Source organism: Vibrio hepatarius (assembly GCF_011806575.1).
Taxonomy (GTDB): domain Bacteria; phylum Pseudomonadota; class Gammaproteobacteria; order Enterobacterales; family Vibrionaceae; genus Vibrio; species Vibrio hepatarius_A.
Window position 1 is genome coordinate 1 of the sequence record NZ_JAATOO010000014.1, and the last position, 57,671, is coordinate 57,671.

Sequence of the window (57,671 nt, forward strand, 5' to 3'; positions counted from 1 at the left end):
CGCATTTTAATAAATGAATTGCGGAGTTGGGCTCAATTAGCACAACACCAGTCAGATTCAAAAGCTGAAGCTATTTGTGGCTGGATAAACCGGAACTTAAAAGATGGTAAAAAGTGGAATAACCAGCGCGTAATTCTATTCACGGAGTATCGGACTACCCAACAATGGTTGGAAAAAATTCTTACTGAAAAAGGGTTGGCTGGTAAACGCTTGGCTATCATCAATGGCGGTATGGATCATGAAGAGCGTGAGGATGTTAAGGCTGCTTTTCAAACCCATCCAGAGCAATCTGACGTCAGAATCCTACTAGCTACAGATGCAGCTTCCGAAGGTATTGATTTACAGAATCATTGTAATTGTCTAATACACTTAGAAATCCCATACAACCCAAATGTAATGGAACAGCGTAATGGCCGTATCGATCGGCACGGCCAAAAGGCAAAAGAGATTCTGATCTGGCACCCTGTAGATGCTGGCTCAGCAACCGATAGTGACACTATTGGTGGTCATAAAGACGACATCATCAGAGCACTTATCAAGCTAGAGTCGATGCGTGAAGATATGGGTAGTGTAAACCCGGTGATTGCACCTCAAATGGCGGGTTTGATAGAAGGTAGTGCGACTGAACTCAATACACTACAAGCTGAAGCCAAAATGGCCAAAGCGAGAAAGGCGGTCAGAGCAGAGAGGGACTTACAAGAAAAGATAAAGCGTCTACACCAGCAACTTATCTCGACTCAAGAAGATTTTCACTTAACACCTGAACATGTATTCGCTGCTGTTCAGACTGCCTTGGAAGTTGCTCAGAAACCGTCACTAAAACCAACAACTCTTGCAGGTACACCTGAAGGTAGTGTGTACATAATGCCGGAGTTTACAGGCTCTTGGGCTCCTTGTAATAAAGGTTTACGCCACCCATTTACTAAACAGATTAGGCCAATAACGTTTGATCATAACGTTGCTAAAGGGAGAGATGATGTAGTACTTGTGCACTTGAATCATCGTTTAGTACAAATGTGTTTACGACTACTACGCAGCAAAGTTTGGGAGAAGGACGATAAGCTCCACCGAGTCACAGTAAGGAGTGTCCCTTCTACAGAACTGCAAAGTGTGGTTGCGATTGTTGCATCAAGGTTAGTTGTAATTGGTGGGACTCATAACCGCCTACATGAAGAAATTACCTACGCTGGTGGTTATCTCAAAGACAGTGGGTATAGTCGAGAGAGAGGTGTGAATCAAATACACAAATGGCTTGAGCTATCAATACCGGCATCAGTCTCTCAGCAAACGAAAGATGCGCTAAAAACCAGATTTACGAATCAAGCCCAATCAATTCATCAGTCTGTAGAAGCAAGATCAAAAGAGCGTCTTACCAACTTGGAAAGTACTCTAGATCGCCTCAAACAGAAAGAGATAGATGATATTACAACCGTGCTGGATGAGTTAGATCACTCAATTGGTGAACAGCTATCTCTCGAAGGTGTTCTTCATGAACAGTTGAGCTTATTTGGAGAGGATGAGAGGACTGAAGTGCGAAAAGACAGAGCAGCAATAGAAGCAAGGCAACAGCGAATAGAATCAGACAAAAAAGCAGAGACCGAAGCAATCGAGAAACGCTACGCAAACTACATCGACCGTACATTCCCCGTAGCGGTAATTTTCCTGGTACCAGATAACTTGTGTGAGGCGAACTGATGGCATTTTCCACAAATCAACATGCCGACTGGCTGTCACTCATTGAAGTATCAGGCCCGTTTTTGGCTGAGCCTATTCTTAATCAAGCATTTCCGCAGGGACTTGAAAAACTAGACTCAGTAAAGAAGAGACAGTTTCGTCAAACTTACGATGAATGGCGAGAAGTCATTGATAGTGATGCACCAGAAGATCTAAAAATCAAAGACAAGATTCATCAGCAATGGACCAACTGGGTTTTAAAATTTGGATTGGATCTAGACGAGGATGAAGATGGGGATGTACTTAAAGATCAATCTAAGATGCATGCCTCCATTGAAGTTACTATTCCGGAACATCAAGTAACGATAAAGCCTGAATATGCAGTTGTTGCCAGTGATGAAACTAAGCCTTATATGTTGATACAAACCTATCCGGCAGGTACAGCTTTAAGTGAAGTATTAACTGGGGATAGTTGGTCTACAACGCCAGCGGAACGAATGGCGCACCTCTGTAGAGGTGTTGGAGCTCGACTAGGGCTGATCACAAATGGAGAACAATGGATGTTCATTGATGCTCCTGTTGGGGGAATAACGACCTATGCCAGCTGGTATGCTCGTCTATGGGGACTTGAACCTATAACGTTAAAAGCATTCTATAGCCTGTTTAACATAGGGGTTGTATTTAACGGCTTTGATGAAGCTAAAACTCTCCCAGAGTTAATTGATGAATCATTGCAGCATCAAGATGATGTCACTCAAACACTTGGTGTTCAAGTAAGTCGAGCGGTTGAAGTGCTTATTCAGTCGATTGACCGCATTAACCATGATCACAATGGAGAGCTATTGGAAGGCGTTGAGCCTGAAGAGTTATACGAGGCTGGCTTAACATTAATGATGCGCTTGGTATTTTTACTTTGTGCGGAAGAACGTGGTCTATTGCTCTTAGGTGATCAAGCCTATGAAGCTAATTATGCAATATCGACACTGCGAGCTAAGTTGAGAGAAGATGCGAGTCTACATGGTGATGAAGTGCTCTCTTATCGTAAAAATGCATGGGCGCGTTTACTAGCTATCTTCCGATCTGTTTACTCTGGTGTTGAGCATGAAAACATGCGAATGCCAGCGTTGGGCGGCTCGCTTTTTGATCCCGATAGGTTCCCTTTCTTAGAAGGCAGGAAAAAAGGTAGCAGCTGGCTTGAAGATGACGCAAAACCACTACCAATTGATAACCGTACTGTCTTATTGTTCCTTGATGCAATTCAACTGTATCAAGGTAGAACGCTGTCTTATCGAGCGCTAGATGTAGAACAAATTGGTTATGTCTATGAAGGTTTGTTGGAGCAGACGGTAAAGCGTGCTCCTGATGTTACTTTGGAGTTATCTGGTAGCAAAAGCTGCAAAAAGCCTTGGGTCCAGTTAGGGGAGTTGGCTTCTGCATCTCTTGATGGTTTGCCTGCACTGAAGAAACTTCTTAAAGAACGTACGGGAAGTTCTGCATCTCGAATCACGAATGATTTGAAGAAAGAAGTGACAGACGCAGATATCGATAAGCTTCTGGTTGCGTGCTACAACGACATAGAGCTATGTCAGCGCATTAAGCCTTATTACCACTTTCTAAGGTTTGATGCTTGGGGGAACCCTCTGCTTTACCCAAAAGATGCTTTTATGCTAACAACTGGATCTGATAGGCGCGAAACAGGCTCTCACTATACGCCTAAATCGCTAACCGAATCCATAGTGACCGAAACACTTGAGCCCGTTGTATATACAGGGCCTGCTGAAGGTAAACCTCGCAAAGAATGGCAGCTTAAGTCACCAGAAGAACTACTTGATCTAAAAATTTGTGACCCAGCAATGGGCTCTGGTGCATTTCTTGTTCAAGTGTGTCGATGGCTGGCTGAACGAGTGTGTGAATCATGGTTAATAGCCGAGCAAACAGGTGCTTTTGTCACAGTGAAAGGAGTAACGACTCACGATGAAACTATGGAGTTGTTGCCTATTGATGCTGAAGAGCGTTTGATTATTGCGAAGCGATTAATCTCAGAATGTTGCTTGTATGGTGTTGATATTAATCCGCTAGCCGTTGAGCTAGCAAAACTATCAATTTGGCTTGTTACTTTATCTAAGGGACGTCCGTTTGGCTTTTTAGATCATAATTTAAAGTCAGGAGATAGCTTGCTTGGTATACATAACCTAGATCAGCTCTGTTTCTTAAGCTTAAATTCGTACCACGCTAAAAAATCACAGTTGATAGAGCTGCCTATTGCAGAGCAAGTAAAAAAGTTGGTAATAGATGCTGCTGAACTGAGAAAACAAATAGCAGTTCATGATATCAATAGAGTGTCTGATATAGCGGAAATGGAACTCGCGGCTGATCAGGTTAAAGAAGTAATAGCGTTTCCAAAGTTAGTAGCAGATGCATTGGTTGGTATGACATTAAAGTCTGGTGGAAAGTTAGCTGACACTTCTGTTCTTGCTGCTTTGTTACCGCAATCAATAGCTGGTGATTTAGAGTGTACTCATGACTTGAAGGCTGCAGCCTTAGATGGCTTGTCTGCTGACCTAAAAGACAGGAAAAAAGCAAGAACGGCCTTTCATTGGTGTTTAGAGTTTCCAGAGGTATTCAGTACCGAAAGATGTGGCTTTGACGCAATTGTCGGAAATCCTCCATTCCTTGGTGGTCAAAAAATAACGGGATTCATGGGTACATGTTATCGCGATTATTTAGTTGAATGTTTAGCTGATGGTAAAAGAGGTTCTGCGGATTTAGTTGCATATTTTTTTCTTCAAGCGCATAAGCTTACAGCAAAGAACGGAGTTATGGGCTTAATTGCTGTTAATACAATAGCTGAGGGTAATACGCGAGAAGTATCTTTAGAGCAAATATTAAAGCATAGGGCTGAAATATTTAAAGCAGTACCAAATGAAGTTTGGCCAGGTAATGCGAATGTTGTAACTAGCCGAATACATTTAATAAACGGTAGTTGGCACGGAGAAAGAACCATAAATGGAAGTGTCGTCAATAAAATATCCGCGAGTCTGAATGGGCGTGATAATTGGTCGCCGTTAAAACTTAAGCCTAATTTAAAAAAAGTTTATCAGGGTAGTATAATTTTAGGAAATGGCTTTTTAATTGATGATTCTACTGCGGAAAGATTAATTAAAGAAGACCCAAGCTCTAAAGATGTTATTTTCGATTATTTAATTGGTCGAGAAGTTAACCAAAATCCGTCACAGAAACCTTCTCGTAAAGTGATTTGTTTTTTTGACTGGGATGAAGAACAGGCTCAGAAATATTTTTCAGTCTTTAAATATCTTGAGAAAACAGTTAAGCCCGAACGAATTTTAAATAAAGATAAGGGGGCTAGAGAGTGCTGGTGGAAGTTTTTAAGGCCGAGACCAGAATTATATGGTTCTCTTGGAAGGGGGGCATCTTTCAATAAGTGTAAGATTAACCTTGGTGAAAATGTATTAAGTAAAGCTATAGTTTTTGCTAGAGCTGCAACTAAATATCCCTGTTTTACTTTTTCGTCGAGTGAATATATTTTTGGTGATTCTCTATGTGTTATTACCAGTGATAGCAACGAGTTGATTGCCGTTTTGTCATCTGACATACATGCGATATGGGCTTGGGAGTATTGTTCAAAAATGAAAAATGACATGCGCTATACGCACGGTGATATTTTTGAAACATACCCATTCCCTAAAGGTGTTTGGGAAAAAAATCATGAAGAATTGAGAAATGTTGGTGTTGATTTCCTTAAACTCAGATGTGAATACCTTGAACAAAATGGTATTGGCATGACTCAATTTTACAATGACTTACATGACTCCAGAGTTGACTCTTGTGAAATTAGAGCTTTGAGAGAAAAACAAACTGAGCTTAATAATGTGGTTTTGGCTGCATATGAATTCGATGATTTGGAACTGGACATTGGTTTTCATCAAGTTGGTTACTTACCTGTGGGAAAAAATACTCGCTTTACTATTAGTGAGAAGGCTAGAGAAGAAATCTTATATCGTCTCTCAATGTTGAACAAAGCTAGGCATGAGGCTGAACAAGGATAAGGGTTGAATGGTTAGGAAAACTAAGAACAAAGCATTTATTGCACTAAACACTACAAAACCAAGTAATTCACGTTGTGCGGATTATTGCTTACAGTTGCATGGTAAGAGAGAAATATTCTCAGGTATTGTTGAAGGCTGTTGGGTACTTGTGGTAGATAGCACAAATGTACTACTGGGTGTAGGACGTGTTTACCGACAGCGTAGTGATTTAGATTCAACAACATTATTTTTCGATAAGTACCTGAAATCTGAACTATCTGTGGCAGTGCCGTTTATGCGTTCAGGTCAAATATCTCGTATTGAGTGGACAACATTTGCTGAAGAGATCCCTAAGCTCTTAGGTAAAACGCTAGCTGAAGTTCCCCTCATTCAAGATGATGTTTATGTAAGGGAACTGCTTCAGTATGCAGTGATGGATGATTTGTTAGGTCCTGCAAATGGACCTCATGAGCAAATCCTTGATATGAGTGTTCGTGACCGCTATTTAGTTGGTCGTTTGGCACCATTGGATGCTGCTGAAAAAGGTGGAGAGTTTGGTATTGATGGCTCTGGTGATGAGGACGATGAGCCTGAAGATTTAATAGTCAAAGCTACCTCGACGAAATCTGACTCTCCGTCTGGCAGTGTTAAGCCTGACCCTGATTCTAGCGAAGAGGTTGATGCTGCGAGTAACCAATCATTAATTCCCTCAAGCATGGGGTTTACATTCTGTGTGTCTGGTGAGGAAAAATGTATTGAGCTTCAAGCCTCTTGGGGACGTTATCAGCGCTTCTATGAGCATGATATGTACAAGACTCATACTGATCCTGAAACAGGTGAAGAATCGCAAGGTGCCAAAGTTAAAGTTTGGCAACGTATACCTTGTGGTGGTTCCATAAACTTGCCGTTAGAAACGGGGTCGATTAAGTCTGTTGCTATCGACAAAGAAAACCCTGCTGTCGTTATTCAGGGAACTGTGAGAAAGCCGAATGAAAATGGCGATCGACTTGTTACAGTTTTCTTGGTCAATACACAAGAAGAACCAGAGTCAAACAGAGATACAGCGTGGGTTTTCCAACCGGAGATTTCGGCTTCAGCGGTTAGTGAATCTTCAAACAAAGACGTTTTCCGCAAGCGCCCGGTACTTAAGCCTGATGGTGAGGACTTGGAGCGTGAATCATTGGAAATGGTTTATCGTCACCAAGTGGAATTTGCCACTGGGCACGGTATCGCCGTTCATGCAGATGTGTCATCAGAGGACGTCGAGAGGGCGTCGAAAGTCAAAACTGTTGTCATGCCACAATATGAAGTGCCAGTAACGGAAGTTCCAGGCCTCCGTGATGGAGACAGGCCAGCGCTAAAGGCAATGGTATCCGGTGGCTATTTGAATATGCTGAAGTTAGCTGAAATGACAAGAGAAGAGCTTGTCGTTGCGTTAACTCAGATGACCGACGATTACACCGCGTGGATAGGTGAGCAGAAACACCGAATAGGTGATGATGTCGTCAATCATGATGATGCTGCATATCGAGCTATTGCTAGTTGTTCCGAAATAAATCAGCGCTTAAAGGAAGGCATAGAGGTATTAGCAGATCCCGAAAACGACAATGCATTAGAAGCATTTCGTTTTGCAAACCTTGCTATGGCTAAACAACGTGTACAGAGTATTTATGCCCATAAACGTAGAACCGATAAAGCTATAAAAGTTGATGAACTTTATAAAGATCCAAAAAACTACTCATGGCGTTCATTTCAGCTTGCATTCCTTCTGTTATCTATTCCTGCTTTAGCACAGCCTGATCATCAAGATAGAACAGAATCGGCTGAGTCGTTTGCCGACTTGTTATGGTTCCCAACTGGTGGTGGTAAAACAGAAGCTTACCTTGGTGTGGCTGCATTCACTATGGTGATTCGTCGTTTGCAGGGCAATTTGGGTGGGTATGATGTAAGCCGAGGCTTAGCGGTAATTATGCGATATACCCTAAGACTACTCACACTCCAGCAGTTTCAACGTGCGACTACATTGATTTGTGCAATGGAAGTCATTCGTCAAGAGTTTGTGAAAAATGGTGATATGCGGCTTGGAGAAAACCCTTTTACTATCGGCTTATGGGTTGGCAATAAGGTTGCGCCCGGTAACACTGACGATAGCGCAAAAGCGATAAAAAATATTCGAGACCCTGATAAATATAATGCAGGAGGTTCATCACCGGCTCAGTTAACGAGTTGTCCATGGTGTGGTGAAGCGATTGATCCTGGTAAGCATATTGAAGTTAACAAGGATAAGTTACAAACAGCAATCTACTGTGGGGACAAAAAAGCACGCTGTGAGTTTTCTAAAGGTAAGTCTGCCAATTCAGCACATCCGGGTATTCCAGCTTTAGTCGTTGATGAAGAGATGTACCACCGTCCACCTTCAATGATGATTGCCACGGTAGATAAGTTTGCGATGATGGCGTGGCGAGGTGAAATAAGAAACTTGTTTGGTAAAGCAAGCCTTGAGTGTGAACGGCATGGTTTGATCTGGTCTGATTCGAATTCGTGTAATGGTAACCATCCAAAATCTAAAGCAGGCCCAACAGTAAAAGTCAAAGCTATTTCTGAAATCCGCCCGCCAGACCTTATCATTCAAGATGAGTTCCATTTAATTAGCGGCCCTTTAGGGACAATGGTGGGGCTATATGAAACCGCAGTTGATGAGTTGTGCTCATGGACACTTGGCGGTAAGACTATCCGACCTAAAGTTATTGCTTCGACAGCAACGGTTAGGAAAGCAAAACAACAAGTTAGTGGAGTTTTTAATCGTCAAGTTGCGGTATTTCCGCCACATGGCTTAGATATTGAAGACAACTTCTTTTCTGTCCAGCGACCAATCAAAGAGCACTACGGTCGCCGCTATATCGGAGTGTGTTCCCCTGGCAGTGCAAGACCTGCAGTCTTAATACGAGTATACACAGCATTTTTGACAGCATCTCAAGCATTGTTTGAACGCTTTGGTCAAGTAGCTGATCCCTATATGACCAGTGTTGGTTACTTCAATTCGTTACGTGAATTAGGCGGTATGAAACGGTTGGCAGAGGATGATGTTCAAACCCGTTCATATAGAGTGCAAATGAGTTTGGTTGACAGACCGGGGTTGCAGCAGCGAAGTGTTAACAATATACGAGAACTGACTTCTCGTGTATCAAGCCAAGACATCCCTAAATATCTTGATCAGCTAGACGTTAAATTTAAGGCAGATTTCGATCCTGTCGAAGGTAAGTATGTTACTAGGTGGGATGAGGGAGAAAGTCGCGCTATTGATGTAGTACTAGCAACCAACATGTTATCAGTAGGGGTTGACGTTAATAGACTTGGAGTGATGGCAGTCAATGGTCAGCCAAAGAGTACTGCCGAATATATCCAGGCTACCAGCCGTGTTGGACGTAGCTTCCCGGGGATGGTTTGTACCGTATTGACATGGTCAAGGCCGAGAGATTTATCCCACTATGAAACTTTCGAGCACTATCATTCGACATTCTACAAACATGTTGAAGCGCAATCAGTGACTCCATTTTCTCCTCGAGCGATGGATAGAGGCCTAACAGGCTCAATGCTGAGTTTAATGCGTTTAAGCGATGACGAGTTGAACCCCAATGATGGTGCAGCAAAACTAAAATCGCCAAGTTCAAGTATTGTTCAAACAACGATTAGTTCAATTACGAACAGGGTGCACTTGGTCGAAGAGAGCTCTGAGTCAAAGAAATTAGCCAGCGCTGCTATTAAACAGAGAGTTGATGAGTGGGTAAAAGAAACCCATGTTCCTGGCCGTACGGTGGCTTATGAGAAGAAAGGGGAAAGCGTCGACTCGAAGATCGCTTTGATTAATAAACCAGGTATAGGTGAGTGGGGGCGATTTACTGTTCCTATGTCTATGCGTGAAGTTGAGCCTGGAGTTAAATTACAAATGAATACTCAAAAGCTCCCGGCTGGTCCTTCTTGGAAGCCTACAGTGAAGAAGAAAAGTGCAACAGGAGGTGATTCATAATGAGCGGTGGTAAAAAGACGATTTCAAACATTACTCCTGTTGGAGATGTAAGGCCGAGTCAGCTTCTTTGGACCTATGGACCAGGAGCGTTAATAGATATGCCAAGTCTATCGGTTGTTACGCAGGGAATCGACCGTTGGGATAAAGATAGGTGTCCTCCTATCACTGAAGCTCGGCTACTGTCTGCGGTAAAAAAAGTACTTGGACAGCAAGTCGAAAGTATGAGGATGCCACCGTTTCCAAATAAAGAGTCCAGTGACCCATTTTCGGCGGAAGCTCGAGTGGGAGTTCCAGTGAGGCCATTTCCTCGATGGTTACGCTGTGTTAAGTGCGGAATGTTAGCAGAGTATGACTCTGGACTTTTTGATATTAAAGAAAACAGATTCAGGCCAGAACAAACGAGATTTGTTCATTCAATGTGCAGAGGATCCAAAGGGGATAAAACTGCGAAAGATGCAGATGCAGTTCCGGCTCGTTTTCTTCTAGCATGTCGAAATGGCCATTTAGATGACTTCCCATGGCGCTACTATGTGCACGGTGGGCATTCTACTTGTACTGGAGGTTTGCGTTTCTTCGAAAGCGGTGCTTCGTTGCAAACAGAAAACCTGTGGGTTAAGTGTGATGAATGTGACGCTAAACGGAATTTAGCTCAAGCTTTTGGAAAAGCAGGTAAGGAAAATCTCCCTGCTTGTAGGGGACGGCACCCTCATTTAGACAAATTTGATTCTAGTTGCGATGAAGATGCTAAAGGCGTACTACTAGGGGCAACTAATAGTTGGTTTCCAATCATGCTGTCAGCTTTAGCAATTCCTTTAACTCGCGACCCGATTATTCAGTTGGTTCAGGATGGCTGGGATTATTTAAAAGATGCAGAGTCAGCTCTTGAAGTTAAGATTACTATAAGAACTTTATCTAAAACATCGTCTTTACCGGGTATAGAGCAGTATTCTCCTGAAGAAGTATGGGCTGTTATTGATGCGATTCACAAAGGTAAAATTGGAGATACTGTAACTCAGGAAGATATTAAAGCTCCCGAGTGGGATGTATTCATTGAGCCTAGCCCGCCAACTGACTGGCCGCACTTTCTGAGTGAAGCGACAAGTGTACCGACAAAATACAAAAAGCAAATATCTAATGTTTTATTACTGAAACGATTGAGGGAAGTTAATGCCTTAATTGGTTTCACTCGAGTAGAAGCTCCAGAGGAAAGTAATAGTCCTGATGAACAGCCACCAATGGCTTCGTTATGTAATGATGCGCCGACTTGGATACCTGCTAGTCAGGTACATGGTGAAGGTATTTTTATTCGTTTCAATGAGAACGAATTGAATCATTGGGAGAAGATTCCGGCTGTTCAGGCTATCAATGAAATGTTAATTAATGGGCATAAAGGCTGGAGGCGAGCGAGGGGGCTATCTCCAGATAGCGGGTACCCCGGGGTTCGTTACGTCCTGTTACATACAATTGCTCATTTGCTAATTAGAGAGCTCGCTCTTGAGTGTGGTTACAACGCGGCGAGTATTCGTGAAAGAATTTATGGTGATACAAGCGGTGGGAAAAAACAAGCTGGTATCTTAATTTATACCGCTGCTGCTGACTCGGATGGGACTCTTGGAGGGCTAGTGGAGTTAGGGAAAGCTGAAAACTTAGAAAGACTACTTCATCAAGCATTAAATCGCGCGCGAGTTTGTTCATCGGATCCACTCTGCTCTGAGCATAATCCAGAAAAAGACCGGACTTTACATGCTGCTGCATGTCACGCTTGTACTTTTGCTGCTGAAACGTCATGTGAAAAAAACAACCGTTATCTAGACCGAGCATTGGTAGTACCAACTCTAGATAATGATGGAGCTGCGTTTTTTGGGGTTGATTGTTAATGGATGATTTACTTCGATGTGTCTATGAGATCGTCAAAGGTCAACATCTTGATAAAATAAAGTCTCTTTCACGGAAAATTAGAGTGACGGCTCCCGAAAGCTCCTTTGTTCTTAAGGGCTTTTTTAATGCGGATACTTCTAATGAAGCGCTTAATTCGCTTTTAAATGCTTGGAAAAATAGCTCTTACACAAGTGAAGAGTTAGCTGCGTTGATACTAGGCGCCTCTTACTCGTTGTCAAGACACAGAGAGCATGAATCGACAGAGCTCGTATGGACTGGACCTGATTCAACGATGTTTCCCGTTCGAAGGTCTGAGCAAGTTTTATTGGACATTATAAACTCGGCCAATGAGACACTGTTTATCGTGTCATTCGTTTTGGTGAAGATACCCAATGTTGAGCAAGCTCTTAAACAAGCGATTGCTCGAGGTGTAAAAGTAAAAATGCTTTTGGAATCTGAGGATAAGGAGTCGTCTGGTGTCTTTGCAAAGACGCTTGAGAGGCTATATACCAATATTCCAAATATTCAGCTATATATTTGGCCACGCGAGAACAGGGAAAAGTATCAAGCTGGCTTTGCTAGAGTACATGCAAAGTGTGCAGTTGCTGATAAGAGAGGTGCTTTTATAACTAGTGCGAATTTGACCGAGGCTGCCCTTGATAGAAATATTGAAATGGGTATCAATATTGAGGGGGGATCTATTCCCTCAGATATCTGCAGTCAGCTCGACGCAATGATTAATTCCAAAGAGATTCTTCCGTATACTTCATCGGTCTTTGTAAACAAGAATAGTCCTGAGCTTACAGATAAAAACACAATAAATTTAGATGATGCGCCAAAGGCATTGGAAGAGGGTGAACCTGTACGCATAGAGTTTGAAAACCAAAACACTGGCTTTAAAGATGTGCGGAAATTTATCAAGTGTGATTCTAACCAGGGCAAGCCAAAAGCTGGCACATTGGTCATAATCAGCTTTGATGGAAAACTGTATTTGGGCAACTATCGCTGGAATAAGCAGCAAAATATTGCTGATGGACAGCAATACTATCTTGTGACGGTTAAGGGCTTTGGCCCGACAGAGAAAATTAAAATAAGTGAAAATGAGTGGTTAGATTTCGTGCCACTAGCAATGGAAGTTATATAAAAATAGGATATTGATTTTGGCTAGATTAATACCAAAGGTTAACATTGAAGATATAAGCGTTAAGTCGGAAAGGGATGTCGCAAGGTTTCTGGTAGATTTGTTACCTGACGATTGTGTTATTTATCATAGTTACCCATGGCTTAGGGTCGACAGAAATGACAAAGGTAATACGACTCTCAAAGAAGGTGAAACGGATTTTGTAGTTATCCTTCCTTCTCATGGAATATTGGTGCTTGAGGTAAAGGGGGGGGAAATTAGATATGACAGCGAAACTCGTGAATGGAGCCGGGTTTTACCTAATGGCAATCTAAGGTCAATTCAAGACCCTTTTGAACAGGCACGAAGAAATACTCATTTCTTGGAGACGGAGATTAAGCAAAAGGGCTATAACGGAGCAAACAGTTTACCATTTGGTTACGGTTATGCCGCCGTGTTTCCTGATTGTGAATATAGTGGGGAGACTCCGGTAGGAGCTACACCATCAGTCATACTATCTGCAAGTGACCTCCCGTTTTTAGATAGAAGAATTAAGTCCGCCTTATCTCAATGGGTTAGGCGTGAAAACCCAATTCCTCTTTCAAAAGAGGATAGACAAAAAATCTACAAGTCCATTTCGCCAAGTTTTGCTCTGCTGCCAGTTCTTTTTCGAAAAATAGAAGATCAAGAAGAAAAACTATTTCGTCTTACTAACGACCAGCTCATGCTTTTAGATTTTTTATCGCATACACAAAGAGCTTGTATAAATGGTGTAGCTGGTTCAGGAAAAACCATGTTGGCACAAGCTCAAGCAGAGAAGTTTGCTGGCCAAGGAATGAAGACTCTGCTTGTGTGTTACAACAGAGCCCTTGCAAAATGGTTGCGGGACAGCATCTCTCCTGTCTATACCGACAGAATCACGGTGACACATTTCCACGGTCTTTGCTCAGATTTATGTAGAAAAGCTGGAATCCCATTTAATCCTTATACTCAAAATGAAGACGCGTTCTGGCGGGAAGAAGCACCTGAGCTGTTGGTGGAAGCAATTGACGTTTTAGAGGATAGATATGATGCTGTCATTGTTGATGAAGGCCAAGACTTTCAATCAGATTGGTGGATGCCACTAGAGCTTATCAATGCAAATGGTGACGAGGGGGCTATGTATGTCTTCTATGATCCCAATCAGAATTTATATGTAGATCAAGAGCCTTCTTTACCTGCGTTAGGGCAGCCATTTAATCTTCCGGTCAATTGCCGAAATACTAAATCTATTGCCAGTTTGTGTAGCGAGATTCTTGATAAGCAAATCCCTACTAAAGTTGATGCGCCTGTCGGGGATGAGCCGGTTATCGTTCGATTAGACAATAGATTTGAAATTCAAAAGCGCGTAGAGCGATATGTGGATGAATGGGTCAATAAGGGCAAGTTAACGCCAAATCAAGTAGCCATTTTGAGCCCATTTAAGCAGAGTAATTCTTCCTTAGCTACGTTAAGTAAAGCTAGAGGAGTTGAGATTACTGACGACATAGAACGTTGGCAGAAAGGAGAGGGAGTATTGTTCTCTACAGTCAAGGGATTTAAGGGCCTGGAGGCTGACGCGATAATGCTTATAGATATCCCTTACAACAGGGAGTCACCCATCTTTCAACGAGCTGATTATTATGTAGCATGTTCAAGAGCTAAGCACATGTTGGTTGTTATTTCTGCTATGTGAGTGATATTAGTTGTTATTGCGTTTTGTTTGTAAGGATTCGTATGCCTTGCTTAAAGTAATACCTGAGGTAATACTTTTATTTTATATTTTTTTAAAACATTAAAATTCATTTAGTTACGTATTTAAGTCTGCTGTCTCACTCCCGCCACATTCTAAAAGGCCTGATTTATCAGGCCTTTTTTCGTATCTGTCATCCACAAATCGTCTGCTTAGCTTATCCACAGTTTCTGATTTGATAGTTGTCACAACAACTCATTCATTTCTAATACTTTATCGCGTTCTCACATCGGGCCGTATATCATCTAGACATGTTAATAAATGACTTAGTTATGTCTGCAACTATTTATTTTAACAAACAAAATTCTAAGCAGTTTGATGATCAATATGACTCATTTAAATTTGAGCCAGCTCATCAATTTTGGCGTGTTTGTGGCTCAAGTGTGCTTGGCGTTGGTTCGGGGAGGTAAGCTATGTCGCACGAGTATTATTTAGACAAGTTTCGACAACTGAACATGAATAGCTCAGGTGGCAAGAAAAGTCCTCACAAAGTCTGTATGCTGCTGGCCGTTATGGATTTAATTCAAGCGGGCAATATCGTCTCTAACAACATTGTATTTAATCAGCCGCTAAAGGACGCCTTTACCCGACATTTTGACAACTTTGCTCAAGGTAACGATAAAAATACGCCGGAGAATCCATTCTTCCATCTGAGGAGTGAAGGATTTTGGCACCTCTCTTACAATGATGGATACAACGAGTCGAATACCAACCGTTATTCTGCTAAAGCAATTGCCTACGTCTATCTCGATGATGAACTTTTTGAGTTTATGAAGAGTTTTATCGTCACCAATGAACTCAAAGAAGCGTTGGTTTGTAACTTGTCTGATTTGGCTTCACGGTACCAGCACTGGTTAATGGATATCGGTAAAACAGAGAAGACGGCGAGAAACTATCTTGGCGCTGTTCGAAGTTCTATCTCCAATTGGTTAATAGAGGCAGGCGAAATTCGTGAACCGCTTACCGAGGTTAAGTCTTTCAGCCAGTTTATTGAATACGAGAAAAAAGCGAAGCAACTCGATATTTTTAAACGTAGGGATGAGAAAGGTAAGGGCATGTATAGTGCCGCATTGTCCCATTACCGTAAGTTTTTAGCCGATTTAGCCCAAATAGATGTCAATGCAGACATTCGACAAGTTATGTCGGATAGAAAGCTAACGGATACAGAAAAAGCGATCATGGTGAAAACCCGAATGGGTCAGGGACATTTTCGCTCTCAATTGGTTCAAATGTGGGGTGGTTGCGCTGTTACGGGCTATCGAAACACGTCGATGTTGCTCGCCTCTCACATTAAGCCTTGGCGTGATTCTAATAACCAAGAACGTTTAGATAAGTTTAATGGAATATTGCTTTTGGCTAATCTTGATAAGGCTTTTGATCTCGGCTTTATCTCTTTTAAGGACGATGGCCAAGTGCTTATTTCGGATTACCTTGAAGCGCCAGAGGTGATTGGCTTGAGAGAGGATATGTCTTTCCACGTTATGCGAGAGCATAAACCTTATCTGGCTTATCACAGAGACGAGCTGTTTAAAGGGATATAACTCGAGACTAAAAGAAGCCATCAAAAATGGCTTCTTATGTCATTCTCTAGAAGTGTTCACAGATCCCAAGATACCATTGCGACGGTTTTGTTCTTTGAGACCAGCGTTTGGTCTTTCAATTGGACTACGTTGCTGTTTGCAAACGGTGTGACATGTTCTATGCCGTTCTCTTCCCACACGACTTTGTTGCTTTCAACAAAGACATGTTTTGACGTTTCTATCGAAGAGATAAGGGTAGGGATTTTACTTTTCCACGCAATGTTAACGCCAGCTGCGTAAGATGAAGTAGCAATGAAAACACTCATAAGTACAAGTAATCTAGGCATAATCGTCACATTTGTTAGCATGTTTTTTTGATTGTAGGTCGCAATGCTAACTATCGTTAGTGATTAAATGCAAAATAATATGGGGGGATATTTAATTTTCGACGCAATTCAAATTTTTCGAATTAATTGAACTTGCTTCCATAAATAGTAAATTTGAAAGCGTGCTTTACCCATTCGCCGACCTGTGCAACTAGGTTGGTTATCACTCATTTCTTCCATAACGTTTTACTCTACAACTTCTGCTGAATTGATATCCAGCCCAGTTTGCCAATCACTAGAATAGTATATTGACGGGTGAGTCTCTGAATACATGAACTCTAACTGAACCAAGGTTGCGTAGCGGTTAGACGCTCATTAGCTAAGTGAAGGTGGGTAAGATGAGTCAAAAATTTCCAGATAACTTTTTATGGGGGGGCGCGGTTGCGGCTCATCAACTTGAGGGCGGTTGGGACAAAGGTGGTAAATGCCCAAGTATTATCGATGTGGTGACTGCGGGGTCACATGGCCAGCCTCGTGTGATTACTGATGGGGTGCTTGACGGAGCGTTCTATCCTAATCATGAAGCGATTGATTTTCATGGCCGCTATAAACAAGACATTAAGCTATTTGCTGAAATGGGCTTTAAGTGTTTTAGAACCAGTATCGCTTGGACGCGGATCTTTCCAAAAGGAACCGAAGATGGGCCTTGTGAAGCGGGACTGCAGTTCTATGATGATATGTTTGATGAGTTACTCAAGCATGGTATCAAGCCAGTGATTACACTGAGTCATTTCGAAATGCCGTATCACTTAGCGAAGGAATACGATGGTTGGATGAACCGCAAGGTGATTGATTTGTTTGTCAAATTCTCTATGACAGTTATTCAACGCTATCAGCACAAAGTTAAGTACTGGATGACGTTTAACGAAATCAACAATCAGGCGAATGTTTCAAATGATATCTTTGGCTGGACTTGTTCGGGCGTTAAGTACACCAGTAAGGAAAAGCCAGAGCAGGCGATGTATCAGGCGGCGCACCATCAGTTTGTTGCGAGTGCGCTGGTGGTAAAACAAGCCCATGACCTGAATCCAGAGCTTAAAGTTGGCTGCATGGTCGCGATGATTCCTTACTATCCTTATTCATCACACCCAGACGATGTCATGCTGGCAGAAGTATCAATGCGTGATCGTTTTTACTTTTCAGACGTGATGGCAAAAGGCTACTACCCAAATTACGCAAAAAAAATCTGGAGCCGTAAAGGCTATGAGATTGTGATGGCAAAAGAGGACGAAGAGATTCTGGCTCAAGGTAAAGTGGATTACATCGGCTTCAGTTACTACATGTCCAATACGGTCAGTTCACAAGCTGAGCAGAGTACCGAAAACAGTTTGGATGGCAGTAATCAATACTCGGTGGCAAATCCTTATTTGCAAGCGAGTGACTGGGGATGGACAGTCGATCCCGTCGGGTTGAGATATTGTCTCACCAAGCTATACGAGCGTTACGAATTGCCATTATTTATTGTTGAAAATGGCTTTGGTGCAGTTGATAGAGTTGAAGCAGACGGCTCTATCAACGACGATTACCGTATCGCCTACTTGCGCTCTCATATTCAAGAGATGGAAAAAGCTATTAATATAGATGGCGTGGAACTGGTGGGATACACCCCTTGGGGATGCATCGATTTAGTCTCTTTCACGACTGGTGAGATGAAAAAGCGCTACGGATTTATTTACGTTGACCGCGAAAATGATGGCTCGGGAACACTGCAACGTTCGAAGAAGAAATCTTTCTTCTGGTACAAAGATGTGATTGCCTCAAACGGTGAAACATTATAGACATCAAAATGCCAGCCTCGTGCTGGCATTATTTAAGTTTGAACAAGGAAAATATGCACTATGGTGTGTTATCGCTTTATTTTCTAAATGGATTTCTGATATCGTCCTTTAATTACAGGCTTTGTTCAAAACTTCGGGAAGTTGTGTATGGATAGTGTTTTCCAAATATATACGACAATCCAAGTAGGGAAACAAAAAGTGACAAGGAATATTGGTAATTCTTCGAATATGCTGTACCCAGTACTGACAATACCGACATACATGTTGAGCAGTGAAGCGACAAGCCAAAGTGGAACGAAGAGTTTTGAGCCGTAAGAGATGTAGCTCTTCTTGCCTTCGAGCAAGAAACATAACCCCAAAATCACGGCATAACCTAATAAGCCGCTAATAATAAACAAGATGGTGTGCATTAATTATTCCTGTTGATAATTATATTTTTAATGGGAATGGTAATGAAGTTAGATATCACGCTATATAAACTTTGGGGTGAAATTTATAAGCCTATATATGGTTCTTGATTTTAAGATTTAATTTTCAGTACGAAAGTCGATTAATATTATGTAAATACTTAATTAAAAATGAGTATTGGTAGGTTTTATATATTGAAATAGATGCTTATTAAGTGATTAAAGAACATGTATGTCACAAACATTTAAATACCTGAATATTCAAGTTCTATATGTTTAAATATTGGTCGCAACTTGCATCGTTAGGGTAAAGGTCATTCCTTCATCCGCGTTGTTTTTCGCGACGATAGTACCTTGCATATCACGCACGTTATTGGCGGTGATTGCTAAACCCAGTCCGAGTCCTTCACCGATCTTTTTGTTGGTGTGGAAAGGTTCAAAGATGGTTGCCAGTTTGTCTTCTTCAACACCACAACCGTTATCGGTGACTTGAATCGTCAGTTTGTCGCCATCTTGCTGCGTGCTAACAATAATTTTTGCTGTAGTTTGATGCTTTGTGGCGTCAATCGCGTTGCTAATTAGGTTACCTAACACCTGTCTCAGGCGCGCTTCTTCACCCATAACTAGAGACACGTCCGACGCGATTCTGACTCGGATATCAACACGCTCTAAAGCCTCTTGGTGAATGCGTAAGACTTCTTGCAACGCATCCGTTAGCGAGACTGGCTTGGGTTTTTCTAATCGGTTGAACGCGAATGATTTCAACTGCGATGTCATGCTTGCCATGCGGTCGATCAGCGTATGCACCAAAGTCATATTGGCTTTTAGCAGTTTAGTTTCCCCGCGTTCCATCAGTAACTCGTTACTCGACAATAAAGTCCTTAAACCAGTAAGAGGTTGATTGAGCTCGTGGGTTATTGCACTCGACATACGCCCTAATGCCGCTAGTTTACTGGTTTCTATCAGTTCTTGTTGTGCGCTTTCTAACTCTTGAGTGCGTTCTTGAACGCGTTGCTGCAAGTGTTTATTGGCCGATTGCAGCGCTATCTCAGCTTTTTTACGTTTGCTGATGTCGATGATAGTGCAAAGGTAATAATTGGTTGAATCCCAAGGGAACTGACTGATCGAGAAGAGCACCGGAAAGCAGCTACCGTCGCTACGCCTTGCCATGGTTTCAACGCTACTGATCTCCGCGAGCTCTTGGTGCTGAGCCAAGTTCTTTAGCAGTTGTAATGTGGTCGAGTTAGGATTGCCCGCATCAAATAGCTGCCAGGCTTGAATGCTTTTAATCATTGAGTCTGAGAGACTGAAGTAACGCTTCGCCATCAAGTTAATGTCATAGATGGCGCCATTCTTATCCAACAATAAAAGGCCAACGTGAGTTTTGTTGATCATACCGCTGAGACGTTTTTCCGACTCTTTGATCAGCTTTTGAATACGTTGATTACTCAGTTGCTTCTGGTAGCGCTGAAAACTAATCACCAACAACATTAAGATGAATAAGCACGCCACCGCGACACTCCAGCTCAACCAGCTCACCGTTTGATACAGGGATTGGAGAGGAGTTAGATAGGTCAACTGCCAGTTTAGGTCGTCGAGTTGGATGGACTGAACCAAATAGCGTTTATCGTTAAGGCGCCACACCTTGATTTGAGATTGGTCATACAGTTGTTGGCTGCTTTCGACTTGTTCAACATCGAAATGCTGATTGAACCAATCCGCGTTGAGCTCACGGTCACTGGATAAGAAAAACTGCTGCTGTGGGTTTTGGAGCAAAATGATTTCGTCGTTTGCCAGCCATTGGTCATTTAGCAGGCTGAGGTCGATTTTGACGACCGCGATACCAACAATATCAAACGCGAGATAGATTGGCGCCGCCAAGTAGTAGTCTGGTGTCGCACCGATATTTTTGGTGACAACCGAAATTGCCTCGCGCTGTTGGTGGATGCGACTGACGATGGCTTCTATATCTCGTTCGCTTAAGTTTGATGATTCGACACTGGATGAGAGCACATCGCCGCTGGATGATAGAACATACCACCCTTTGGTGTTGGCAGCTTTATCGAGCTGAATTAGCTGTTTCTTAATTTCCGGTTCGAGTGAGGCTTCGCCTTTAAAGTAACGTAGACTGATCGCGTCGTTGGTCACCAAATAAGGTAGGTGATAAAAGCGCTGTAAAGAGCGCCTTGCCTCGGCGATATAGTTTAGAAACCGTTGTTCGGCGTGTCTTTGCGCTTGTTCCATCTGCCATTGGGTTACCACTTCTTGGCTGGATAACTTCACAACCGCGATAACAAACACGGTGACAATAATAAACCAGTAACGGTGACTACTAACCAAGGTTAAATGTCCTTTTTCGTTGGGTTTCAATCCAATAGTTGGCAAAAGCGCGCAAAGAAGTGTGTCGCTGAAGCTAACAAATAAATAATCGGTTGTTAAGCAAGCGTTGTTGAGAAGTGAGAGCTAGCTCCTTTCCGAATTCTCTATTTTTACTTAATTTGAAGACACGAAAATATAGGTGTCTAGAAGATGGATTTACATATGACTCGCAGTATTGCTTTGATTGAAGATGATGAAATCGTTCGTCAGGCAACGAGCCAATGGTTACAGCTAGCAGGGTTTGAAGTCACAACATTTGAAGCGGGGCAGGTCGCACTGGATCAAGTGCTTGTCAGCGATTTCGATACGATCATTACCGACGTCAGGCTGCCGGATATTGACGGCATTGACTTACTCAACCAGATAAAGCAGCGGTTGCCCGATGTGCCAGTTATCCTTATCACCGGTCATGGGGATGTCGACATGGCAGTGAAAGCCTTGCAGCAGGGAGCGTACGATTTTATCGAGAAACCGTTTGACCCTGAGCGTTTGTCTCAAACGGTGTCTGAAGCGGTAGAGAAATACCACCAAGGCCGAGAGCGTGAAAGCCGCTTGTCTTACCTTGACAGTATCACGGGTATAGAACAAATCCTGATTGGCCGAAGCAAAGTGATGTGTGATCTACGCGAGCAGATCCTTAAAGTCGCCTCAATAGACACAAATGTGATTATTTATGGGGAAACGGGCTGCGGCAAAGAGTTGGTCGCCAATTGTTTGCACGAGTTCAGTCAGCGCAATAAACACCCATTTGTACCGCTTAACTGTGGTGCCATTCCTGAAAATCTGTTTGAAAGTGAGTTGTTTGGCCACGAAGCTGGTGCGTTTACTGGTGCGGCGAAAAGACGTATCGGTAAACTAGAGTTTGCAGATAAAGGCACTGTGTTCTTAGATGAGATAGAAAGCATGCCGCTGTCGATGCAGGTGAAAGTGCTGCGCACGCTGCAAGACAACGTGGTTGAACGAGTTGGTGGCAATCAACAAGTATCGGTCGACTTGAGAGTGATCTCCGCCGCCAAGCACGATCTGCTTAATCATCCTGATTTCAGACAAGACTTGTTCTATCGCCTCAACGTCGCGCAAATTCATCTGCCTCCGTTACATGAACGTGAAGATGACGCTTTACTGTTGTTTGAGCACTTTACCCAAGAAGCTAACCCAGAAACCAGGCAAGCGAGCGAAGCAGACAGACACGCGATACTCTCGTATGCGTGGCCGGGTAACGTCCGTGAACTGCGCAATGTCGCGATTCGTTTTGCTCTTGATGAGATGCTTACGGTGGGTGAGATCCTTTCTTGTCGTCCGAACGCCATTTCTGAATCCGCTGCCGCTGGGATCCCACTGGCGGTGCAGGTACAAAGCTTTGAGCGTAAAGTGATTCACGAGTCTTTGGTGCGCCATCAAGGTCGGATTAATGAAGTCATGCAAGAGCTGGATTTACCAAGGCGTACACTTAATCAGAAGATGGTACGTTATGCGCTTAATCGTAGCGATTACGTTAACTCTTAGTCGACACAGCCATGTGTGAAAATTGCGATGAGCAAAAAATGGCTCATCGCAAAAATGGCCTTTTTATTAACATTGATCACAATAAATTCATTTATGTGACACATCTAGTTAAATCCCATTGTGAATTCCTCTGAACCATCGGCTGTTTTTTGCTTACTCTCTAGCGTAGATATAAGCAAAAAATGGCTCATTTCTTTGTTTTGAAATGCTTAAAGATAATAAAATCAACAGCTTAGAAATTGGCATTGGTTTTGCTGTATAGCGATTGTTGTTAACAAAAACATAACGTGAATAACTCTACATGGAGAGTAACAATGAAATACAACAAGTTAGTGAAAACGTTAGCCGTCGCTATCGCCTCTTTTGGTCTTGCTGCTAATGCTGTCGCTGAAGACCGCAGCTACATTCTGGCGACCGCTTCAACTGGTGGTACGTATTACCCAGTAGGTGTTGCGCTTGCGACATTAAGTAAAGTAAAAGTTGCCCCTCAGCACCATTTTTCTCTATCAGCCATTAGCTCTGCTGGGTCAGGTGAAAACGTAAAAATGCTTAACGAGAACGAAGCGCAATTCGCCATCTTACAAGGTCTGTACGGCGCGTGGGCATGGAGTGGTCAAGGCCCGTACGAGAAATCGGGCAAGCAAGAGAAACTGCGTTCAGTCTCTATGCTGTGGCAAAACGTTGAGCACTTTATTGTTCGCTCAGACCTAACACAAACGGGCACAGTGAGTGATTTGAACAACCTTAACGGTAAAAAGTTCTCGATCGGTAAAAAGAACTCTGGAACAGAAAACTCTGGCCGTCAGATCATGAAAGGTCTATCGGTCGATCCAGACAAATTTAACTTGGCATTCATGGGCTATGGTGGCAGTGCGAGTGCCCTACAAAACGGCACTATCGATGGTATGAATACACCAGCAGGTGTGCCAGTGGGTGCGGTGACACAAGCGTTTGCTGCGCTTGGCAACGATATTCAAATCCTATCGTTTACTGATGAGCAAATTAAACAAGCGAACGGCGAGTTTGACCTTTGGACTAAGTATGAGATCCCAGCAAATACTTACCCAGGTGTCGATAAACCGATTACCACCATCGCGCAGCCGAACTTCCTAGCGGTACGAGACGATATTTCAGAAGAAGACGTCTACCAGTTAACTAAGACTATCTACGAAAACCTGCCATTCCTGCAAGGTATCCATAAAGCCACCAAAGCGATGGCGATTGAGAAAGCCTTATCTGGTCTGCCGTTACCTCTGCACCCAGGCGCAGCACGTTACTACAAAGAAGTGGGCATCGAAGTCCCAGTATCATTGATCGTCAACTAATCAGTTGACCATTTACGCCCTCGCAATGAGAGGGCGTAGTTTTCCTCTTTTAATATTCGTTTTTTCTCCGTAGCGTTTTCGTGACGGGGTATTGGAGCATGTCATGAGCGATTCATTGCAGCAGGAATTGCAGAAGTTCGAACTGCCAACCCGTACAGATTTCCCTTGGGTGGGTAAGATGATCACCGTGTTCGGTGTGGTGATCTCGTTACTGCATATCTGGTTTAATACACTTTCCACACTGCCTGAGCTGTGGATCTCAGCGACCCACTTTGCGGGTTTTGCGGTGATCTGTGCGCTGTGGTACCCAGCCCATATTTCATTAAAGAAAAGCAAGATCGCGCTCGCTTTTGACGTGCTGATTGCCATTGGCGCTTTGGCTTGCCTTATTTATATCCCCTTTGCCGAAGACGCGCTGTATGAACGCGGCGTAAAATTTATCGCCAGTGACTGGTTCTTTGCGATTCTTGCTATCGTCATCGTGATTGAATTAATCCGTCGTACCATGGGCTGGTTTATCCCAGTGTTAATTTTGATCTGTTTGAGTTATGTGGTGATTTGGGGCCAATGGGCAACGGGGATTTTTCACTTCCCGGGGCTGAGCTATGAAACGCTGCTCTATCGTAGTTTTTACTCTTCAGAAGGTATGTTTGGCTCGATCTCTCGCATCAGTTGGACGTTCGTTTTCATGTTTATCCTGTTTGGCGCATTTTTGGTACGTTCTGGGGTTGGTGATTACATCATCGATGTTGCCCGTGCCGCCGCAGGCAAAATTATCGGTGGCCCGGGTTTTATTGCCGTGATTGGCTCAGGCTTGATGGGGTCGGTATCGGGTTCGAGCGTTGCCAATACCGTATCGACAGGGGTGATCAGTATTCCTCTAATGCAAAAAGCAGGCTTTCCGTCGCGCTTTGCTGCGGGTGTTGAAGCTGCGGCCTCAACAGGTGGTCAGTTAATGCCTCCAGTCATGGGCGCGGGCGCATTCATCATGGCGTCTTATACACAGATCCCTTACGTTGATATTATTGCGGTATCGTTTGTTCCTGCGTTGGTGTACTTCCTCTCTGTAGCCTTCTTTGTGCGTATTGAAGCCAAGCGTAGCGGCGTGCAAAAAGTGACAACCAGCAGCGAGCCACTGCTTAAAGTACTGCTCTCAGGATGGCATAACTTGATCCCTCTTGCGGTGTTAGTGACTTTGTTGGTTCAAGGCTTTACACCAACTTATGCGGCGGGGCTTTCGATTATTTCTGTCGTGGTCGCGTCTTGGTTCTCGAAAAATCACAAAATGGGGCCTAAAGCGATCATTGAAGCGCTCTCTCAAGGCGCAAAAAACATGGCGACCACGGCGGTATTGCTGGTGGGTATCGGCTTAGTGATCAACGTTATTAGTACCACGGGTATCGGTAATACCTTCTCGCTGATGATCGACGGCTGGGCAAACGGCGATTTACTAACCATGATTGTTTTGATTGCTCTCGCTTCATTGGTGCTGGGTATGGGTTTACCGGTGACTGCGGCGTATATCGTGTTGGGTACCTTGTCTGCACCAGCGTTATACCAACTGTTGGCTGAAAGCCAATTGCTGGATATGTTGATGGCAGGCCAATTGCCAGAACAAGCGAAAGCGATCTTTATGTTGGCGGCGCCGGATCAGTTGGACTTGCTTAACGCACCAATGGCGCTGGAAACCGCGAAAGAAATGTTATCTAAAGTGCCAGCAGATTTTATGGATACGCTGCTTAACCAAAGCTTGGGGCTGGAAGCAGTGAGCCTTGCTCTGCTATCAGCACACTTGATCATCTTCTGGCTATCACAAGACAGTAATGTGACTCCACCTGTGTGTTTGACGGCGTTTGCCGCGGCAACCATTGCCAAAACTCCGCCAATGCGTACTGGCTTGATGGCGTGGAAAATTGCTAAGGGGCTCTATTTAGTTCCGCTACTGATTGCGTACACTAACTTGGTGAGTTGGGATGTGACCTCTGTATTGGTGACTGGTGCGTTTGCCATCATTGGTACTTACGCATTTGTCGCAGCGATTGAAGGGTACTTGGAAGGCGAGATCAATTGGTTAATCCGAGTGGTTCTAGTCGCTATCGGTCTGGCTCTGGTTTGGCCTGAAGTCTATGTCGTAATTCGTTTAGTCTGCAGCGCCGCCTTTGTTGCAATCTTCGTCTACAGCGGTCGTAATACCAATACGAACGCTGCTGACTCTGTCGCTAAACCTGTTTGATGAAAGGAATGGATGTAGAAACCTTATGAACGCAATGTACGATTATATTATTGTCGGCGGTGGTATTGTGGGTGTTTCAACTGCGTGGCAGTTGCAGCAAGCGTATCCAAATAAGTCGATTCTGTTGCTTGAAAAAGAATCGGGCTTTGCCAAGCATCAGACTGGGCATAATAGCGGCGTTATTCACGCTGGCGTGTACTACGCGCCAGGTAGTCTGAAAGCGGATTTCTGTAAGCGCGGCGTAGAGCGAACGATTGAGTTTTGCGCCAAGCACGATATTCCGGTCGAGAACTGCGGTAAGTTGCTGGTAGCGACCGATGATGCGGAAATGGAGCGCATGAACGCGCTTTATCAACGCTGCCACGAAAACGGTATCGAGGTGGAACTGTTGGATGCCGTACAACTCAAACTCGCCGAACCCAACATCACCGGTTTAGGTGCGATACTGGTTAAGACGACCAGCATTGTGAACTACACCAGAGTGACTGAAATGATGGCGAAAGAGTTCACCGAGCTTGGTGGTCAAGTGAGCTTAGGCACCGAAGTAATCGCCGCAAAAGAACTGCCGGAAGAAGTGCAATTGACCTGCAAGGTAGACGGTCAGACACTGCAGTTAAATGGCCGCTTTATGATCACCTGTTCAGGCCTGATGGCAGACCGCATGACGAAGATGCTGGGTATTGAGACTGACTTCCAAATCGTCCCGTATCGCGGTGAATACTATCTGTTGGACGAAAAGCACAACCAAGTGGTGAATCATCTGATTTATCCAATCCCAGATCCCGAGCTGCCATTTCTCGGTGTTCACTTGACGCGTATGATCGACGGTACAGTTACGGTCGGGCCAAATGCGGTACAAGGTTGGAAGCGAGAAGGGTACGGCGCGGTTAACTTCAGCTTCAAAGATACCTGGCAAATGCTTAACTTTGCTGGCTTTTGGAAAGTGACCGCCAAACATTTGAAAACCGGTCTGGTGGAGTTTAAAAACTCGTGGTGGAAACCGGGCTATCTTAAGCTGGTCAACAAATACTGTCCGAGCATTACCGTTAACGATCTTAAACCATATCCGGCGGGTATTCGCGCTCAGGCAGTAATGAAAGATGGCACTTTAGTGCATGACTTTTTGTTCGCGGAAAGTCCGCGTAGTTTGCATGTTTGTAATGCGCCGTCACCGGCAGCGACCTCAGCGATGCCAATTGGTGAGTACATTTGTGAAAAGGTCATCGCCAAAAACGCCTAACAAGAGCAACGTATAACGATAAGCCAGTTCCACTGCTGTTAATTGGGGAGCTGGCTTATTTTTTTGTTTGTCTTCGGCTCTTGCTGCGTCACGTTTTGCTCTGAGTCTAATTGAAACCACTTTAGCTGACCGTTGGTCTCAAAATCATTTACGCTCTGGCAGGTTAAGTAGTGCTCACCAACTTCAAGGATTGCGCCTTCAGAGTAGGCCATATCTTGATAAAAGCAGACGCGTTTGCCTAGCTCAGTTGCGTTAACACCGATGATGGGTTTACCTGGCGTCGATATCACGTGGTTTGAAGCGATAACGTTGGTGCTGGTGAACAGTATTAACAAAGTGAATAAACGCATTCGCACTCCTTATTCGGGCGACAAGCCAAACTTTCTTTCATAACGAGGTAGCATACTCTCGTTGCCTAATAACCCACCCTGATGAATATAAATCAGAGTCTTATGTTGGTTCTCAGGATACCAAGATTGTAGACACTGCCACATCATCGGATCGTAGAGCAGATCAAATTCTATGTTTGTTTGCTGCTGTAGCTCGTACCACGTCAAATAATCTTGTCGATATAGGTGACCGAAATGGTGTTTGGTCGCGAGTTCGAGGATGGTCGGAAAATTGGTTTCGCCCAACTCCGAAAACTGCTGTTCGAGATAATCTTTTCCGCCAACACAAGGACAGGTAATGACCTCAATACCGTGTGGACTCAGGTGTTTGTGTAAGTAAAGCGCTGTGGTTCCGGTACCGGAAGGGAGAGCAACGGTAAATTGGTTAGCGTTCTCAAACCGCGTCCAAGATAATATCTCCGTTGCCAGTTGTTTGATTCCAGCTTCGGCATACTGAAAACGTCCACCTTCAGGCACCATTAGGCAATGTTCATCCGGCTGACGAACTTGCTCAATGAACTCTCGCGGGTGCAGACCTGATTCGCTCACCGCTGTGATTTTAGCGCCCATGTCTAGCGCAGCTCGGTAGTTTCCTTTTGGCGAATCAGCCAGCCATTGCGGGATGTGGTCGACATAAAACTCAAACGCCCAGCCTTTTATCGCCGCCAAAGCAGACAGTGAATACATTGCGTTGGATTGCACACTGCCATAGCTGATCAGAATGTCGATATGCTCAAGGGGCTGCTCAAGCAACGCCATAAACTTACGCGCTTTGTTGCCACTAAAATGGCTGTGCAGTTGGTCGTCCCGCTTTAGATAGAATCGGATGTCATCGAACTGGTGTTGGGTAATTGGCGTATCGGCAAGTTTCATAACCGCAAAAGCAATAAGGAAATTAGGAAGCGCATTCTAGCGAATAATGCAGGTAAAGCCCAATCAAGGTCGCTGCATGAAAAGCGGAATAAAAAAAGCCCAGAGCAATCTGGCTCTGGGCGGATACAAACATAGGAGTTAATAAGAAAAAGCAGCGTAAATTAGTAGCGCTAGTTAAGATGACAAGTTTGACGGCCTGTAAACTTCGAATGCTCTGCTAACTACAATTAATCAGACTGACACTTTTCCATTCAGTTCCCTCAATCGTGAAAAAAATTTAAATTTTTTGTTCACTTTCTCTACTAAAGGCTTCTTACCCTGGTCAGACCAATCTGCAAAAATGTGATGTTAATGGCTTGTTGCTTAAATGTATCGAGTGTATATTTCAAACAGGTGTTTAATACGAGTGATTAAAATGGCAGGCAGAAACAGTACCAAAGATAAAATTTTAGATGTCGCCGAGGCACTCTTCGCAGAGCAAGGCTTTAAGGACACGTCACTACGCACGATTACCAGTAAAGCAGGGGTCAACCTTGCGTCGGTCAACTACCATTTTGGTGATAAGAAGACGCTCGTGCGTGCTGTGCTTAACCGTTACCTAGAAGCGTTTATGCCCGCGGTGCAAGATTCATTGATCAATCTTAACCTAAGTGACAACTATAAAATGGAAGACGTGTTTGAATCTTTACGTTCTCCACTGCGTTCATTAAACGAAGTACACCCTAACGGCACGAGCCGCTTTATGTTGCTGATCGGTCGAGGATATACCGATGTGCAAGGTCATTTGCGCTGGTTTATTACGACGCGCTATCAAGAAACATTGTCTCTCTTCACTCAATCTGTGATGAAAGCGAATCCCAAATTATCCGAAGAAGAATTGTTCTGGCGTTTGCACTTTACGCTGGGCACCTGTGTTTTCACCATGGCATCGAGCCAAGCTCTGCTTGAAATAGCAGAAAGCAACTACGGTAAGCAAATGGACGCGAAATCTGTCGTTGATCAACTGATACCGTTCTTGGCAGCAGGCGTCGCTGCAGACTAGATTTTATATATAAGACTTAAAACAAAAATAAATTGGACCACAACTGTGAACAAAAGGATCTGACTATGAGCTCTCTAAGAAGAAAATGGGTAAGTGACCCAGCTTTCAAACTGTTTAAAAAGGTGTTGCCACCGTTATCAAGCACCGAGAAAGAAGCAATGGAAGCGGGCAGTGTGTGGTGGGATGGAGAGCTTTTCTCTGGTCGTCCCGATTTTACCAAGCTACACCATTACCCTAAACCGGCACTAACAGCAGAAGAGCAAGCGTTTATGGATAACGAGCTTGAAACGCTGCTGGCAATGCTGGACGACCATAAGATCGTCAAAGAAGACCGTGATTTACCTAAAGATGTGTGGGATTACCTGCGTAAAGAACGTTTCTTCTCACTGATTATCTCAAAAGCGTATGGCGGTCGTGAGTTTTCTTCACTAGCGAACTCAACCATCGTTTCACGTATTGCGACTCGTAGTATCAGTACTGCAGTGTCTGTGATGGTGCCAAACTCGCTTGGTCCGGGTGAGCTTCTTTCACACTACGGCACGCAAGAGCAGAGAGATTACTGGCTACCTCGCTTAGCGGATGGTACCGATATTCCTTGTTTTGCGTTAACGGGACCAGAAGCGGGCTCTGACGCTGGCGGTATCCCAGATGAAGGTATTGTTTGTTACGGCGAGCACGAAGGTAAAGAAGTCCTTGGTGTGCGAGTAAGCTGGAACAAGCGTTACATTACGCTAGCGCCAGTAGCAACGGTACTGGGCTTGGCATTCAAGATGTACGACCCAGACGGCTTGATGGGTGACAAGAAAGACATTGGTATCACCTGTGCGCTTATCCCTGCTGATCATAAAGGTGTGGAGATCGGCGAACGTCATGACCCAATTGGTCTTGCGTTTATGAACGGCCCGACGCGCGGTAAAGACGTGTTTATCCCGATGGATTGGCTGATCGGTGGTCAAGAGTATGCTGGTAAAGGCTGGCGTATGCTGGTGGAATGTCTGTCTGCAGGTCGTGGTATCTCTCTACCGGCACTTGGTACTGCGGTTGGCCACTTAACCTCTCGTACTACGGGTGCTTACTCGTACGTACGTAAGCAATTTGGTATGTCGATCGGTAAGTTTGAAGGTGTTGCTGAAGCGTTGGGTCGTATCGGAGGTCTCACTTATCTGCTTGAAGCGACTCGTACACTGACGACCACTTCTCTGGATCTTAAAGAGAAACCGGGTATTGTGACGGCAATTGCGAAATACCACATGACCGAAATGGCGCGTACGATTTTGAATGATTCGATGGACATCCACTCTGGTCGTGCAATTCAAGACGGCCCGATGAACTACCTAGCATCGCCGTATCTTGGTATTCCCGTTGCAATCACCGTAGAGGGTGCCAACATCTTAACGCGTAATTTGATGATCTTCGGACAAGGCGCGACACGTTGCCACCCTTATGTTTTGAAAGAGATGGAAGCGGCGGCAAATCCAGATGAGAAACAAGGCGCGAAAGAGTTTGATAAGCTGCTTTTCAAGCATATCGGCCACGCCACTAAGAACACCTTTGGGGCATTTGGTGCTGCGCTGACAGGCTCTCGCTTTATCAAAGCAGACATGAGTGGTCCAACTCAGCCTTACTACAAAGAAATGACGCGCTTAAGCCGTGCATTGGCGGTGAGTGCGGATATCGCGATGGCAACACTGGGCGGCGATCTAAAACGTAAAGAGATGATCTCGGCAAGACTGGGTGATGCTTTAGCGTATCTTTACATGGCGTCGGCTGCGTTGAAGAAATACGAAGACGAAGGCCGTCAACAGCAAGACCTCGATTACGTTCACTACGCAGTGCAGCACTGTCTGTACAGCGCAGCGAAATCACTGCAAGAAGCGTTTACCAACTACCCGCAAAAAGCGGTTGGACGTTTGCTTAAAGTGCTGATCTTCCCGCTTGGTAACCATTACCAAAAACCGAGCGACAACCTAACGGTGAAGATTGCAGAGAGCTTGATGACACCGGGAGCGCACCGTGATCGTCTTACCCACCTGTGTTACATCGGTAAAGATGAAAACGACAGCGTAGGGCTGATGGAAAATGCCTTCCTTGCGATGTATGGCGTGAAGAGTATTGAACGCAAACTGATGAATGCAGCAAAAGAAGGCAAAGTAGCACGTAAAGGGCTGTTAAAAGACCGACTTGCTCAAGCGCTGGAAGCGAATGTACTGACGCAGGAAGAAGTCGATAAAGTGTTGGCAGCCGATGAATTGCGCTACAAAGCGATTCAAGTTGACCACTTTAGCCATGATTTCAGTGAAGTAAGGACGCATGACCAAGAAGTAAAGCATAAGCTTGATAGCGTGGCTTAGTCGCTTAATTGATAAGTTTTGCTATCTTAAACAACAGAAAGGCATCGATTGTGATGCCTTTCTTTGTTTTGCTTGAAAAATAGAATCAAAGTCATCCAACCACTTGCATTTTAGTGACATTTTTACAGAAATTAGATGCGAACTGGCGGTGAACCTTTTATCCTAGCGGGGTTTTGTAAAGGAAGTTGAATATGATCATCAAACCTAGAATTCGTGGATTTATCTGTACTACAACGCACCCAGTGGGTTGTGAAGCTAACGTAAAAGAACAAATTGCTTACACAAAAGCACAAGGCCCTATCAAAAACGCTCCTAAGCGCGTTCTTGTTGTTGGTGCATCAAGTGGCTACGGTCTATCTTCTCGTATCGCTGCGGCATTTGGTGGCGGTGCTTCAACTATCGGTGTGTTCTTCGAAAAAGAAGGCACTGAAAAGAAACCAGGTACTGCAGGTTTCTACAACGCAGCGGCATTCGAAAAGCTAGCGCGTGAAGAAGGTCTATACGCTAAGAGCCTAAATGGCGACGCTTTCTCAAACGAAGCGAAACAGAAAACAATCGAGCTGATCAAAGAAGACTTAGGTCAGATTGATATGGTGGTTTACTCACTGGCTTCTCCAGTTCGTAAAATGCCAGAGACAGGTGAACTTGTTCGTTCAGCGCTAAAACCTATCGGTGAAACTTACACGTCAACAGCGGTTGATACCAACAAAGACGTGATCATCGAAGCAAGTGTTGAACCAGCAACAGAAGAAGAGATCAAAGACACCGTAACTGTAATGGGCGGTGAAGACTGGGAACTTTGGATCAACGCACTTTCTGAAGCTGGTGTTCTTGCAGAAGGTTGTAAGACAGTAGCGTACAGCTACATCGGTACTGAACTGACTTGGCCAATCTACTGGGACGGCGCGCTAGGTAAAGCGAAAATGGACCTAGACCGTGCAGCAACGGCGCTTAACGAGAAACTTGCAGCGACTGGCGGAAGCGCAAACGTAGCGGTTCTTAAGTCGGTAGTGACTCAGGCAAGCTCTGCGATTCCAGTAATGCCATTGTACATCGCGATGGTGTTCAAGAAGATGCGTGAAGAAGGCGTTCACGAAGGTTGTATGGAACAAATCTACCGCATGTTTAGCCAGCGTCTATACAAAGAAGACGGTAGTGCAGCAGAAGTGGACGAGAAAAACCGTCTACGTCTGGATGATTGGGAACTACGCGAAGATATCCAGCAACACTGTCGTGACCTATGGCCACAAATCACAACTGAAAACCTAAAAGAACTGACTGATTACGTTGAGTACAAAGAAGAGTTCTTGAAGCTATTTGGCTTCGGTGTTGACGGTGTGGATTATGAAGCAGACGTGAACCCAGCAGTAGAAGCAGATTTCATCGCTATCTAATTTGCTTTGACTCTAATGATAAAAAATCCGGTGCATGCACCGGATTTTTTGTATCTAGAATCTAGTTGGTTAGCGCGACTTACTGAAACGTTGACCAAATAGGTGCGTGATCAGACGGTTTTTCGATACCACGCAGTTCGTAGTCGATGTCTGACTCAACACACTTTGCCGCGAGTTTTGGTGTGGCAAGGATCACGTCGATACGCAGGCCGCGGTTGTCGTCAAAGCCGCGTGAGCGGTAATCAAACCACGAAAAACGATCGCTGACTTCTGGATGAATCTGGCGGAAAGTATCGACAAAACCCCAATCCATTAATGTTTTTAGCCATTCACGCTCTTCCGGCTGGAATGAACATTTACCCGTTTTCAACCAACGCTTACGGTTTGGTTCGCCGATACCGATGTCTGAATCGATCGGGCTAATGTTGATGTCACCCATCACGATCAACTGCTCATCGTTTGTGTGGTACTCGGTCAAGTAGCCCATTAGATCTTTGTAGAACTGGCGTTTGTATGGGAATTTAGTTTCGTGACTGACGTTATCACCCTGCGGGAAGTAGCCATTCAATACCGTGACTTTTTCTCCGTTGTCATCTTCAAACGTCGCCATGATCATGCGTTTTTGATGCTCTTCGTTGTCGGTAGGGAAACCTTTCTGGATAGAGATTGGCTCTTTCTTGCACAGCATAGCAACACCGTAGTGTGCTTTTTGTCCGTGGAAATAAACTTTATAGCCCATCGCTTCAACGTCTTCGATTGGAAAAGCTTCATCGTGAACTTTGATCTCTTGAAGGCCGATGACATCTGGTTGATGTTTATCAATCACCGCTTGTAACTGATGCAAACGAGCGCGCAGACCGTTGATGTTGAACGAGATGACTTTCATCCTAAATCCTTAATTATTCATCATTCTAATTGGCATAGTCGCCGATCCTATCATCTTCTGCCACAACACACTAAAGCAAACATCATTAACTATATTTGTTAACATTTCCTTAAACTTTAGATTGATAAATGGCCGTGTTGTGTTGTAATAAAAGGCTCATCTAGCGCCATAGGCCTTATCGAGTTTGCTTAAAAGGATGTAATATGCGAACCCTTTCAGTTCAGTGGAAAATCACACTCTTAGCGGGTTGCTGCCTGCTTATCACTTCTATCTCGCTCATTGGTTTCTCGGTCTACAATGCGGTGACCAATCAGAAACAGATCAAAGCGCAAAGCAGCGAATCGGTGATCACCAAGTCCGAACAACTACTAGAAACACGTGCGCTGCTCAACGCGACAGAGGTTGCTGAGTATTTAAACGAAGCACTTTATCGCGCGGAAATGCTCGCTTCGAGTGCTGAGTTTCAAAAGAGCAATACGGAAGAGAACTTTGGCGATAGCGAAGAGTTAAGGACTGCACTGGATGAAATGGTGCGCAAGGCGGTACTGAACTTTGATTCGATTCAGGGCGCGTATCTGGTGTTTGAGCCAGATTTACTCGATGGGGAAGACAGCAACTATGTTGGCGCGAAATATGTAGGCTCTAATGAAACTGGTCGCTTTGCTCCTTACTGGGTCACCGCTGAAAACGGTGAAAATGTGGTCGCCAACGTACTATCGGAAAAAGACATTAGTGCTGAGGAAAATAGCGAGCGTTTTTTCTGCCCAATCGCTTCAAGCACTTCTTGTGTAACAACGCCACGCATGCTTAAACAAGGTGACACTCAGTTCCTTGCAACATCGATTTCCGTTCCGGTATTTTCTCAAGGTATTGCGGTAGGTTTCTTTGGTATCGATTTACGTTTGGACGTACTGAAAGATGTTGTGATTGATTCAGACAAACAGCTATTCTCAGGCAGTGGCAACATCAATATCATCAGCTTAGATGGCTCGTTGATTGCTAGTGATGATGCGACTCGCCCGTTGGGTAAGCCTTATGCCAGTGACACGCTGTCAAACAATCAGATTACCGACCTGTTATTTGGTCAAGGCGTTAAAACGCAGTGGACTGAAAACAATCAGTGGTTGAGTGTATTTGCTCCAATTATTGTCGCAAACCAAACCTGGGGTGTACTGTTTGATATGCCTCGTGCAAGCGTATTGACTGATGCCAACAAGTTGGATGCAATCATTAGCCAACAAGTGGAAGAAAGCGTGACTACCGAATTGATTGCGGGGTCATCTTTGGTGTTACTTGGCCTTGCGACCATCGCATTAATGGCGTCTCGTCTGGTGAAACCCATTCGTGAAGTCGTGGCGAGATTAGATGATATTGCGTCGGGAGAAGGTGATCTAACTCAGCGTCTAGACGTCAAATCACAAGATGAGATCGGTCAATTGGCTGGTGGCTTTAACCTGTTCCTCGATAAGTTACAGTCAATCATCACCGATGTGGTGGATACGACGTTCCAGATCGGTACTACTACGCAGCAATCTACCGTTGCCGCGCAGCAAACACGTAATAGCAGTGACTCTCAGTTTAAAGAAGTTGACCTGGTTGCGACGGCATCCGAGGAAATGACTCAGACCGCAAGCTTGGTGGTGCAAAATGCGGAAACTGCAGTGCAAGAAGCGCAAAAGGCAAATGATGCTGCGTTATCTGGTCAACACGTGATTGAACAGTCTCAGCAGGAAATGCAGCACTTAGTAGAGCGCATGACCGCTGCCGTTCCTGTGGTAGAAGAATTGGCGAAGAACAATGCCAATATCACTGAAATTCTTTCGGTGATCGAGGGTATCTCCGAGCAAACTAACTTACTTGCACTGAATGCTGCGATTGAAGCTGCACGCGCGGGAGAGCAGGGCAGAGGATTTGCGGTGGTTGCTGATGAAGTTCGTAGCCTGGCCAGTGGTACTCAGGAGTCGGTTGGTGAGATTCGCCAAGTGATCGAAAGTGTCCAAAAAGGTACTCAGGATGTGGTGGCGGCGATCCAAGATGGTAATGATCTTGCGAATGACTCAGCGCAGCAAGTGGAAAAAGCGGTTGAAGAGATCCGACGCATTTTCACTGCGATTGAGTCGATCAGTGATATGAACTCGCAGATAGTAAAAGCAGCCGAAGAACAGCAATCCGTGAGTGCTGAGGTCAATCAAAGCGTGGCTAACATTCGTGACCTTAGTGCCCAGATACTTACTCAAGCTGAAGAGTCGGAATCGGTTAGCAGCCAAATTGGCGAACTTTCGCACAAGCAGCAACAATTGGTTAATCAGTTCAAAGTATAAAGAAAGGCGACCTAGAGTCGCCTTTTTTGATTCTGCTTGGGGCGTAGAGCTTAATTCAAGTACCAATAGCCTTTATTGAGCAATGTACACAGTAGAGACGTGGCTTCATTGTTTTGGAATTGCGGCAAATTAGTCGTGGTAATTATCTCATGATCACACAGCAAGTGACTGAGTTCTGTTGATGCGGCAAAACGTTCACCGTTGATGTAGGCACTGGTCGGTTGTTGCTGATGGTAAAGCGCTCGAACTCCCGATACCTTTCTCAAACAGCCACCCTGGTGCAAATGTTCGACCAGTTCTTCGCTTGTATAAGGCTCCTCAGGTTCGACAATATCCAGTTGATGACGAGACTGACTTAACATGCTGCCCATAAAGTCGGCGATGTCTTCTTCTGAGCGAAGGGCAGACATCAACATATCGGTTAACTTGGTTAAGTCTTGGCTTTGGATTTCACCATGATTGGTTTGCGCCTGTATATCAGGGTTGTGCAGATGAACATCGCCTTTATCGTAGGATAATACGTAGTCAGCAAAGTTGCTCAGTAGCTCTTGCTCTTTCGGTGAGCGGAAGCCCATCGAGTAGCTCATACTCGGTTCGAGCGTGTTTCCTTCGTGAGGAAAACCCGGTGGAATGTAAAGTATGTCACCAGGTTGCAGCACTTCGTCAATAATCGCGTCAAAACCTTCGATTTGTCTTAAAGCGCCACCTTGTATCGATTCTTTGTATTGGCCTTTATCGATATCACCAACACGCCAACGGCGTTTACCGCTACCTTGGATAATGAAGACGTCATATTGGTCGATGTGAGGTCCAACCCCGCCTTCTGGAGCAGAGAAACACACCATTAGATCATCAAACAACCACTGGGGAAGTTGTTTAAAAGGTTCAACCAATTCGGCCGCACCGAGGTGCCAGTGATTGCACGCCTGAACGATAAGCTGCCAGTGGCTTTCATCCAGTGTTTCAAACAGGGATTCCGGGAGAGGTCCGTGCTTCGCTTTCCACTGGCCTCCTTTGTTGGAGACAAATCGAGAATCGATCTCTTCTTCCATTGCCAACCCAGCGAGTTCATCGGGGCTGATTGGGTCAACAAAGTCGACAAAACCCTGTTTGATAACCGTTGGTTTCTTGTGCCAGTATTCCGCAAGGAATTGCGCCATATCGAAGTTAAGCTGATACATGCTTAATTGCTCTCCAGCTTACGTTCTAAATCGGTCTTAACAATATTGAGCGCTTTGAGCGCGACAAGAGGGTCGACTTCATTACTTTCTAGTAGATAGATAAGATCAACCGCGAGTTTCACTTCATCTGGTGCTTGTTCCAGTTCTGATTGAGCTGATGACATTTACTGATTTCTCTCTCGGTAGGTAATTTGATTTTCGATTTTAAGCTTCGACTCCTGACAGCGTTTAAGTCGCTGTTCGGTAGCGAGTAAAGCTTGCTGAGCCGCTTGTTGCTGAAATGGTGGTGCGTACTGCATTGCAAGTTCTTTCTCGCGCACCATCTCCATTAATCGTCTTTCCCACTCTTGGTGTTGGGCGAGGTTTTGATAGAGTTCATTGATCGGCTTTTGATAGTAGCTTTTATGCTTGGGCTCTTGTTTGCGAATGGTGGTTGTCGCTAACTCACGCTGGATGGCACTGATCTGCGAATACAATCGCTCGGTGAGGTACTCAGCTCGAAGGGCGGTTAACTTACCAGCTTCCTCTTCTTTCACTAAGCTGTTGAGTGTGCATTGAGTTTCATTAACGCAAGGAACAAGCAACTTTGCTTTGCATCTGAATAGGCGCTCGTCAAAAAGCGGTAAGTGGTGTTCGCCACGCTGTCTATCGAGAGCGGCCGCTTTAATTGCCAGTTGTTCTAATGTGTTGGCTAACTCTTTTATACGACTCATTGTTTATACGCCAGATTGTTCGGTTGCTTTAAAACCTATCGCACTCATAAAAAGTTTAGTACTCAATAACTCGTTTAAACGGAGGCAGCGAGTCGAGTAGCGCTTTGCCGTATCGCTTCGTCACAATACGTCGGTCAAGTATCACGACTCTACCAGAATCTCGTTCTTTTCGCAGTAAACGCCCAACAGACTGAATCATCTTTTTGCTCGCTTCAGGCACCGTGATTTGCATAAACGGATTGCCGCCTCGGTTCTCAATGTATTCAGCGTGAGCTTGCTCAACTGGGGAAGTTGGCACCGCAAACGGTATCTTAGTGATGATTAGGTTCTCTAAAAGCTCACCAGGCAAGTCAAGCCCTTCAGAGAAACTACCCGTACCAAATAAGACGCTGGTTTTCTGGCATTGGACGAGGGTTTTATGTTTTTTTAGTATTTCTGAGCGTGACTCTTGTCCTTGAACTTGTAGCGCCCAGCCTCTTTTAACGAAATGTGTTGATAAAGCTTCCGACACTTGATTCATTTGCCAGTAAGAAGAAAACAGCACAAGGTTGGCTTTGTTCTCTTCAATCAGGTTCGGCAGGATATCGATCAGATAATCGGTGTACTGAGGTGCCTGAGGTTCGTACTTCATTTTAGGGACAACCAGCTCGGCTTGATTTTGATAATCAAAAGGAGACGCGAGTGCAAGGTAGCGCACACCGTCTTCGGCTTTTTCGCTGATTCCCGCTTGGCGACAGAAGAAACTAAATGAATTCAATGCTCGCATCGTTGCGGAAACTAAGACTGCGCCTACGCAGCGGCTCCACAGCTGTTGGTCTAGTTGCCAACCGACTTCAAGTGGAGAGACGTTCACCACAAAGTCCCCCTCGCGCTCTTTGCTTACTTCGAGCCACCTTGCTAGCGGAGCGCCCTTTTCGCGAGTTGGCTCCGCCATTAGATTCCAAACTTGGGCGAGGTTATCCATACGTTGGATATAAAAGCCCAATTCGGCTAACGCGGGTTCGGCCAGTCGATTTGAAAGCTCACCGTCTTTGACTCGCTCTGATATTAGGTCTGCGATTTTCGCGACAGCTTGTGCGCCTTTTTGCGACAGCTTCTTGAGTTCTTTGGCTTCTTCTTCTAACCAGCTAGGCAACTCCCCGTTTTCGAAGCGGTAAATGTTTTCTTCAAAATGAGCCGGGTCAAAGCGGGTGGCTAACTGGGATAGGGAAGGGATCAACTGCTGAACCGAATCTTGAAGCTCATTGCGAAAACGGCTCACGCGCTTTTCGTCTGCCATGCCCGCAAATTTAGTGACAGATTGATTCAGCCTTTCAAGCCAACTGGCCGCACCTTTTAAGCTCGCTGCTGCTGAGGAATGGTCGCGCGCCACATGAGGTAGGTGGTGCGCTTCGTCAAAGACATAGATGGTGTTTTCCGGTTCAGGGAGGATAATCCCGCCCCCCAAATCAGCATCTGCCATCACTAAGCTATGGTTAGCGATCACAACGTCTGCTTTATCAAGTTCTGAACGTGCTTTCTGGAAAGGGCAGTCTCTGTGGGCGGGCATGCTGCTGTTGCAGCTGTGCTTATCACTCACAATCATTTGCCAAATCTCATCTTTAATCGGCTTTGGCCAGGAGTCGCGGTCGCCGTCCCACTTGTTCTGGGCCAGCTTCTTATACATCAGCTCTAGCTGTTCGATGTCTTTCTTTTTTGGTTTTTGTTCAAACATCGCCAACTGGCCGCCATCCACACCCGAAGCAGAGGCAAGCTTCTCTGCACAGCAGTAACGTTGTCGACCTTTCGCCAAGATAAAAGAGAACTCTCGATCGGTGATGCGTCTATATAGAGGCAAATCTTTGTTCACGAGCTGTTCTTGCAGCGCCACCGTCGCTGTTGAGATAACAACTTTGCGATTGCTAAACAGTGCTACAGGGATCGTAGCCATTAAATAAGAGAGAGATTTGCCGATGCCAGTTCCTGCCTCCGCGACAATCATTCGTGTCGATTTGTGATACTCACCACATAGCGTCTTAACTATTTCTGCAACGAGGTAGTTCTGTGCTCGGCGAGGGACAAAGTTATCTAGCTGAGATTGTAAGTTTTGATAACTCGCGCGAACGGCATTTTGTATTTTACTGGCTGTCATTCTGTGATCTCGATTACGGGGAGGCGATGATAGCACAGTTTGCTAAAGGCTACTTAGTTCACGAAATGGAATTCTTGATTGCTAAATATGGATCTCCTTCACAAAAAAAAACTGAACCATCAGGAACTTAGATTAATTTCTAAATGTAAAAAATATATAACTCTAATTGAGGTGGTCTAATGAAATATTATCCTGTTATTTGTTTTATTTACGCGCCTATAAAGATAATTAATCTAATCATCAAAAGTTGGCATGGTTGAACGTACGGTTTGTAAGGTTGTAGGTTTTGCTCGCAAAATGAGCTGTTTTATGTGTAACTATCTGATTTTTATTTGTTTTAGGTTTTTTTATTAAATTTTTTTTGATCATTTGACAGGTAGGGTAATCTTTTGCAATCTAAGACTCGCAATTACTGGCGATGACATCCCACCCAATAAGAGGTAAGAGTCATCATCAAAAAACATAAAGGGAACCGGACAAGGAATTCCCATCTTAAGAAAAGGCAGTGGATTATTATGAAAAAGACTCTAGTAGCTCTTTCAGTACTTATGGCAGCTTCATCACAAGCTAGCATCGAACTATACAACCAAGATGGCGTAACAGTTAATCTTAAAGGTGATATTGAAGTTCGTTACAAGAAGTCGACTTCTGAAGAGGACAACTTGAAACAAGAGATCGACGATGCTGACATTGGTTTTGACACTCGTTACGCAGTAAACGATGACTTCCAAATCGGTGGTTACATCGAGTACTCTGGTGACTCAAGTGATCGTGCTAAAGGTAATGTTGCAAACGGTAACACTTACGTAGGTTTTTACTCTCAAACTTACGGTAGCTTAATCGTTGGTAAACTAGATACTGTACTAGATGATGCTGGTATCGGTAGCGACTACATGTTTGGTCTATCTTCTTTCTTCGGCGATGACCTAGACTTTGGCGGCGAAGAGGCAATCCGTTACGATTACGACAGCGGTTCTTACTACTTCTCAGTAGGTTACAACCAAGACGCTTACGACAACCACATTTACAACCGTGATAGCTACGTTGATGCTAAAGTTGGTGCACGTGTTGCTGATTTTGACTTCACAGTATTCTACGGTTCTGCTCACGTTGACAACTCTGATGATGATCTAAGCCTAGTTGGTCTTGAAGCGCGTTTTGCAGGTATCGAGAATGTCAACCTTGAAGCTGCTTACTACTACACTGATTTCGGTATTGTTGAAGCGGATACATTTGCTATTGCTGCTGACTACACAATGGAAGCATGGACTTATGCTGCAGGTGTAGACTTCGTTGACCCTGACCAAGGTGATGAAGTTACAAGTTGGTTTGTTAACACTGGTTACGGTATTGCACCAAACACTACTCTATACGCTGAAATCGGCGGCAATGATGCAGACGACACTGACGTTGCATACGGCTTTGGTGTTAAAGCATCTTTCTAATCAGTGATATCAACTGATAACGATTTATCAAAGAAGCCACCCTCGGGTGGCTTCTTTTATTTCTAATGTTAGTATTGCAAAAAAACACCTAGTCACTCCAAAGAGATTTGGAGTTTACACAGAGAGAGAAAATACGTGAAAAGAGTTTTAGCTACACTTGCAGCCCTAAGTTCCTTGTCATTGCATGCGGCAGAGTTAAATACTGAGAGTGGTATTTCCGTACTGTACATTAATGGTCAGCAGGCTCAGTCTAAATTGGGTGTGAATGAAATTGGCGAAGGTTTCAATCAAGTTGTGATCCGTATGGATAAAAAGATTGGTCGTGGAGGAAGTGAAGAAGTATTTACCTCAAAACCTTTTGTCATAGATATACAAGTATCAGGTAGTGAGATTTTAATAGAGCACCCTAGTGCGAGAAGTATTCAAGAGGCAGAACGTGCTTTTAAAGGGGATGAACCTAAATGGAATGTCACCCAAGATGGCAGCGTATTGCCTTATGAACAAGAAGTGCTAGAAGGCAAATCTGGTTTATTTCCTTTTTTAAACATGGAAGAACTGGTTACGGAGCACAACAAAAAACGTGGAATTTATTTCGAGAACGGTGACTTAGTCGATAAACCTGAAATTGCGGTTGCCGCTACTTCAGGAAAGACAAATACTGCGTCAAAGTCCGCACCGATCAATAATGTGGAACAGCTTAAAGCATGGTACTTAAAATCCTCTGCTGAAGAACGCAAAGCATTTCGACGTTGGATAATTGAGCAAGAATAACGATATTGGTTGTCAAGAGGCTTCTAGCAAGAAGCCTTCTATCGTTAGGCAAAGCAATCTGATGATTGAAGTGCGTTTTGGATTGCAGCTATAAGTTGTTCGATGTTTTCTTGATTACTAATAAACGGCGGCATTATATAGATAAGCTTGCCAAATGGCCTTATCCATACGCCTTGTTCGACAAAATGAGCCTGAATTGCCTCCATATTGACGGGTTTGGTGGTTTCTACCACGCCAATTGCACCAAGCCAACGAACATCCGCCACTAACTCATGTTGTTTCAGCGCTGGTAACAGCGTGGCAAATGCTTGCTCAATCTGCTCTGTTTGTTGTTTCCAATCCCCTGTCTCTAGAAGCTCCATACTTGCCGTTGCGACCGCACATGCTAATGGATTTCCCATAAAGGTCGGTCCATGCATAAAGCAACCCGCTTCTCCGCCGCACACAGTATCTGCCACGTGTTTAGACGCTAATGTGGCTGACAAGGTCATGTAACCGCCAGTAAGCGCCTTACCAACGCACAAAATATCGGGTTGTATATCTGCATGCTCGCAAGCAAACATTTTACCTGTGCGTCCGAAACCAGTTGCGATTTCATCCAGAATCAATAGCACACCATATTGGTCACAAAGCTCGCGTACCCCTTTTAGAAAGTTTGGATGGTAGATACGCATACCTCCCGCGCCTTGTACAATCGGCTCTAAGATCACAGCGGCGACTTCGTGATGGTGAGCGGCAATAGTGCGTTTAAAATCATCTAAATCACTCTCATGCCACTCTTGCCAGAAACCTATGCGTGGCGACTGCGTAAAAATATGTTCTGGTAGAAATCCTTTATACAACGAATGCATAGAGTTGTTTGGGTCGGTCACCGACATTGCCGCAAAAGTATCCCCGTGGTAGCCGTCGCGTAAGGTCAGAAACTTCGGCCTTCTTTCACCTTTAGCATGCCAAAATTGCAGAGCCATCTTAAGACTGACCTCTACCGCGACTGAACCAGAGTCCGCGAGAAACACGTGTTCTAAGTTGTCCGGAGCGAAGTTGAGCAGCTTTTTGCACAGGTTAATGGCAGGGTCGTGTGTAATACCACCAAACATCACATGCGACATTTTATCGATTTGGCTATGAGCCGCGTTGTTAAGGTGAGGGTGGTTGTATCCATGAATCGCAGACCACCAAGAAGACATACCGTCGATAAGTTGAGTCCCGTCTTCTAGCTCAAGGTATACGCCGTGAGCGGATGTCACTGGATAACAGGTCAGAGGTGCAAGAGTGGAAGTGTACGGATGCCAGATATGGTCGCGGTCAAAGTTAAGATCCATGGTTTAAATGCTCGATTAATGATGATTAAAAAGTAATCAAATGTAAACTTTGGTTTTTTTATATTGTTGACAGTGTTTATGTTGTCAGTAGACTAGCCATAAATCAATCTAATAATGACTAGTAAAAGGAAAGCACGTGGAAGTACGTCACAACTGGACTGTTGCACAAGTTCGTGAGCTTATGGACAAGCCGTTTATGGATCTTCTTTTTGAAGCACAAACGATCCACCGCCAATACCAACAGCACAACCATGTGCAAGTCAGCACATTACTTTCAATTAAAACGGGCGCTTGTCCTGAAGATTGTAAATATTGCCCTCAAAGTGCGCGCTATCAAACTGACGTAGAGAAAGAACGCTTAATGGAAGTTGAGCGTGTCCTTGATGCTGCGCAGAAAGCGAAGAATGCTGGTTCAACACGTTTCTGTATGGGAGCCGCGTGGAAAAACCCTAAAGAGCGAGACATGCCGCATCTAACTCAGATGATCAAAGGCGTAAAAGATATGGGGTTAGAGACTTGTATGACACTGGGTATGTTGACTCCTGATCAAGCAAAGGAGCTGGCTCATGCTGGTCTGGATTACTACAACCATAACCTAGATACATCACCTGAATTCTACGGCAACATTATTACTACACGTACTTATCAAGACCGTTTGGATACGCTTTCTCACGTTCGTGACGCGGGGATGAAAATTTGTTCTGGCGGCATTATTGGTATGGGTGAAAGTGCAAACGACCGAGCGGGTCTGCTTGTCGAATTAGCCAACCTACCCACGCACCCGGAAAGCGTGCCAATTAACATGTTGGTTAAAGTGAAAGGCACACCGTTGGAAGAAGTCGATGACGTTGACCCATTTGATTTCATCCGTTTGATCGCGATCGCTCGTATTATGATGCCGCAATCAGCGGTACGCTTATCTGCAGGGCGTGAGAATATGAACGAGCAGATGCAGGCGCTGTGCTTTATGGCGGGCGCAAATTCGGTATTCTATGGTTGTAAACTGCTCACCACGCCAAACCCTTCAGAAGACAAAGATATGCAGTTGTTCGATAAACTGGGTATCAATAGCCAGCAAGTTTCGCAAAAACCGGACGAAATTGAGGAAAATGATTTGCTAGACCGTGTTGTGGAACGTGTGGCCGCGCGACCAACAAAGGACGACTTGTTCTACGATGCCGGTGTTTAATCAGCGTATCGCCGAAGCTCTTGCAACGCGAAAACAGCAAGGGCTTTCAAGATGTTTGCGTTCAATCGACGGTGGCAACCAAGCACAACTTGTCTTCAATGACGTTCTATTTGCCAATTTTTCGAGCAATGACTATCTAGGCCTAGCCAGTGATAAGGAACTGTCTCTCGCTTGGCAGAGAGGTATCGAGTTATACGGAAATGGCAGCGGCGCTTCACCTCTAGTGACTGGCTTTAGCCCAGCTCATCAGAATCTGGAATCGGCGCTATGCGATTGGTTAGGGTATCCACGTGCGGTGCTATTTACCTCTGGCTTTTCAGCTAACCAAGCCATGCTGTTCAGTTTGCTAGAAAAGGGTGATTTGCTTTTACAAGACAAACTCAATCACGCCTCGTTAATGGAAGCTGGGGCGTTATCGCCAGCGACAATGAAGCGCTTTTTGCACAATGATGCTCAGTCGTTGAGTAAATTGCTTTCTGAAGAGGCGCTAGTCGTAACAGAGGGTGTGTTCAGCATGGATGGGGATTTATCCCCACTGCCTGACTTGCATGCTGTGTGCGAGGGCAAAGCTTGGCTAGCGGTTGATGATGCGCATGGAGTCGGCGTGTTAGGCGAGCAGGGTAGCGGTAGCTGCTCACACGCGAAGGTTCGACCTGATTTGTTGGTGGTAACCTTTGGCAAAGCGTTTGGTTTATCCGGGGCAGCGATACTGTGCAGTGAAGAAATCGGTGATTATCTGACTCAATTTGCCCGCCACCACGTCTACTCAACTGCTATACCGCCATCTCAAGCGTATGCGCTAACGCACGCTATCGGAATGATCCAACGTCAAGACTGGCGCCGAGACAAACTTGCCGAACTCCAGCAATGCTATGCTGAGCAGTTTTCTCATTTCCCTGGATATACCGAAACAATCACCCCAATCAAACCGCTACTGGTAGGGGAATCTGAGATAGCACTCTCACTCGCCGACCATGTCAAACAGCAAGGTCATTGGTTGACGGCGATACGCCCACCGACAGTGCCTAAAAATACTGCTCGGATACGCATCACATTGACAGCGAATCACACCACAAAACAAGTGAAAGCATTGGCTGAGAGTTTAAACCAAGCGATGGAGAGGTTGAGTTGATGGAACATGCATTCGCGTTGAGCTCAGATACTGCATTGGATAAAACCGCGATCGCAGAAGCATTTGGTAAAGCGGCGAGCACTTATGACGCACATGCCCAATTTCAAAGAGACGTTGGACATCGATTGCTGGCTTTCTTACCGGACGATTTAAGCGGCAAAACAGTATTGGATGTGGGCTGTGGTACGGGGTACTTCTCTCAGCAAATACGTCTAAGGGGTGCTGAGGTTATTTGTTTTGACCTGTCCGAACAAATGTTGGCCGCGGCAAAAAAACGCTGTGGTGAAAACAAGGTCACTTTTCAGCAAGGCGATGCTGAATGTCTACCATTTGAGTCAGCTTCAGTGGATTTTATCTTTTCGAGCTTGGCACTGCAGTGGTGTGAAGACTTATCAGTACCGCTACGAGAAATGCGTCGGGTGTTGAAGCCTAGTGGAAAGATTTGCTTCTCTACGCTTTTAGACGGCTCTTTGTGTGAGCTTAAACAAGCATGGTTAGAAATTGATGGATATCAACACGTCAACGACTTTATCGCCACCAATCAGGTAAAAGTTGCGTTAGCGCAATCTGGATGTGTGAACCATCGTCTAGACTTGCCCACCATTACACTCTGGTACGAAAGTGCATTTTCCTTGATGAAAGACTTGAAAGGCATTGGCGCTAACCATGTTAGCGGGCGCTCTCAAGGCTTAACGAGCCGCAAGTCATTATTACAAGTTGAGCAATCGTATCAGAAATTTAAAAACCATCAGGGTCTTCTTCCTGCCACATATCAGGTTTGTTTAGGGGTTATTCATCTATGATTGATGCTTTTTTTATTGCTGGTACGGATACCGATGTTGGAAAAACAGTTGCATCGAAAGCGATTTTAAACGCTTTAGCAACCAAAGGATTATCTACAATTGGCTATAAGCCGGTTGCCGCAGGAAGCGAAAAAACAGCCGAAGGTTTTCGAAATTCTGACGCGCTTCATCTACAAAATGTTGCAACGGTGGATGTCGCCTATCAAGACGTCAATCCATACGCCTTAGAGCTGCCGTCTTCTCCGCACATCGCGGCCAAAAATGAGCAGGTAGAGATAGAGTACTCTGTGCTTAGTGAGAAACTCGCTCAACACAAGCAAAATTCCGATATCGTCTTGGTAGAAGGCGCAGGAGGCTGGCGCGTGCCTGTCTCCGATTCAGATTGCTTATCAAGTTGGGTGCAGCAAGAAAAACTACCTGTCGTTTTGGTGGTAGGGATCAAACTAGGCTGTTTGAGCCACGCTATGTTAACTTTTGATGCGATCAAAGCGGACGGCCTTGAAGTGGTCGGTTGGGTGGCGAACCGAGTGAATCCAGGTACAGAGCATTACGCGGAAATCATCGATATGCTAGAGCAAAAAATTGATGCGCCTAAGCTGGGTGAAATCCCATACGTACCAAGCGTTAAACGCAAAGAATTGGGTAAGTACATCAACGTTGACCCTTTATTGTCGGCTTAGATATGTTCCTCTGAAAACGCAAAAAGGGCAGCCCATTGGCTGCCCTTTTTAATGTGCGTTAAGTAACGGCTTACATCTCTGAAGCAAGTCCAACAAAGGCTTGTTGGGTTTCGACGATGTGCTTTTGCACGCTTTCGTCACAAGAGATGCCTAGCTGCTTCATTGCTTCTTCCTCTGAAAGACCTAGATGACAGCATAGTAAATCAATAGCCATTTGATAGTTGCTAGTTTCGACCATGATGCTTTTCCTTTATTCACATGGAAGTGGTTGTTTGAGTAAATCTAGCATGATCCAACGGCTACACAATAAGACCAAAGTCTAAGTCTCGGTACGCTGTTTTATAACTCGTTGAAATTCTTTTTGAATTTATTTTTCTTCGTTTTCGCAAACTAAAGTCCGAGATTTACGAAATCAAATGTTTCAATTTGCGACTTAACCTTGTAATTAAAAGAGATAGACTATATCTAGGTAATAAATAAAAGGGTGCAAGCCCCTTAGCACGTAGCTTGGTCGTCAGACTACGGGCGAATAATAATAAGCTTCCGTTTTTGGAGAAAATTAAATGAAGCGAGTAATGTTGTTTTTGGCAACTAACCTAGCCGTTGTGCTGGTTTTGAGCGTCGTGCTCAATATTGTTTACGCTGTAACGGGGATGCAGCCTGGCAGCCTGTCTGGGTTGTTAATCATGGCTGCGGTGTTTGGTTTTGGTGGTGCGCTTATCTCACTATTAATGTCGAAAGGCATGGCGCTACGTTCAGTTGGCGGTATGGTTATCGAAAGTCCGCGTAACGAAACAGAACATTGGTTACTGGAAACCGTACGTCGCCAGTCTGAGAAAGTAGGTATTGGTATGCCGACAGTTGCGATTTATGACTCGGCGGATATCAATGCATTTGCTACTGGTGCTAAGCGCGATGATTCATTGGTCGCTGTATCGACTGGTTTGCTACATAACATGACGCGTGATGAAGCAGAAGCGGTACTCGCGCATGAAGTGAGTCATATTGCGAATGGTGATATGGTCACCATGACATTAATGCAGGGCGTTGTGAACACATTCGTGATCTTCCTATCACGCTTTATCGCGAACATAGTTTCTTCAAATAGCGATGAAGAAGAAGGTGGTAGCAACATGATGGTGTACTTCGGTGTCTCAATTGTACTTGAGTTGGTGTTTGGTTTCTTAGCAAGCTTTATCACTATGTGGTACAGCCGTCACCGAGAGTTCCACGCGGACGCAGGCGCAGCGCAACTTGTGGGTAAACACAAAATGATCGCGGCACTAGAGCGTTTGAAAGTCAGCCATGAATCTCAACTGGAAGGTTCAATGATGGCATTTGGTATCAATGGTAAGCGTTCAATGACGGAGCTACTGATGAGCCATCCACCACTAGACAAACGTATTGCTGCGCTACGTAACTCATAAGTTACAATGATTTAAATACCCTAAAGGCTTGGTAGAAATACCAAGCCTTTTTTGATCCCTTTATCTCTCCCTACGTATAAACCTAACAAAGTTTTACAAACTTAAAAGTTGTACAAGTTTCTATGATGTTCTATCTTAGTTTTATTGTACATAAATTTAATCTGTACAACATTGGAGAGTAGAATGGACATCGCCTCAGTCGGTGAAATTTATCAACAGCTATCAAAATCAAACCTTCACACCTTAGAGTCGGTTTATCACAAAGAAGTAGTGTTCGAAGATGCAGCCCATCGCTTAGAAGGTTGGACGGCATTACAGCGTTACTTTGACTCGCTGTACACCAACGTAAACCGCTGTGATTTCGACATCAAGGAACAGCAGCAGGTGAACGACAATGGCTTTCTGACTTGGACCATGACACTAGAGCACCCCAAGCTACAGAAAGGTAAAACAATCTGTGTGAACGGTGTTAGTCACCTTAAATTCAAAGATGGACAAGTGATTTATCACCGCGATTACTTTGACCTTGGCGAGATGTTGTATGAAAACTTACCGCTGCTAGGTTCAGTGATCAAAGCGATAAAGCAGAGGTTAGGCTCATGAAAAGTGTATTGATCACTGGGGCAACCTCAGGTATTGGTCAGCAACTAGCGAAAGACTACGCCGAGCAAGGTTGGCGAGTAATTGCATGTGGTCGTAATCAACAGGCGTTAGAGCAGTTGCAAGCGCACTCTGGGCTGATTTCTGGTTTGGTGTTTGACTTAACTGACCGCCATCAAACTCAATCTGCACTTAGCTCGCTAGACATTGTTCCAGAACTTTGGTTGTTAAATGCTGGCGACTGCGAGTACATCGACGATGGGGTTATCGATGCAAAACTGATTGAACGAGTCTTTTCGGTGAACGTGATCGGTTTGGCCAACGCTTTTGAAGCCTGTCAGCAACACTTTAAGCCAGGACACCATATTGCGTTAGTTGGTTCTATTGCGAGTGAAGTTGCGTTACCTAGGGCAGAAGCTTATGGCGCTTCGAAAGCGGCGGTGAGCTATTTTGCCCGAGCGCTACAGCTCGACTTAAAAGCGAAAGGCGTCAAGGTCTCCGTTATCTATCCGGGGTTTGTCAAGACACCGTTGACCGACAAAAACACCTTCCCGATGCCGATGTTGATCGATACAGAGCAAGCATCACGAGCCATCCGTCAAGGCTTGGCCCAAGGGCAAGAGCATATCTACTTTCCTAAACGCTTTACATCCATTCTACGACTTATCGGGTTGCTGCCATATCGGTGGCAAAACGCAGTCACGTCCAAGCTGATTTCGAGTTAAAGGAGTTCTCAATGAGAGTCGCAATTATTGGTAGTGGTATCTCTGGACTGACGTGCGCGTATCACTTGCATCAATCGCACGATATTACAATATTCGAGGCCAATGACTACATTGGTGGGCACACCGCTACTGTAGATGTCCATGTTGAGGGTAAGCGGTATTCCGTCGACACCGGATTTATTGTTTATAACGACCGAACCTATCCGCGCTTTATGCAGATGATGAAAGAGATAGGCGTTAAAGGTCGTCCGACACAAATGAGTTTTAGTGTCCATAACGAAGCAACTGGACTGGAGTACAACGGTCATACACTCTCGACCTTATTCGCTCAGCGCAGTAACTGGTGGAATCCACGCTTCTATCGATTTATTTTCGAGATCCTGCGCTTTAACAAACGCGTTAAACAATTAGTTGAGAACGGAGAAGGGCAATCCCAAACACTCGGTTCTTTCCTCGCTCAAGAACGCTTTAGTGAGTATTTCTGCCGCAACTATGTCTTGCCAATGGGAGCCGCGATTTGGTCCTCGACGCTGGCTGATATGCGTTCGTTTCCACTCGACTTCTTTGCTCGATTCTTTTTAAACCACGGATTACTTGATGTGACCAATCGTCCGCAGTGGTATGTGATTGAGGGTGGTTCAAAGGCTTATATTGAGCCGTTGATCCACGGCTTCGCGGACCGAATTCGTTTGTCGACGCCAGTAGAAGAGGTCACGCGCGATTTTGCTGGTGTCAAAATCAAAGTGAACGGAGCAATTGAACGTTTTGACCAAGTGATTTTCGCCTGCCATAGCGACCAAGCGTTAGCACTGCTGAAAGACGCCGACACGGTTGAAAAAGACGTGTTGTCTGGACTGGAATATCAAGCCAATGAAGTGGTATTGCACACTGACGAGTCTTTGTTGCCAACACGCAAAGCGGCTTGGGCGTCATGGAACTACCGATTGGGTAAAGGTGATATTGACGGCCAACCGCCAATGCTGACTTACAACATGAACATCTTGCAGCACATCGAAGCGCCAGTCACGTTTTGTGTGTCGTTGAATAGCTCTGAACACATTCAGCGCGACGAGATTTTGCGTAGCTTTACTTACCATCATCCAGTGTTCACTAAACAATCGATGGAATCACAACAGCGTCGTGGAGAAATCAATGGCCTCAACCAAACATGGTTCTGTGGTGCTTATTGGTACAACGGTTTCCACGAGGACGGTGTTCGAAGTGCGCTGGATGTAGTCGCTGGTGTACAAAGAGTTGCGCAGCATACCCAACAAAAAGGGGCGGCGTAATGCACAGCGCGCTTTTGGTGGGTAACGTCAGGCATCGACGCTTTACTCCTGTCGAGCACCAGATTAATTATCCGTTGTTTATGCCATGTATCGACCTTGATGAGATCGAGATGTTGCAGGACAAGGTATGGGCTTTCGGTACTCGCTGGTGGCACTGGGCAAGGTTTAGGCGCGAAGACTATCTTGGCCGAGGAGACTTGAAACAAGCGGTGTTTGATAAAGTGTTTGAACTGACTGGTGAGCGTATAGAAGGGCGTGTTGAAGCCGTGGTTCACTTGCGCTATTTGGGGATCTATTTCAGCCCGGTCAATTTCTACTATATCTACGACCAAGCTGGCGAATGGCGTTATCTGTTGGCAGAAGTGAGCAATACACCGTGGAATGAACGTCATTACTATGCGGTGTCAGCAACGTCTCAAGCGACATGGACACACGACAAAGCGTTTCATGTTTCGCCGTTTAATCCTATCGATCAAAAGTATGTTTGGCGCATTAAACCGTTAGATAAACGCTTATCTGTACATCTTGAATGTCATCGAGATGGCAAAGCGTTCGATGCGACACTCAGCATGAAAAAACAGCCATTAAGTTCGGTATCTTTACTCAAGCGACTGATCTCAACGCCAATAATGGCAGTAAAAGTAGTAAGCGGTATTTATTGGCATGCATTGAAACTGTGGTGCAAAGGAGCGCCATTTTATTCCCATCCTAAATACCATCAACAGCAAGACGCTCATCAGAAAAGAAATAAAGCCAAGGAGCATAGAAGATGATCAACTCGCAAGTGATTCCTTACCCAAGACAGCTTTCCAGTGGTCAGAAAACCGCGAGAAATCTTGTATTTACACTGCTTCAAAAGTTGGAAGTTGGTTCATTAACCATACTCGAGTCTTTCGATGAAGAGCATGCGAAACAGCGAACGTTGTTTGGTTGTCCCAAAAATGGCACGCCGCAAGCGATGATTGAGGTGAAGAACCCTGCGTTCTATTCACGTGTGTTATCAGGCGGGAGTATCGCCGCCGCCGAAGCGTATATGGATGGCTGGTGGGATAGCCCTGACTTGACGCTAGTCATGGAGTTGATGGCGGCGAACATATCAACATTAGACTCTATCGAGAGCCGAGTCAGTTTGCTTTCAAAACTTGCTTATCGCGTCGGCCATTGGTTCAACCGCAATACGGTGGAGAACTCGGCGAAAAACATCGAAGCGCACTATGACTTGAGCAATGATTTATACCAGACGTTTCTCGATGAACGAATGCTCTATTCTTCAGCGCTATATCGCAAAGAGACGGATTCACTGGAACAAGCGCAAGAGAACAAGATGGAGCGCTTGTGCCAACAGCTAAACCTCAACGAGAGCGACCATGTGATTGAGATTGGCACCGGATGGGGAGCAATGGCGATTTACATGGCCCAGCGTTACGGTTGCAAAGTAACGACCACCACCATTTCTGAACAACAGTACCAGTACGCTCAACAGATGATTGAAAAGTTAGGCTTGCAAAATCAGATCACCTTGCTTAAACAAGACTACCGTAACTTGACTGGTCAATACGACAAACTTGTTTCTATCGAGATGATCGAAGCGGTCGGTAAAGAGTACCTAAAGTCGTACATCAAAAAGTGTCAGTCATTGCTGAAACCAAAAGGTTTGATGGCAATTCAGGCGATTACGATCGCCGACCAAAGATACGACTACTACAGCAATAATGTCGACTTCATACAAAAGTACATCTTCCCTGGTGGTTTTTTACCTTCGGTTACCGCGCTCACACAAGCAACGACGCAATACAGTGATCTGGTGTTGAGAGATTTGTTTGATATCGGTGAGGATTACGCCAAAACGCTCAGCGATTGGAAAACTCGCTTTAATTTAGCAGAGTCACGTGTGCGCGCACTAGGTTTTGATACGCGTTTCATTCGTATGTGGAACTACTACTTTTGCTATTGCGAAGGCGGTTTTAGAGCAAAAAGCATCAGCACCGTGCACATGACGTTTCAAAGGCCTTAGCGCAATGGACTGGCGTTTCGTAGCCTATTCGGTGTGGTTTCAAAGCTTTTGGTTTCTCGCCGTTTTAGGTAATCAGCAGTGGCAATGGCTGAGTGCGCTTCTGGCGGCTTTCACCTTGTTGGGCAGCTATTTACAACAAGAGATTAAGTTGGAGCGGGTCGCGGTGCTTGTCGCCGTGGGTATTGGTCTTGACTTTAGTAACGCACAGCTAGGGCTTTTGATGTTCGACACAGCTTTTTTGCCTGTGTGGTTAGTATCTTTATGGCTGATGTTTGCTTGGTATGCGTATTTTCTGCTGCAGAAACTAAGCTGCTTGTCTGTTTGGAGCATATCGCTGCTGGGTGGTGTTGGTGGTGCGCTGAGTTATATCGCTGGTGAAAAACTTGGTGCTGTAGAGTTCGGATTTGGTATCGAAGCAACAGCGGCAATTCTTCTCAGTGAATGGCTCGCAATGTTTTGGTTGATTCAAAAGGTATATGGCGATGAGAGTGCAAATCATAATCAACGCGCTTAGCTCAATGCTACTTATGCTGTGTGCGCAGACAAGCTACGCGTCTGCGGCACAAGCCAGTCTAGAGTGGAAAAGCTGGTCAACGGTAGGGCAAGCGCAGTTGAGCGTGCTGTTTTTCGACGTCTACCAATCTAGGTTGCTCACGCCAAACGGTGTATATCAACCAAGCGACGATCTTTCTCCACATCCTTTGGCACTCGCCATCGACTATCAGCGAGATATTTCTAGCCAGCAATTGCTTGAAGCGACGGATGAGCAATGGGAAAAACTGGGGTATCAAACCCAGATGCGAAAACAATGGCTTGTGCAGCTAAAGACTATTCTCCCGGATATCAAAAAAGGTCAGCAACTCGCTTACGTGACAGATGGTCAGACGGGTCAATTTTATTACCAACATAAAGGGCAGGTTGACGCTATTGGTTCTATCAGTGATGAGGCACTCAATGATGCGTTTCTCGCGATTTGGTTATCTCCCAATACTCAATATCCAAAGCTACGTAAGCAATTAATTGGAGCGAAATGATGAATCGATTTTTACAAGTGTGCGGCATTTTTATCGCGCTGCTGCTTGGTGGTTGTTCGAGTGATATTAAGGATTACCAAGCGAGTACACCGGCTTTCAATGTGTTTGAGTATTTTGACGGTGAGCTGACCGCTTGGGGTATGGTGCAAGACTATACAGATAAACAAACCCGCCGATTTGAAGTCGCGATCGTCGGAACTGTTCAAGGGAATACGCTGACTCTGACCGAAGATTTTGTTTTCGATGATGGAGCAACCGATCAGCGAATATGGAAAATCACTCGCTTAAGCAATAACGAATATCAGGGCGTAGCGGGTGACATTATCGGTGTGGCTAAGGGTAGGGAAGTCGGCAATGCGCTGCAGTGGCAGTATGACTTTGACTTACAATTGGAAGACTCGTCAGTGGTTGTGAGCTTTGATGATTGGCTCTATCGTCAAGACGACAAGCATGTATTCAACGTCACCAGCATCAACAAGTTTGGGATTGAAGTCGGCAAGATAACTCTATTTTTTCAGAAGAAATAGGACAGAAGAACTAAAAAAGGCTGATGGTTCACATCAGCCTTTTGCAATTCAGAGAATCGTTGTTACAGCTTGTCAGTCAACTCGATTGCTTGACCGATGTAGTTAGCAGGTGTCATCTCTTTTAGACGTGCTTTCTCGTGCTCAGGAAGCTCAAGACCGTCAATGAAGTTACGCATTGCTTCACCATCTACACGCTTACCACGAGTTAGCTCTTTTAGCTTCTCGTAAGGCTTCTCGATACCGTAGCGACGCATCACCGTTTGTACTGGCTCTGCAAGTACTTCCCAGTTATGGTCTAGTTCTTTCAGTAGTGCTTCACGGTTCACTTCTAGCTTGCTGATGCCTTTTAGCGTTGAAGTGTAAGCGATGATCGCGTAACCAACACCAACACCTAGGTTACGTAGAACCGTTGAGTCAGTTAGGTCACGTTGCCAGCGAGAAATAGGCAGTTTTTGCGCTAGGTGGCCGAATACTGCGTTTGCTAGACCAAGGTTACCTTCCGAGTTTTCGAAGTCGATTGGGTTCACTTTGTGCGGCATTGTTGAAGAGCCGATTTCGCCAGCAATGGTTTTTTGCTTGAAGTGACCTAGAGCGATGTAGCCCCAAACGTCACGATCGAAGTCGATTAGGATAGTGTTGAAACGTGCAACCGCGTCAAACAGCTCAGCGATGTAGTCGTGAGGCTCGATTTGCGTGGTGTACGGGTTCCAAGTAACGCCCAGAGATTCAGTGATGAACTCTTCAGAGAATTGGTGCCAATCTAGCTCAGGGTAAGCAGATAGGTGAGCGTTGTAGTTACCTACCGCGCCGTTGATTTTCGCTAGGATTTCAACGTTTTCGATTTGCTTGTATTGACGTTCCATGCGGTACGCCACGTTAGCCATCTCTTTACCCATTGTTGATGGAGACGCTGGCTGACCGTGTGTACGAGATAGAAGTGGAATGTCGCGGTATTCCACTGCCAATGCTTTGATCGCGTCGATTAGGTTGCGGATCTCAGGCAGGATAACTGTTTCACGTGCTTCTTTAAGCATCAGCGCGTGAGAAGTGTTGTTGATGTCTTCAGAAGTACACGCAAAATGGATGAACTCGTTAACCGCGTGTAGTTCAGGTACGCCTGCAACTTTCTCTTTCAGGAAGTATTCAACCGCTTTTACGTCGTGGTTAGTCGTGCGTTCGATCTCTTTGATGCGAAGCGCGTCTTCTTCACTGAAGTTTGCTGCTAGATCGTCTAGGAACTGATTCGCTTCTGCACTGAATGCTGGTACTTCTTTGATCGCGTCTGTCGCTGCTAGCTTTTGTAGCCAACGAATTTCAACGATAGAGCGGTACTTTAGTAGGCCAAACTCGCTAAAGATGCTGCGTAGTGCAATTGTTTTACTTCCGTAACGGCCGTCTACTGGTGAAACAGCAGTCAATGCTGACAGTTCCATGGTGTTCTCCTGAATTGAGTTTCTAAATTTCGTGAGCTTTATACCAATAACAATGGCAATTGTCACGAATATTGCGCAAACGTTTGCGCGAAAGTTATATGAATCAAAAAAATTGAGCTCGCGACAAGGCGCGAGCTACGGGATATATATCTACATTCTGGCGAGGAGGATTTGTGCCTGCTCAACCATCTTTTTACGTCCAAAAATCAAGTGGCGACGCTTACCGCCAACTTGGCGCCACAGTACTGCACTGCGGATACCGGATAGAAGCAGTGCGCGAACTTTGTGTTGGTTGCTGGTTTGCTGAAGTACAGATGGAGTACCAGTAACTTGAATTCTTGGGCCGATAGGACTGATGACGTCGAGGTAAACACTTGCTAGATTGCTGATCATCTGCTCGTCAAGGAGCTCAAAGTGTTCCAATTGACGGTCTAACATTTGAATGCGATCGCCAAGCTGCGACATCGCATCATTACGCGAGCTCAATTTACGTTCCAGCGCCATCAAGCTGATGATGTAACGAGTGACTTCACTACCTGTTGGCGTGCTATCGATACCCTTAACCAAACACTCCAGCCCGAGTTTTAGGTCGGATTCACGACCATATACACTGACGGTATTGCTTGGATTGGTATTCAAAATCGCCTTGAGAGAAGTTTCGAACGCGTCAGAATCACAGTAACCGTTTTTCGCCACTTGTTGAACCAAT

At 44.9% G+C, this 57,671-nt stretch carries 46 protein-coding genes (1 of these 46 running past the window's edge); 32 read left to right on the forward strand and 14 right to left on the reverse strand.

Annotated features, from left to right (window positions below; all coding sequences use genetic code 11):
• From drmD to HCZ42_RS12475, 8 genes are all read left to right on the forward strand, one after another.
• Positions 1-1,695, forward strand: a 1,695-nt coding sequence (gene drmD / locus HCZ42_RS12440) for a DISARM system SNF2-like helicase DrmD (RefSeq protein WP_217702295.1), incomplete at its 5' end; no start/stop codon positions are given.
• Positions 1,695-5,741 (forward strand): Eco57I restriction-modification methylase domain-containing protein, encoded by a 4,047-nt coding sequence (locus tag HCZ42_RS12445; protein WP_167421005.1) that lies wholly within the window; start codon positions 1,695-1,697, stop codon positions 5,739-5,741. The genes drmD and HCZ42_RS12445, both read left to right, overlap by 1 nt.
• Positions 5,742-5,748: 7 nt before the next feature.
• Positions 5,749-9,747: a DISARM system helicase DrmA gene (gene drmA / locus HCZ42_RS12450; protein WP_167421006.1), complete on the forward strand. Its 3,999-nt coding sequence runs from the start codon at positions 5,749-5,751 to the stop codon at positions 9,745-9,747.
• Positions 9,747-11,624, forward strand: a complete 1,878-nt coding sequence (drmB, locus tag HCZ42_RS12455; RefSeq protein ID WP_167421007.1) for a DUF1998 domain-containing protein — start codon at positions 9,747-9,749, stop codon at positions 11,622-11,624. The genes drmA and drmB overlap by 1 nt, the downstream gene beginning before the upstream one ends.
• Complete coding sequence (gene drmC / locus HCZ42_RS12460) at positions 11,624-12,769, forward strand: DISARM system phospholipase D-like protein DrmC (protein WP_254868965.1); 1,146 nt, start codon at positions 11,624-11,626, stop codon at positions 12,767-12,769. Before drmB ends, drmC begins: the two co-directional genes overlap by 1 nt.
• A gap of 16 nt (positions 12,770-12,785) precedes the next feature.
• The gene (locus HCZ42_RS12465; protein WP_254868966.1) at positions 12,786-14,459 is read left to right on the forward strand and encodes an NERD domain-containing protein; all 1,674 of its coding nucleotides are present in this window, start codon (positions 12,786-12,788) and stop codon (positions 14,457-14,459) included.
• A 329-nt stretch (positions 14,460-14,788) separates the two neighbouring features.
• The gene (locus HCZ42_RS12470; protein ID WP_167421010.1) at positions 14,789-14,926 is read left to right on the forward strand and encodes a hypothetical protein; all 138 of its coding nucleotides are present in this window, start codon (positions 14,789-14,791) and stop codon (positions 14,924-14,926) included.
• A gap of 3 nt (positions 14,927-14,929) precedes the next feature.
• Positions 14,930-16,057 (forward strand): HNH endonuclease, encoded by a 1,128-nt coding sequence (locus HCZ42_RS12475; RefSeq protein WP_167421011.1) that lies wholly within the window; start codon positions 14,930-14,932, stop codon positions 16,055-16,057.
• A gap of 56 nt (positions 16,058-16,113) precedes the next feature.
• Here HCZ42_RS12475 and HCZ42_RS12480 read toward each other — a convergent pair whose 3' ends face one another.
• Positions 16,114-16,383 carry a hypothetical protein gene (locus HCZ42_RS12480; RefSeq protein WP_167421012.1) on the reverse strand — a complete coding sequence of 90 codons (270 nt, stop codon included), beginning with the start codon at positions 16,381-16,383 and terminating at the stop codon, positions 16,114-16,116.
• 377 nt (positions 16,384-16,760) lie between these two features.
• Between HCZ42_RS12480 and HCZ42_RS12485 the strand changes: the two genes are divergently transcribed.
• Positions 16,761-18,200 carry a 6-phospho-beta-glucosidase gene (locus tag HCZ42_RS12485; protein ID WP_167421013.1) on the forward strand — a complete coding sequence of 480 codons (1,440 nt, stop codon included), beginning with the start codon at positions 16,761-16,763 and terminating at the stop codon, positions 18,198-18,200.
• Positions 18,201-18,325: 125 nt separating this feature from the next.
• Here HCZ42_RS12485 and HCZ42_RS12490 read toward each other — a convergent pair whose 3' ends face one another.
• Together HCZ42_RS12490 and HCZ42_RS12495 are read right to left on the reverse strand one after the other, a co-directional pair.
• Positions 18,326-18,610 carry a hypothetical protein gene (locus tag HCZ42_RS12490; protein ID WP_167421014.1) on the reverse strand — a complete coding sequence of 95 codons (285 nt, stop codon included), beginning with the start codon at positions 18,608-18,610 and terminating at the stop codon, positions 18,326-18,328.
• A 273-nt stretch (positions 18,611-18,883) separates the two neighbouring features.
• Positions 18,884-20,908, reverse strand: a complete 2,025-nt coding sequence (locus tag HCZ42_RS12495) for an ATP-binding protein (protein WP_439848999.1) — start codon at positions 20,906-20,908, stop codon at positions 18,884-18,886.
• A gap of 228 nt (positions 20,909-21,136) precedes the next feature.
• Between HCZ42_RS12495 and HCZ42_RS12500 the strand changes: the two genes are divergently transcribed.
• From HCZ42_RS12500 to lhgO, 4 genes are all read left to right on the forward strand, one after another.
• Positions 21,137-22,492, forward strand: a complete 1,356-nt coding sequence (locus HCZ42_RS12500) for a sigma-54-dependent transcriptional regulator (RefSeq protein WP_167421016.1) — start codon at positions 21,137-21,139, stop codon at positions 22,490-22,492.
• Positions 22,493-22,806: 314 nt separating this feature from the next.
• Positions 22,807-23,817 carry a TAXI family TRAP transporter solute-binding subunit gene (locus HCZ42_RS12505; RefSeq protein ID WP_167421017.1) on the forward strand — a complete coding sequence of 337 codons (1,011 nt, stop codon included), beginning with the start codon at positions 22,807-22,809 and terminating at the stop codon, positions 23,815-23,817.
• 103 nt (positions 23,818-23,920) lie between these two features.
• Positions 23,921-26,050: a TRAP transporter permease gene (locus tag HCZ42_RS12510; RefSeq protein WP_167421018.1), complete on the forward strand. Its 2,130-nt coding sequence runs from the start codon at positions 23,921-23,923 to the stop codon at positions 26,048-26,050.
• Between the two features lie 25 nt (positions 26,051-26,075).
• Positions 26,076-27,290 (forward strand): L-2-hydroxyglutarate oxidase, encoded by a 1,215-nt coding sequence (gene lhgO, locus HCZ42_RS12515; RefSeq protein WP_167421019.1) that lies wholly within the window; start codon positions 26,076-26,078, stop codon positions 27,288-27,290.
• A gap of 38 nt (positions 27,291-27,328) precedes the next feature.
• Here the strand turns inward: lhgO and HCZ42_RS12520 are convergent, their stop codons facing one another.
• Together HCZ42_RS12520 and HCZ42_RS12525 are read right to left on the reverse strand one after the other, a co-directional pair.
• Entirely contained in the window at positions 27,329-27,640 is a 312-nt protein-coding gene (locus HCZ42_RS12520) for a DUF1496 domain-containing protein (protein ID WP_167421020.1), read from the reverse strand.
• Between the two features lie 9 nt (positions 27,641-27,649).
• Positions 27,650-28,552: a 1-aminocyclopropane-1-carboxylate deaminase/D-cysteine desulfhydrase gene (locus HCZ42_RS12525; RefSeq protein WP_167421021.1), complete on the reverse strand. Its 903-nt coding sequence runs from the start codon at positions 28,550-28,552 to the stop codon at positions 27,650-27,652.
• Between the two features lie 415 nt (positions 28,553-28,967).
• Between HCZ42_RS12525 and HCZ42_RS12530 the strand changes: the two genes are divergently transcribed.
• The 3 genes from HCZ42_RS12530 (at position 28,968) to fabV (ending at position 33,339) form a co-directional block, all read left to right on the forward strand.
• The gene (locus tag HCZ42_RS12530; protein WP_167421022.1) at positions 28,968-29,594 is read left to right on the forward strand and encodes a TetR/AcrR family transcriptional regulator; all 627 of its coding nucleotides are present in this window, start codon (positions 28,968-28,970) and stop codon (positions 29,592-29,594) included.
• 65 nt (positions 29,595-29,659) lie between these two features.
• Positions 29,660-31,945: an acyl-CoA dehydrogenase gene (locus tag HCZ42_RS12535; protein WP_167421023.1), complete on the forward strand. Its 2,286-nt coding sequence runs from the start codon at positions 29,660-29,662 to the stop codon at positions 31,943-31,945.
• 191 nt (positions 31,946-32,136) lie between these two features.
• Complete coding sequence (fabV, locus tag HCZ42_RS12540; protein ID WP_167421024.1) at positions 32,137-33,339, forward strand: enoyl-ACP reductase FabV; 1,203 nt, start codon at positions 32,137-32,139, stop codon at positions 33,337-33,339.
• 79 nt (positions 33,340-33,418) lie between these two features.
• Here the strand turns inward: fabV and xthA are convergent, their stop codons facing one another.
• The gene (gene xthA, locus HCZ42_RS12545; RefSeq protein ID WP_167421025.1) at positions 33,419-34,225 is read right to left on the reverse strand and encodes an exodeoxyribonuclease III; all 807 of its coding nucleotides are present in this window, start codon (positions 34,223-34,225) and stop codon (positions 33,419-33,421) included.
• Between the two features lie 203 nt (positions 34,226-34,428).
• Here xthA and HCZ42_RS12550 point away from each other — a divergent pair, with 203 nt between their 5' ends.
• Entirely contained in the window at positions 34,429-36,546 is a 2,118-nt protein-coding gene (locus HCZ42_RS12550) for a methyl-accepting chemotaxis protein (protein WP_167421026.1), read from the forward strand.
• A 50-nt stretch (positions 36,547-36,596) separates the two neighbouring features.
• Here the strand turns inward: HCZ42_RS12550 and HCZ42_RS12555 are convergent, their stop codons facing one another.
• From HCZ42_RS12555 to dinG, 4 genes are read right to left on the reverse strand one after another with little or no spacing between them, the layout of a single operon-like run.
• Positions 36,597-37,727: a ribosomal protein uL16 3-hydroxylase gene (locus HCZ42_RS12555; protein WP_167421027.1), complete on the reverse strand. Its 1,131-nt coding sequence runs from the start codon at positions 37,725-37,727 to the stop codon at positions 36,597-36,599.
• Between the two features lie 2 nt (positions 37,728-37,729).
• Positions 37,730-37,891 (reverse strand): pleiotropic regulatory protein RsmS, encoded by a 162-nt coding sequence (rsmS, locus tag HCZ42_RS12560; RefSeq protein ID WP_053410271.1) that lies wholly within the window; start codon positions 37,889-37,891, stop codon positions 37,730-37,732.
• Positions 37,892-38,440, reverse strand: coding sequence for a primosomal replication protein (locus HCZ42_RS12565; protein ID WP_167421028.1), 549 nt, complete (start codon positions 38,438-38,440; stop codon positions 37,892-37,894).
• A 55-nt stretch (positions 38,441-38,495) separates the two neighbouring features.
• The gene (gene dinG, locus HCZ42_RS12570; protein WP_167421029.1) at positions 38,496-40,571 is read right to left on the reverse strand and encodes an ATP-dependent DNA helicase DinG; all 2,076 of its coding nucleotides are present in this window, start codon (positions 40,569-40,571) and stop codon (positions 38,496-38,498) included.
• 515 nt (positions 40,572-41,086) lie between these two features.
• On the opposite strand from dinG, the gene HCZ42_RS12575 reads away from it, so the two are divergent.
• Complete coding sequence (locus tag HCZ42_RS12575) at positions 41,087-42,016, forward strand: porin (RefSeq protein WP_167421030.1); 930 nt, start codon at positions 41,087-41,089, stop codon at positions 42,014-42,016.
• 135 nt (positions 42,017-42,151) lie between these two features.
• Complete coding sequence (locus HCZ42_RS12580) at positions 42,152-42,787, forward strand: YccT family protein (RefSeq protein ID WP_167421031.1); 636 nt, start codon at positions 42,152-42,154, stop codon at positions 42,785-42,787.
• 44 nt (positions 42,788-42,831) lie between these two features.
• Here the strand turns inward: HCZ42_RS12580 and bioA are convergent, their stop codons facing one another.
• Positions 42,832-44,109 carry an adenosylmethionine--8-amino-7-oxononanoate transaminase gene (gene bioA / locus HCZ42_RS12585; protein WP_167421032.1) on the reverse strand — a complete coding sequence of 426 codons (1,278 nt, stop codon included), beginning with the start codon at positions 44,107-44,109 and terminating at the stop codon, positions 42,832-42,834.
• Positions 44,110-44,245: 136 nt separating this feature from the next.
• Here bioA and bioB point away from each other — a divergent pair, with 136 nt between their 5' ends.
• From bioB to bioD, 4 genes are read left to right on the forward strand one after another with little or no spacing between them, the layout of a single operon-like run.
• Complete coding sequence (gene bioB / locus HCZ42_RS12590) at positions 44,246-45,298, forward strand: biotin synthase BioB (protein WP_167421033.1); 1,053 nt, start codon at positions 44,246-44,248, stop codon at positions 45,296-45,298.
• Positions 45,285-46,430 (forward strand): 8-amino-7-oxononanoate synthase, encoded by a 1,146-nt coding sequence (bioF, locus tag HCZ42_RS12595; RefSeq protein WP_167421034.1) that lies wholly within the window; start codon positions 45,285-45,287, stop codon positions 46,428-46,430. The genes bioB and bioF overlap by 14 nt, the downstream gene beginning before the upstream one ends.
• Positions 46,430-47,233, forward strand: coding sequence for a malonyl-ACP O-methyltransferase BioC (gene bioC, locus HCZ42_RS12600; protein ID WP_167421035.1), 804 nt, complete (start codon positions 46,430-46,432; stop codon positions 47,231-47,233). Before bioF ends, bioC begins: the two co-directional genes overlap by 1 nt.
• Positions 47,230-47,913, forward strand: a complete 684-nt coding sequence (gene bioD / locus HCZ42_RS12605) for a dethiobiotin synthase (RefSeq protein ID WP_167421036.1) — start codon at positions 47,230-47,232, stop codon at positions 47,911-47,913. The genes bioC and bioD overlap by 4 nt, the downstream gene beginning before the upstream one ends.
• A gap of 70 nt (positions 47,914-47,983) precedes the next feature.
• On the opposite strand, the gene HCZ42_RS12610 is transcribed toward bioD, so the two are convergent.
• Positions 47,984-48,151: a hypothetical protein gene (locus tag HCZ42_RS12610; protein ID WP_167421037.1), complete on the reverse strand. Its 168-nt coding sequence runs from the start codon at positions 48,149-48,151 to the stop codon at positions 47,984-47,986.
• Between the two features lie 325 nt (positions 48,152-48,476).
• On the opposite strand from HCZ42_RS12610, the gene htpX reads away from it, so the two are divergent.
• From htpX to HCZ42_RS12655, 9 genes are all read left to right on the forward strand, one after another.
• On the forward strand, positions 48,477-49,340 hold the full coding sequence (htpX, locus tag HCZ42_RS12615) for a protease HtpX (protein ID WP_167421038.1): 864 nt from the start codon (positions 48,477-48,479) through the stop codon (positions 49,338-49,340).
• A 183-nt stretch (positions 49,341-49,523) separates the two neighbouring features.
• Entirely contained in the window at positions 49,524-49,943 is a 420-nt protein-coding gene (locus tag HCZ42_RS12620; RefSeq protein WP_167421039.1) for a nuclear transport factor 2 family protein, read from the forward strand.
• Positions 49,940-50,665 carry an SDR family oxidoreductase gene (locus tag HCZ42_RS12625; RefSeq protein WP_167421040.1) on the forward strand — a complete coding sequence of 242 codons (726 nt, stop codon included), beginning with the start codon at positions 49,940-49,942 and terminating at the stop codon, positions 50,663-50,665. Before HCZ42_RS12620 ends, HCZ42_RS12625 begins: the two co-directional genes overlap by 4 nt.
• A gap of 11 nt (positions 50,666-50,676) precedes the next feature.
• A complete protein-coding gene (locus HCZ42_RS12630) occupies positions 50,677-51,954 on the forward strand; it encodes an NAD(P)/FAD-dependent oxidoreductase (protein ID WP_167421041.1) in 1,278 nt (425 codons plus the stop codon).
• A complete protein-coding gene (locus HCZ42_RS12635) occupies positions 51,954-52,727 on the forward strand; it encodes a DUF1365 domain-containing protein (protein ID WP_167421042.1) in 774 nt (257 codons plus the stop codon). Before HCZ42_RS12630 ends, HCZ42_RS12635 begins: the two co-directional genes overlap by 1 nt.
• Positions 52,724-53,968 (forward strand): SAM-dependent methyltransferase, encoded by a 1,245-nt coding sequence (locus HCZ42_RS12640; protein WP_167421043.1) that lies wholly within the window; start codon positions 52,724-52,726, stop codon positions 53,966-53,968. The genes HCZ42_RS12635 and HCZ42_RS12640 overlap by 4 nt, the downstream gene beginning before the upstream one ends.
• 4 nt (positions 53,969-53,972) lie before the next feature.
• Positions 53,973-54,482 (forward strand): DUF2878 domain-containing protein, encoded by a 510-nt coding sequence (locus HCZ42_RS12645; protein WP_167421044.1) that lies wholly within the window; start codon positions 53,973-53,975, stop codon positions 54,480-54,482.
• A complete protein-coding gene (locus HCZ42_RS12650; RefSeq protein ID WP_368484190.1) occupies positions 54,451-55,002 on the forward strand; it encodes a chalcone isomerase family protein in 552 nt (183 codons plus the stop codon). The genes HCZ42_RS12645 and HCZ42_RS12650 overlap by 32 nt, the downstream gene beginning before the upstream one ends.
• A complete protein-coding gene (locus tag HCZ42_RS12655; protein WP_167421045.1) occupies positions 55,002-55,529 on the forward strand; it encodes a DUF3833 domain-containing protein in 528 nt (175 codons plus the stop codon). Before HCZ42_RS12650 ends, HCZ42_RS12655 begins: the two co-directional genes overlap by 1 nt.
• A gap of 62 nt (positions 55,530-55,591) precedes the next feature.
• On the opposite strand, the gene purB is transcribed toward HCZ42_RS12655, so the two are convergent.
• Together purB and hflD are read right to left on the reverse strand one after the other, a co-directional pair.
• Positions 55,592-56,962 (reverse strand): adenylosuccinate lyase, encoded by a 1,371-nt coding sequence (gene purB, locus HCZ42_RS12660; RefSeq protein ID WP_167421046.1) that lies wholly within the window; start codon positions 56,960-56,962, stop codon positions 55,592-55,594.
• Positions 56,963-57,112: 150 nt separating this feature from the next.
• Positions 57,113-57,671, reverse strand: partial view of a high frequency lysogenization protein HflD gene (hflD, locus tag HCZ42_RS12665; RefSeq protein WP_167421047.1) — the 3' portion only. It continues 59 nt past the right edge of the window; the window shows 559 of its 618 coding nt (coding positions 60-618); the start codon falls outside the window, past its right edge — the gene reads right to left on this strand; it ends in the stop codon at positions 57,113-57,115.

Coding starts and splice junctions, on each gene's coding strand:
- HCZ42_RS12445 (WP_167421005.1), top strand. CDS start 1,695: ATGGCATTTTCCACAAATCAACATGCCGACTGGCTGTCACTCATTGAA.
- drmA (WP_167421006.1), top strand. CDS start 5,749: ATGGTTAGGAAAACTAAGAACAAAGCATTTATTGCACTAAACACTACA.
- drmB (WP_167421007.1), top strand. CDS start 9,747: ATGAGCGGTGGTAAAAAGACGATTTCAAACATTACTCCTGTTGGAGAT.
- drmC (WP_254868965.1), top strand. CDS start 11,624: ATGGATGATTTACTTCGATGTGTCTATGAGATCGTCAAAGGTCAACAT.
- HCZ42_RS12470 (WP_167421010.1), top strand. CDS start 14,789: ATGTCTGCAACTATTTATTTTAACAAACAAAATTCTAAGCAGTTTGAT.
- HCZ42_RS12475 (WP_167421011.1), top strand. CDS start 14,930: ATGTCGCACGAGTATTATTTAGACAAGTTTCGACAACTGAACATGAAT.
- HCZ42_RS12480 (WP_167421012.1), bottom strand. CDS start 16,383: ATGCCTAGATTACTTGTACTTATGAGTGTTTTCATTGCTACTTCATCT.
- HCZ42_RS12485 (WP_167421013.1), top strand. CDS start 16,761: ATGAGTCAAAAATTTCCAGATAACTTTTTATGGGGGGGCGCGGTTGCG.
- HCZ42_RS12490 (WP_167421014.1), bottom strand. CDS start 18,610: ATGCACACCATCTTGTTTATTATTAGCGGCTTATTAGGTTATGCCGTG.
- HCZ42_RS12500 (WP_167421016.1), top strand. CDS start 21,137: ATGGATTTACATATGACTCGCAGTATTGCTTTGATTGAAGATGATGAA.
- HCZ42_RS12505 (WP_167421017.1), top strand. CDS start 22,807: ATGAAATACAACAAGTTAGTGAAAACGTTAGCCGTCGCTATCGCCTCT.
- HCZ42_RS12510 (WP_167421018.1), top strand. CDS start 23,921: ATGAGCGATTCATTGCAGCAGGAATTGCAGAAGTTCGAACTGCCAACC.
- lhgO (WP_167421019.1), top strand. CDS start 26,076: ATGAACGCAATGTACGATTATATTATTGTCGGCGGTGGTATTGTGGGT.
- HCZ42_RS12520 (WP_167421020.1), bottom strand. CDS start 27,640: ATGCGTTTATTCACTTTGTTAATACTGTTCACCAGCACCAACGTTATC.
- HCZ42_RS12525 (WP_167421021.1), bottom strand. CDS start 28,552: ATGAAACTTGCCGATACGCCAATTACCCAACACCAGTTCGATGACATC.
- HCZ42_RS12530 (WP_167421022.1), top strand. CDS start 28,968: ATGGCAGGCAGAAACAGTACCAAAGATAAAATTTTAGATGTCGCCGAG.
- HCZ42_RS12535 (WP_167421023.1), top strand. CDS start 29,660: ATGAGCTCTCTAAGAAGAAAATGGGTAAGTGACCCAGCTTTCAAACTG.
- fabV (WP_167421024.1), top strand. CDS start 32,137: ATGATCATCAAACCTAGAATTCGTGGATTTATCTGTACTACAACGCAC.
- xthA (WP_167421025.1), bottom strand. CDS start 34,225: ATGAAAGTCATCTCGTTCAACATCAACGGTCTGCGCGCTCGTTTGCAT.
- HCZ42_RS12550 (WP_167421026.1), top strand. CDS start 34,429: ATGCGAACCCTTTCAGTTCAGTGGAAAATCACACTCTTAGCGGGTTGC.
- HCZ42_RS12555 (WP_167421027.1), bottom strand. CDS start 37,727: ATGTATCAGCTTAACTTCGATATGGCGCAATTCCTTGCGGAATACTGG.
- rsmS (WP_053410271.1), bottom strand. CDS start 37,891: ATGTCATCAGCTCAATCAGAACTGGAACAAGCACCAGATGAAGTGAAA.
- HCZ42_RS12565 (WP_167421028.1), bottom strand. CDS start 38,440: ATGAGTCGTATAAAAGAGTTAGCCAACACATTAGAACAACTGGCAATT.
- dinG (WP_167421029.1), bottom strand. CDS start 40,571: ATGACAGCCAGTAAAATACAAAATGCCGTTCGCGCGAGTTATCAAAAC.
- HCZ42_RS12575 (WP_167421030.1), top strand. CDS start 41,087: ATGAAAAAGACTCTAGTAGCTCTTTCAGTACTTATGGCAGCTTCATCA.
- bioA (WP_167421032.1), bottom strand. CDS start 44,109: ATGGATCTTAACTTTGACCGCGACCATATCTGGCATCCGTACACTTCC.
- bioF (WP_167421034.1), top strand. CDS start 45,285: ATGCCGGTGTTTAATCAGCGTATCGCCGAAGCTCTTGCAACGCGAAAA.
- bioC (WP_167421035.1), top strand. CDS start 46,430: ATGGAACATGCATTCGCGTTGAGCTCAGATACTGCATTGGATAAAACC.
- bioD (WP_167421036.1), top strand. CDS start 47,230: ATGATTGATGCTTTTTTTATTGCTGGTACGGATACCGATGTTGGAAAA.
- HCZ42_RS12610 (WP_167421037.1), bottom strand. CDS start 48,151: ATGGTCGAAACTAGCAACTATCAAATGGCTATTGATTTACTATGCTGT.
- htpX (WP_167421038.1), top strand. CDS start 48,477: ATGAAGCGAGTAATGTTGTTTTTGGCAACTAACCTAGCCGTTGTGCTG.
- HCZ42_RS12620 (WP_167421039.1), top strand. CDS start 49,524: ATGGACATCGCCTCAGTCGGTGAAATTTATCAACAGCTATCAAAATCA.
- HCZ42_RS12625 (WP_167421040.1), top strand. CDS start 49,940: ATGAAAAGTGTATTGATCACTGGGGCAACCTCAGGTATTGGTCAGCAA.
- HCZ42_RS12630 (WP_167421041.1), top strand. CDS start 50,677: ATGAGAGTCGCAATTATTGGTAGTGGTATCTCTGGACTGACGTGCGCG.
- HCZ42_RS12635 (WP_167421042.1), top strand. CDS start 51,954: ATGCACAGCGCGCTTTTGGTGGGTAACGTCAGGCATCGACGCTTTACT.
- HCZ42_RS12640 (WP_167421043.1), top strand. CDS start 52,724: ATGATCAACTCGCAAGTGATTCCTTACCCAAGACAGCTTTCCAGTGGT.
- HCZ42_RS12645 (WP_167421044.1), top strand. CDS start 53,973: ATGGACTGGCGTTTCGTAGCCTATTCGGTGTGGTTTCAAAGCTTTTGG.
- HCZ42_RS12650 (WP_368484190.1), top strand. CDS start 54,451: ATGAGAGTGCAAATCATAATCAACGCGCTTAGCTCAATGCTACTTATG.
- HCZ42_RS12655 (WP_167421045.1), top strand. CDS start 55,002: ATGAATCGATTTTTACAAGTGTGCGGCATTTTTATCGCGCTGCTGCTT.
- purB (WP_167421046.1), bottom strand. CDS start 56,962: ATGGAACTGTCAGCATTGACTGCTGTTTCACCAGTAGACGGCCGTTAC.